The organism is Bacillus sp. ISL-77, assembly GCF_018613105.1.
The window spans coordinates 230,686-275,728 of record NZ_JAGGQY010000018.1 but is presented as its reverse complement, the minus strand read 5'-3'; the positions used below and the strand labels follow the sequence as shown (position 1 = coordinate 275,728).

General features: G+C 36.3%; 37 protein-coding genes, 1 tRNA gene and 1 pseudogene (1 of these 39 cut by a window edge). 28 read left to right on the top strand and 11 right to left on the bottom strand.

The features are described 5' to 3' along the window. Positions 1-245: 245 nt before the first annotated feature. The 3 genes from J7E77_RS07705 (at position 246) to J7E77_RS07695 (ending at position 2,257) form a co-directional block, all read left to right on the top strand. Entirely contained in the window at positions 246-779 is a 534-nt protein-coding gene (locus J7E77_RS07705; RefSeq protein ID WP_214713356.1) for a GNAT family N-acetyltransferase, read from the top strand. A 168-nt stretch (positions 780-947) separates the two neighbouring features. Continuing rightward, the gene (locus J7E77_RS07700) at positions 948-1,286 is read left to right on the top strand and encodes a YolD-like family protein (RefSeq protein ID WP_214713355.1); all 339 of its coding nucleotides are present in this window, start codon (positions 948-950) and stop codon (positions 1,284-1,286) included. A 140-nt stretch (positions 1,287-1,426) separates the two neighbouring features. Next, entirely contained in the window at positions 1,427-2,257 is an 831-nt protein-coding gene (locus tag J7E77_RS07695) for an HNH endonuclease (RefSeq protein WP_214713354.1), read from the top strand. 16 nt (positions 2,258-2,273) lie between these two features. Here the strand turns inward: J7E77_RS07695 and J7E77_RS07690 are convergent, their stop codons facing one another. Then, positions 2,274-2,471 (bottom strand): hypothetical protein, encoded by a 198-nt coding sequence (locus tag J7E77_RS07690; protein ID WP_214713353.1) that lies wholly within the window; start codon positions 2,469-2,471, stop codon positions 2,274-2,276. 772 nt (positions 2,472-3,243) lie between these two features. On the opposite strand from J7E77_RS07690, the gene J7E77_RS07685 reads away from it, so the two are divergent. From J7E77_RS07685 to J7E77_RS07675, 3 genes are all read left to right on the top strand, one after another. Then, positions 3,244-3,759, top strand: a complete 516-nt coding sequence (locus J7E77_RS07685; RefSeq protein WP_214713352.1) for a BRO-N domain-containing protein — start codon at positions 3,244-3,246, stop codon at positions 3,757-3,759. Then, the gene (locus J7E77_RS07680; RefSeq protein WP_214713351.1) at positions 3,737-3,991 is read left to right on the top strand and encodes a phage antirepressor KilAC domain-containing protein; all 255 of its coding nucleotides are present in this window, start codon (positions 3,737-3,739) and stop codon (positions 3,989-3,991) included. The genes J7E77_RS07685 and J7E77_RS07680 overlap by 23 nt, the downstream gene beginning before the upstream one ends. An 89-nt stretch (positions 3,992-4,080) precedes the next feature. Then, positions 4,081-5,340, top strand: a complete 1,260-nt coding sequence (locus J7E77_RS07675; protein ID WP_214713350.1) for a DEAD/DEAH box helicase family protein — start codon at positions 4,081-4,083, stop codon at positions 5,338-5,340. Positions 5,341-5,930: 590 nt separating this feature from the next. Here J7E77_RS07675 and J7E77_RS07670 read toward each other — a convergent pair. After that, complete coding sequence (locus J7E77_RS07670; protein WP_214713349.1) at positions 5,931-7,463, bottom strand: hypothetical protein; 1,533 nt, start codon at positions 7,461-7,463, stop codon at positions 5,931-5,933. Positions 7,464-7,779: 316 nt separating this feature from the next. Here J7E77_RS07670 and J7E77_RS07665 point away from each other — a divergent pair, with 316 nt between their 5' ends. The 3 genes from J7E77_RS07665 (at position 7,780) to J7E77_RS07655 (ending at position 11,130) form a co-directional block, all read left to right on the top strand. Continuing rightward, positions 7,780-8,394, top strand: a complete 615-nt coding sequence (locus tag J7E77_RS07665) for a recombinase family protein (RefSeq protein WP_214713348.1) — start codon at positions 7,780-7,782, stop codon at positions 8,392-8,394. A 250-nt stretch (positions 8,395-8,644) separates the two neighbouring features. Further along, positions 8,645-10,357 (top strand): GMC family oxidoreductase, encoded by a 1,713-nt coding sequence (locus J7E77_RS07660; RefSeq protein WP_308160465.1) that lies wholly within the window; start codon positions 8,645-8,647, stop codon positions 10,355-10,357. Between the two features lie 488 nt (positions 10,358-10,845). Next, positions 10,846-11,130 carry a hypothetical protein gene (locus J7E77_RS07655; protein WP_214713346.1) on the top strand — a complete coding sequence of 95 codons (285 nt, stop codon included), beginning with the start codon at positions 10,846-10,848 and terminating at the stop codon, positions 11,128-11,130. Between the two features lie 452 nt (positions 11,131-11,582). Here J7E77_RS07655 and J7E77_RS07650 read toward each other — a convergent pair whose 3' ends face one another. After that, complete coding sequence (locus J7E77_RS07650) at positions 11,583-14,252, bottom strand: M12 family metallopeptidase (protein ID WP_214713345.1); 2,670 nt, start codon at positions 14,250-14,252, stop codon at positions 11,583-11,585. A gap of 360 nt (positions 14,253-14,612) precedes the next feature. Between J7E77_RS07650 and J7E77_RS07645 the strand changes: the two are divergent. Then, a pseudogene (locus J7E77_RS07645) lies at positions 14,613-14,804 on the top strand (AraC family transcriptional regulator); the annotation flags it as partial. A 941-nt stretch (positions 14,805-15,745) separates the two neighbouring features. Next, on the top strand, positions 15,746-16,240 hold the full coding sequence (locus J7E77_RS07640; RefSeq protein ID WP_308160463.1) for a restriction endonuclease: 495 nt from the start codon (positions 15,746-15,748) through the stop codon (positions 16,238-16,240). Positions 16,241-16,474: 234 nt separating this feature from the next. Here the strand turns inward: J7E77_RS07640 and J7E77_RS07635 are convergent, their stop codons facing one another. Then, on the bottom strand, positions 16,475-16,645 hold the full coding sequence (locus tag J7E77_RS07635) for a hypothetical protein (protein WP_214713344.1): 171 nt from the start codon (positions 16,643-16,645) through the stop codon (positions 16,475-16,477). A 194-nt stretch (positions 16,646-16,839) separates the two neighbouring features. On the opposite strand from J7E77_RS07635, the gene J7E77_RS07630 reads away from it, so the two are divergent. Beyond that, a complete protein-coding gene (locus J7E77_RS07630; protein WP_214713343.1) occupies positions 16,840-17,109 on the top strand; it encodes a hypothetical protein in 270 nt (89 codons plus the stop codon). A 70-nt stretch (positions 17,110-17,179) separates the two neighbouring features. Continuing rightward, positions 17,180-17,587 carry a hypothetical protein gene (locus J7E77_RS07625; RefSeq protein WP_214713342.1) on the top strand — a complete coding sequence of 136 codons (408 nt, stop codon included), beginning with the start codon at positions 17,180-17,182 and terminating at the stop codon, positions 17,585-17,587. 509 nt (positions 17,588-18,096) lie between these two features. Here the strand turns inward: J7E77_RS07625 and J7E77_RS07620 are convergent. Beyond that, complete coding sequence (locus J7E77_RS07620; RefSeq protein WP_214713341.1) at positions 18,097-18,723, bottom strand: HNH endonuclease; 627 nt, start codon at positions 18,721-18,723, stop codon at positions 18,097-18,099. Between the two features lie 686 nt (positions 18,724-19,409). Here J7E77_RS07620 and J7E77_RS07610 point away from each other — a divergent pair. Beyond that, positions 19,410-20,726 (top strand): hypothetical protein, encoded by a 1,317-nt coding sequence (locus J7E77_RS07610; protein ID WP_214713340.1) that lies wholly within the window; start codon positions 19,410-19,412, stop codon positions 20,724-20,726. 389 nt (positions 20,727-21,115) lie between these two features. Here J7E77_RS07610 and J7E77_RS07605 read toward each other — a convergent pair whose 3' ends face one another. Then, the gene (locus J7E77_RS07605) at positions 21,116-22,573 is read right to left on the bottom strand and encodes a hypothetical protein (RefSeq protein ID WP_214713339.1); all 1,458 of its coding nucleotides are present in this window, start codon (positions 22,571-22,573) and stop codon (positions 21,116-21,118) included. A 1,012-nt stretch (positions 22,574-23,585) separates the two neighbouring features. Between J7E77_RS07605 and J7E77_RS07600 the strand changes: the two genes are divergently transcribed. The 5 genes from J7E77_RS07600 (at position 23,586) to J7E77_RS07580 (ending at position 28,379) form a co-directional block, all read left to right on the top strand. Further along, complete coding sequence (locus J7E77_RS07600; RefSeq protein ID WP_214713338.1) at positions 23,586-24,500, top strand: endonuclease NucS domain-containing protein; 915 nt, start codon at positions 23,586-23,588, stop codon at positions 24,498-24,500. A 232-nt stretch (positions 24,501-24,732) separates the two neighbouring features. Further along, positions 24,733-25,539 carry a hypothetical protein gene (locus J7E77_RS07595; protein ID WP_214713337.1) on the top strand — a complete coding sequence of 269 codons (807 nt, stop codon included), beginning with the start codon at positions 24,733-24,735 and terminating at the stop codon, positions 25,537-25,539. A gap of 137 nt (positions 25,540-25,676) precedes the next feature. Continuing rightward, positions 25,677-26,657, top strand: a complete 981-nt coding sequence (locus J7E77_RS07590) for a hypothetical protein (protein WP_214713336.1) — start codon at positions 25,677-25,679, stop codon at positions 26,655-26,657. 381 nt (positions 26,658-27,038) lie between these two features. Next, on the top strand, positions 27,039-27,569 hold the full coding sequence (locus J7E77_RS07585; RefSeq protein ID WP_214713374.1) for an ATP-dependent DNA ligase: 531 nt from the start codon (positions 27,039-27,041) through the stop codon (positions 27,567-27,569). Between the two features lie 736 nt (positions 27,570-28,305). Continuing rightward, a tRNA-Gly gene (locus J7E77_RS07580) sits at positions 28,306-28,379 on the top strand. A 79-nt stretch (positions 28,380-28,458) separates the two neighbouring features. Here the strand turns inward: J7E77_RS07580 and J7E77_RS07575 are convergent. Beyond that, complete coding sequence (locus J7E77_RS07575) at positions 28,459-29,130, bottom strand: B3/B4 domain-containing protein (protein WP_214713335.1); 672 nt, start codon at positions 29,128-29,130, stop codon at positions 28,459-28,461. Positions 29,131-29,242: 112 nt separating this feature from the next. On the opposite strand from J7E77_RS07575, the gene queG reads away from it, so the two are divergent. From queG to J7E77_RS31105, 8 genes are all read left to right on the top strand, one after another. Next, positions 29,243-30,373 carry a tRNA epoxyqueuosine(34) reductase QueG gene (queG, locus tag J7E77_RS07570; RefSeq protein WP_214713334.1) on the top strand — a complete coding sequence of 377 codons (1,131 nt, stop codon included), beginning with the start codon at positions 29,243-29,245 and terminating at the stop codon, positions 30,371-30,373. 85 nt (positions 30,374-30,458) lie between these two features. Beyond that, complete coding sequence (locus J7E77_RS07565; protein WP_214713333.1) at positions 30,459-31,331, top strand: amidase domain-containing protein; 873 nt, start codon at positions 30,459-30,461, stop codon at positions 31,329-31,331. A 73-nt stretch (positions 31,332-31,404) separates the two neighbouring features. Then, on the top strand, positions 31,405-31,878 hold the full coding sequence (gene trmL, locus J7E77_RS07560) for a tRNA (uridine(34)/cytosine(34)/5-carboxymethylaminomethyluridine(34)-2'-O)-methyltransferase TrmL (protein ID WP_088085886.1): 474 nt from the start codon (positions 31,405-31,407) through the stop codon (positions 31,876-31,878). A gap of 51 nt (positions 31,879-31,929) precedes the next feature. Further along, positions 31,930-32,679 carry an oxygen-insensitive NADPH nitroreductase gene (gene nfsA, locus J7E77_RS07555; protein ID WP_214713332.1) on the top strand — a complete coding sequence of 250 codons (750 nt, stop codon included), beginning with the start codon at positions 31,930-31,932 and terminating at the stop codon, positions 32,677-32,679. Positions 32,680-33,003: 324 nt separating this feature from the next. Continuing rightward, positions 33,004-34,899: a PrkA family serine protein kinase gene (locus tag J7E77_RS07550; RefSeq protein ID WP_214713331.1), complete on the top strand. Its 1,896-nt coding sequence runs from the start codon at positions 33,004-33,006 to the stop codon at positions 34,897-34,899. Positions 34,900-35,174: 275 nt separating this feature from the next. Continuing rightward, positions 35,175-36,341: a sporulation protein YhbH gene (yhbH, locus tag J7E77_RS07545; protein WP_168242317.1), complete on the top strand. Its 1,167-nt coding sequence runs from the start codon at positions 35,175-35,177 to the stop codon at positions 36,339-36,341. Positions 36,342-36,960: 619 nt separating this feature from the next. After that, positions 36,961-37,602, top strand: a complete 642-nt coding sequence (locus tag J7E77_RS07535; protein WP_214713330.1) for a copper homeostasis protein CutC — start codon at positions 36,961-36,963, stop codon at positions 37,600-37,602. A gap of 450 nt (positions 37,603-38,052) precedes the next feature. Next, a complete protein-coding gene (locus tag J7E77_RS31105; protein WP_285290503.1) occupies positions 38,053-38,184 on the top strand; it encodes a hypothetical protein in 132 nt (43 codons plus the stop codon). A 70-nt stretch (positions 38,185-38,254) separates the two neighbouring features. Here J7E77_RS31105 and J7E77_RS07530 read toward each other — a convergent pair whose 3' ends face one another. From J7E77_RS07530 to nagE, 4 genes are all read right to left on the bottom strand, one after another. Beyond that, complete coding sequence (locus tag J7E77_RS07530) at positions 38,255-39,526, bottom strand: cation:dicarboxylate symporter family transporter (RefSeq protein ID WP_214713329.1); 1,272 nt, start codon at positions 39,524-39,526, stop codon at positions 38,255-38,257. A gap of 198 nt (positions 39,527-39,724) precedes the next feature. Beyond that, the gene (locus tag J7E77_RS07525; protein ID WP_214713373.1) at positions 39,725-40,618 is read right to left on the bottom strand and encodes a response regulator; all 894 of its coding nucleotides are present in this window, start codon (positions 40,616-40,618) and stop codon (positions 39,725-39,727) included. Between the two features lie 2 nt (positions 40,619-40,620). Continuing rightward, complete coding sequence (locus tag J7E77_RS07520) at positions 40,621-41,901, bottom strand: ATP-binding protein (protein WP_214713328.1); 1,281 nt, start codon at positions 41,899-41,901, stop codon at positions 40,621-40,623. 360 nt (positions 41,902-42,261) lie between these two features. Next, positions 42,262-44,151, bottom strand: a complete 1,890-nt coding sequence (gene nagE, locus J7E77_RS07515; protein ID WP_214713327.1) for an N-acetylglucosamine-specific PTS transporter subunit IIBC — start codon at positions 44,149-44,151, stop codon at positions 42,262-42,264. A gap of 247 nt (positions 44,152-44,398) precedes the next feature. Here nagE and nagA point away from each other — a divergent pair, with 247 nt between their 5' ends. Continuing rightward, positions 44,399-45,043 carry the 5' portion of an N-acetylglucosamine-6-phosphate deacetylase gene (gene nagA, locus J7E77_RS07510; RefSeq protein ID WP_214713326.1) on the top strand. 555 nt of this gene lie beyond the right edge of the window, so 645 of the gene's 1,200 nt are visible here — the first part of the coding sequence; it begins with the start codon at positions 44,399-44,401; its stop codon lies beyond the right edge, outside the window.

Below are 45,043 nucleotides of genomic sequence, written 5' to 3'. Positions count from 1 at the left end.
ATGGTAAAATGTGGAGTTTTGTGATACTCCTTTATTTCACTATGCCTTCACGGAGCCATAATGATCTGAACTCATTTCATTTAATCGTTAAATCCATATTAAGGGTTATGAAATCCTGCGAATAAGCGAGTATTCGTGAGAAAATCGTATTAAACTGAGGGAGTTCAATAAAAAGTAGGAAGTAGAAAGTAGAAAGTTTATAATGGTGATGTGAAGATTATTAATAATTTAGGGGTGAAATGACCTTGGAAATAGAAACAGCAAGATTAATAATAAGACCTCCAAGTATAGAGGATTTTGACGAGTATTGGGAGATGAATAACAATCCAGAGGCAAAGAAATATACAGGAGGTGTTATTACATTAAGTTACGATGAAACATTAGTTATTCATAAACAAGCGTGCGGCAAGTTTGAATCGAGTGATAATAAAGTTTTTTCTGTCATTGAGAAGTCAACAGGGAAGTATATTGGGTATTGTGGATTTAAGTATTGTGAAATACTCAATGGCACTGAAATTTGTTACGGATATAACCAAAGTGCGTGGGGAAAAGGTTATGGGCAAGAAGCAGCAAGGGCTACTTTACCATATGCCTTTGAGAAACTGAAACTTAAAACACTTGTTTCTGCGGTAAATCCTAAGAACATTGCATCCGAAAGAATTTTACAAAAAATCGGTATGCAATACGATGGACAAATTGAATGGAAAGAACAAGGTTTGGTAAACAAATATAGTTTGACATCAGATAAATATTTCAACATGGCTGCCAACGCCCTTTAGTAGTAAGAGTCCAATAAAAGAAGGTTGCGGCTATGACAGCTTTTCTTGTTCAACTAACGGGTGCTTTAATTGAATAAGAAAGTTAAAGACTGCTGAAAAAGTGGTCTTTTATTTTTTTACAATCAGAACGTATGTTTGTGTATAATAAGGATGAAGGAGATGACCTAGATGGCAATACGTGATAGAGGAAAACTTAAATGGCAGCCTGCGTCCTTTTTACCGTTAGCATTCGAGATGCAACGTCACATGTATAAGGATCAGGAGCGGCAGCCTAAGCCAATTTTAGATGATAATCAAACGGAGGAGTTTGACCTTCGCATATCTTACGCTACAGAATACAACTATGCTGTAAAACTCACGGTATGGCATGACGGATTTACTTCAGATATAACTGGCCACATTCACTACGTCGATCCTATTACGCATGAGCTCCGCATTGAAGTGAAGCCTGGCGAATTTGAACGAGTGGCATTCGGTAGTGTTGTCGGGGTGAAAGTCAAGAACTAGGAAGGAGTTGCAGGGTTTACAAAGATTAAAAACGCACGCCAAAACGCTGCAAGCATTGGTGCGCTAAGGCTGACACCATTCTTACTTATCCAAATGAGTGTACATTCTGGTATAATTGAGTTATGAACGGAGGCGCACAAATGAATCCAAATGTTACATTTTTAAACCAACAAGAGTATAAACGCTCTGATATTCACGATAGATTTGGCGGCAACAGACAACGAGGAATTGCTGCTTCAAAAAATTATCCTTTAATATTTATCTTTTCGGGTAAATCCGGTGAAAATTACGGATATGATGACGGCTGGCAAGACGAAAATACTTATTTCTACACTGGTGAAGGTCAAAATGGTAACCAGGTGTTTAAAGAAGGAAATAGAGCGCTAAGGGACCATGTTGAAAACGGAAAAGATGTACACTTATTTGAAAAAAGTGAGAAATCTGGCATGTATACCTATCAAGGCCAGTTAATATGTGTAGGCTATCACTATTTCAGCGGACCTGATGCACAAGGCTTACAACGACAAATGATTCGCTTTGAGTTCCAACGAGCGGAACATATCGTCGATGATGATGCAATAGACCAAGACACTTCCGTAACTTCAAGTGATTTAAGCGAACTTAGACGTCTTGCGACTCAAGCGGTTGCTATCGATAGAACCACGTCTACTCAAGAACGGAAAGTAATCGTCCGCAGAAGAGCCGCTGCAATTAAAAAGTACGCCCTAGTACGATCTAATGGAATATGCGAAGCTTGTAACGATTCTGCTCCGTTTAAAACGCCCGACGGGACACCATTCCTTGAAGTACATCACTTAACGAGGCTGTCTGATGGCGGTATTGATTCTCCTGAGAACGTTGCAGCAATTTGCCCTAATTGCCATCGTCGTGCTCACTATGGTAGTGACGCAGTTGAATATAATCAAAGACTTATTGAATTAACAGCGGCAAAAGAAAAGCAAGCCGTATAAGAATTGCCTCGGTATATTACCGGGGCTTTTCGTTTTGTATATCGCTAATTTTTAATGCTGCTGTCGCTTTCAGTATCGCAGATTCTTCGGTATCACCTTGTCTTTTTACGGTCTTCTTGTGTTTATGATCGGAAATAATCGCCTCGTACTTACCATCTGTTCTCCTATACGTCATTATTGTTATTTTTCCTCTTTGTATAATTTTACCGCTCATAACTTATCACCTCACCTTCTACTTCATTAACTCGGTTGAAGTTCACTGTTACCTCCGGCAAATTGCATATGTTTTGTGAATTCGGCTATCTTTTGCAATGTTTACATCCTGTTACTAGCCAGTTTGTCAGCACATAAAGCTACGGCCTATAAAAATTTTTTCAATCTTTGCGTTATTTTTTCCTATATCGACCGGAATGTATATATGAAGGACAGCTTAGGAGGAATATTATGAAACGATTTTAACAATAAAAATATTAAAATTTTTTTGCTTAGTGCGTTACAAAACTCTAGTTGAACCAGATATATGAGTGAAGTGTTTTTTTAAAAAACTTTTGCGTTACGAAAAGGGAAAGGGCAGGGCTTATATGTAAAGGCGGATTAAGAGGTGTGTTTAATTAATTGGTATTTCAAGTCATTAAAATTTTTTTTATTTTATGCGTTATTTTTTCGTTTATCAACCGGACCTTATAGGTGAGGAAATTAAGGAGGTGATTATAGATGGTTACATCAGCAACAGTTAGATCGTCAGGGCTAATATAAACTTGAGTCAAGTTGAATTAGCAAAGCGGATGGGGGGAGTCCTGGTTCGGTATCTGCAGTAGAAAGTGGTAGGAACAGAGTACGTCTGAATTTGCAAAGAAGTATAAACGAGCAGTGGGAATTACGGATGCCGTTTTGATCGATATTCAATATCTGCAGCAAAAGTTAATTGAGTCATAGAATACAAGTTAACTATCAATTTACAAATATTATTTATGGAGGATTATAAAATGACTAACGAAATAGCAATTTTTAATTATGGTATGAATGAAGTAAGAACAGTGGCTAAAGAGGGTAATCCTTGGTTCATAGCGAAAGATGTGAGCGACGTACTGGGCTTTAGTGAGGCAAGTGCAATGACGAGACATTTAGATGATGACGAAAAAACCACACTGCAGATTAGACAGTCTGGTTCTAACTACTCAAGTAAACAAGTCTTAATCAATGAATCCGGTTTATACTCAGCGATCTTAAAGTCTCGTAAACCAGAGGCAAAAGCATTCAAACGTTGGGTCACTCATGATGTTATCCCGTCCATTCGTAAACATGGTGCTTATATGACGGATGATGTTCTAGCTAAAACGTTTGATGATCCCAATTACATGTTAGGGGTGTTAACGAACTTAGCAGAGGAACGTAATAAACGAATGACTGCAGAACAAACTCTTGTCTTACAAGCACCAAAAGTAGAGGCATATGATTCGTTCCTAAGTGTCGAATACAATGACCATAACTGCGGCCGGTAAATGTTTTGGTATCAGCGGAATTAAGCTGTATGAGATTTTAAGGAGAGAAGGTATTCTTCTTAAAAGTCCATACAATGCTCCTGCACAGGAATATCTTGATAAAGGTTATTTTAAGGTAATCTTAAAAAGAAATGATATTCGTTACCCCGCTAACGTCCGTCAAACAAGAGTAACAACTGCTGGTGTTGACTTCTTATTTAAGTTTTTAAATCGTTATGGATGGATTGCTTAAGGGGGAAAACAAACTCACGATGAGATTGTCATTACGACAGTCTCCTTTTTTATATCAATTAATATATTAATTTCTGGAGGATGAAATAAGTGAGTAAAATTGTTAAGGTGATCGATAGTATGATGGGAACAGGTAAAACAAGTTACGCAATTCAATTAATGAAAGAAGCGAAAATTGAACAAAAGTTTATTTACGTAACACCTTTCCTTAACGAAGTCCAGCGAATTAAGCAGGAAGTAAGTAATAGAAATTTCAAAGAACCTGATGCGAAACACGGATCTGGAACTAAGCTTGAATCGTTTAAAAGATTAATTGGTAATGGTGAAGACATTGCAACTACTCATTCCCTATTTGCTATGGCGGATGACGAGTTGATAGATTTGTTGCGATGGGGGAATTACACATTGATTGTTGATGAGGTTATGGAAGTAGTTTCTCAGCTACTGACACTAAAGAAAGACGACATTCCTGTTTTATTGGATAGCGGACTAATTAAGATTGCAGAAGATACCAGTCAAGTTGTTTGGAAAGCAGACCCGATACTAAACACTAAGTACAACGAGGTTAAACATTACGCACTTGCAGGGAATCTGTATTCCGTAAACAACACAGCTTTTCTATGGAACTTTCCTGCGAAGATATTCGACCTTTTCGAGCAAGTCTATATTTTAACATATATGTTCGATGGTCAGTTACAAAGGTATTACTATGACTTGCACAATATCCAGTACGAATATTATGCGGTAGTAAAAGAAGCTGACAGATACTCATTATGGCCAAAATCAGACGTTCCAGAAGATCGCTCAATCTTAAAAGATCTGATTAAAATCTACGAAGGTAAGTTAAACGATGTTGGCGACAATAAATTTGCTCTTTCTAAAAAGTGGTTTATCAGTCCTCATAACGTACCTAAGGTCAAGCAATTGAAAAACAACCTGTATAACTACCTTAGGAACTTACACATCGCCAAAGCCGAGGAAATATTGTGGACAACGTTCAAAGATTATAAGACAAAAATTGAAGGCAACGGTTTCAGAAAAGAAGAGCCGGAAAATAACGCTAACGGTGATGTTGGACAAGCGTGTTTTACATCGTTCAATTTACGTGCTACTAACAAATATAGACATAAGGACGTATTAGGATTCTGTTTGAACCGTTTCATGAATCCGATTGAGAAACACTTTTTCGACCAACAAAACGTTAAGGTTGATGAAGAATTGCTGGCATTATCGGATTTACTACAATGGTTATTCCGTTCTGCAATAAGAGAGGGTAAGCCCGTCCATATCTATATACCAAGCCGTAGAATGCGTGAATTACTGACGAAATGGTTAAATAACGAGATATAGATGTGTGACGGAAAAAACGTTGCTATCTATCGTCTAGTAATCTAGCAAGTAGACCGTGCTAAAATCGTCTGAAAACCCAGTCGTAACAAGGCTTCAAGGCGTGTTAGTCTTAAGGGAAAGTATAATTATTATAGAACGTAATAACCTTCGCCTGACGGCTCGGTGATGTAACCAAAGCTTATCAGCTTCAGTAACATCCATAAAATATAAACGGTGTATATTATGTGAAGACTGCGCTAAGCAGGATTCAACTGAGCGTCAGCGAAGTTTATTATGTATTGACGATTATTTCGATTATACGTTAAACGAAGTTTCGTTATTGACCGTTTGATCATTTGTGAACGAATATGGTAATGGTACCGGTGTGTGAATCGCTCTTGTATGCATCTAAATGGACGGTTTTGATAGATATTAATGAAATATACTTGGTGCAGCACGACCGAAAATGACTGTCCTGGAAACTTCGGGGTCTATGGATCAGCAGTTCGACAACCTAGATGTACCAAGCGTTTGGAAGGTTGTAAAACGTTGTGTCGAGTAAAAGTTCTTACCGATATGACATAGTAACTCTGCTAACAGTTCTTCACTGATTACCCACCAATCTCATTTAGCTGATTTAAAATAGCGGCCGCCTTTTCTTGTTTTTCTTCACAGAAGCCGTGATATGGATTAGTACCCATACTCATTTTTACAATTGCTTCAATTTCCTTTTCAGGTATCTCAATTCCCTGATTTAAACAATGTTCGTAAAATCGGAGCTTAATATCGCTGTTTAAACGATCGAACAATCCTTTGTAAATTTCATTGTGTTGCAAATATTCTCTCATTTTAAAAGAGATATTGCCCCTCTCCTTCATAATTATCGATAATTGCTCAAAAACCTTTTTATCAGTCCAAAAGCCCTTATTTTTTTGCAGGGGAATTTTGTTATATTTAATTTGAAATTTAGTGAAGTTCCCGAATCGTTTTACAGCCTCGTCAAATAATCGATACTTTCCAATAGCACGTAATTCATTATAAGTTGGAACGGTGGATCCGTCCTGACTATAATGCATGATTGCTTCAAATAATTCATCGTTTAAGAGTTTTGACGGTGGAAATAAAAGCCCGTTTTCTACAGTTTTCAATGGGAGCTTTAGTATTGGAGATAATATTTCTCCCAACTTTTCTTGGATATCGGAATATTTATTATGATGTCGGAACACTTCTGGTTCGATTGAGAGTAGGGTGATCTGTTCCTTAAACATTTCGTATAACGCCGTTTTCGCTGCTCGTTTAATGTCATACTCCTCACTGTGCTCTCTTCCCCAAATTTCAAGATGGATTGGATTCCCATCTTCAGGATAGAATGTAAAGTCACTTCTAAAATCTCTAAACTCTTCAGGAAATGGGTTTTGCTCCCGCAGATATTGAACACTATTATGAATTAAATATTGAGCGAGGATGTATTCGTATGTTGATCGATTGTAAAAGCCTCTATCATCCTGTAAGTCCTTTCGGTCATCATAATTCATTTTTCGTTTAATTTCATATAAACCTCCAAACTTTTGTATCGTATACCAACTGATATTTAGCTCCTGGCTAATCTCCCTATAGACTGGGAATCGTCCAATTCTTTTTATTAGCTTCCATAACTCGGCTGAAAGAAGGTCAATTGTTTTAAAGTATCCTCTTGGCTTATGCTTGTTTAATTCATCCCAGTCATAACCCAATTCCTGAACTATATCTATTAGTTGTTCTTCGTATTTTCTAATTACATTCATTATCCTCTGGCCATCTTTATTTGATGACAATCTTTCCAATGATCCATACTTCTCAATATAATTTTTTACTAGTTTTAAACGATTAGGGCGATAAGAATAATAACCTTTGTCTTTTTCTGCATAATCTCCTCTTTCTGCACGAATACGCATTAATTCTTTTAGTTTTTTTCCTTTACATCCATTACAAGCATATTTTCCATTTTCCTCAGTTGCTTTTATAAAAACTTTGTATTCCATATATTTCGGTTTGTTTTCACAATAATCACATTGTACTTTAACAATGGCGTGTGATCCTGGGGATAATTCGGATACAGGAATGGACCCACTTGTTGTAAGAATTCCAAAATTACTGATGAGCATAATATTACCTCCTACACTCTATAAGTTTGATATGTTTAGAATACTCTTAGTTATTTTGCTCCTTTTTAGGTTTCCCTTTTTGAAAACTATTATTCTAGTACACATTATGTACACATAAAAAAATAATAAATGTCCGCAATAGTATACAATTACGAACAGTACCTGGCCAGCCGATAAACTCCCATTCTACCGTTTTTTGTTCAGTTCGTAAAAGTAATAAAACTACTTTACGAATATTCGTTTATTGCATATACATTTACAAACACTTTCGATATGCTGTTAACAAATACATACAGTGATCGAGAGGAGAACGAAAATGGAGAATCGCAAATTCGGATACATCCGTGTAAGCAGTAAGGATCAGAATGAGGGACGTCAGCTGCAGTCTATGAAAAAAGTCGGCATCAGCGACAGAGACATTTTTATTGACAAGCAAAGCGGTAAAGATTTCAAACGGGAACAGTATCAGTCTTTAAAGCATCATTTAAGAGCTGGTGATGTATTATACATTCATTCGTTAGACCGATTTGGACGTAACAAGGAAGAAATTTTACATGAATGGACAGACATTACTAAGAACAAGAAAGCGGATATCGTTGTTTTGGATATGCCTTTACTAGACACTACCAAGTTCCAGGATAGCCTAGGAACGTTTATTTCCGACCTTGTACTACAGATACTTTCGTGGTTAGCTGAAGACGAAAGAGAACGGATCAGGAAGCGTCAAAGAGAAGGGATTAATGTAGCTCAAAAAGATGGTATACGCTTTGGCCGACCTAAAGCTGAAATAACTGATGAATTCATTATGGTCTATAATGAGTGGAAAGAAGAGAGTATTACTGCAACAGAAGCAATGAAAAGAGCGGACATGAAGCGAACAACATTTTATAAATTAGTTAAGGAATACGAGGAGCAACGGGCGAGCCTATAGATGGTTCGCTTTTTGTTTGTTTATTACGTTCAATACAGGGGCTACCCTATCACAAAATCAAGCACATATAATAATGCTGTATGCCTCGTGTAACGTAGACATGGAAACGAAAAATCTGAATCTAAAACTCTTAATCATGCAAAAGGAACAATAAAAATGTACTGATTAACTATAGAACTTGTCCATATCAAATAGAATGTTTTTTGCATTTACTAAATTTATAAGTATATTTCTATTTGAAAGGAATGAAATAGTGAAAAAAACAATTTTTGATTATATAGTAATTGGTGCCGGAACGGCTGGAGGTGTAATTGCCAAAAAATTAACTGATGACAAAAGGACCTCTGTGCTTGTTCTTGAAGCGGGAACGAATATCCCTAATCCTAGTCCATCTATTGAGGAAGCAAACGCTTTAGCAAATGATAATAAACTCTCCTTTAACGCTCTTTCTCAAATAGAGGAGAATATAGGTCGTCAGCTTAAATTATGGAGTGGAAGAGTAATTGGTGGAAGTTCACAACATAACTTCATGGGTGCAGTACGAGGAAGTCGTAACCTTTATGATGAGTGGGCAAGTCTTGTAGGAAATCAATGGAGTTATGATAATATTCGTTCCTTATTTAAACAAAATGAAACCTACACAGGAAATACGCAAAGCCCAAACGAACGTGGAAAAGATGGTCCAATTTTCGTTAGGCAACAAGTTATTCCGAATGATGGCCTTATCTATAATTTAGCTAAAGCAACGTCTGATGTGCTAGATATTCCAATTGTCGAAGATTATAATACAGGAATAAGAGATTGTACATTTTTCAAATTTCAACTTACCCAACAAAAGGTTGATGGAACATTTGTCCGTTCATCTACTGCAACAGGATATTTAAATGCAAATATTGTCACACAAGGAAATGAGTTTGACCCTGATGAGTTTGGGATTGGTCGGAGAAAGTTAGTCATTTTAGCAAAAACGACCGTAAATAAAATACTATTTAAACAAAAGGAAAGGGATACCATTGCTGTTGGGGTTGAATATGTAAGAGACGGCATTACACAAAATTCATATGCTCGGAAAGGAATCATTGTTTCTGCAGGTAATTTCTCATCCGTTATTTTACAACGTTCAGGAATTGGTAGATCGATCGACTTGACTAAAGCGGGTATATCTACATTGGTAGAGAGTCCGAATGTTGGTCATAATTTTCAAACTCAATATTATGCTGGGATGGGTATAGAAGTAGAAACTGGCCGACTCCTCCAAGTCTTGTCTTCTGACCCAAATGAGCCAATCGCACTAGGTGCTTTTAATAAGGAAAGAGGGCCAGGACGTCGACTTCAATATTTAGGTGTTCCAATTCCCTTGTTTGTACCAATTCAAGATGTATTTATAAATAATTGGCAATTTAACCCATCAAAACCAAGCAATATTATGAGTATTGCGATTACCGACCTAAACCCTAATAGTAAAGGAAAGATAACGGTCGCACATAGTGATCCAGAAGCTTATCCTTCTATTAAGTTTAATCCATTAGAAAATCCTGATGATTTAAATTTTATGGTAGACCAATATATTGAGACTTTTAAAATTATAATGAAGGCTCGTGAATTAGATCCTGAAGGTATTTATAAAGTTGTTTACCCTGCCGAAAGTATATTTCATTTAACTAATGAGGAAGAAAAAAGAAGCCTGCTTGCTGATTATGTCAAGGCATCTTATACGAATCTAGCTCATTTTGGGGGACAATGTAAAATGGGTAGAAGCATTCAAGAAGGAGTAGTAGATGGTTTCCTAAATGTTTTTGGTACTAAAAATCTAAAAGTGGCTGATCTTTCTATTGCTCCTGTTTTACCAGATGGTAATCCTTCCTTGGCTGTTCAGATGATTGGATTAAATGCAGTACGATTTATTCTGGATTTTGAAAATGACCACCACCATGAAAGTAGTAGCGATGAAAGCAGCAGCTAATATTTGAACTACACGGAAAGATCGTTTCTACTTTTTAGAGCGGTCTTTCATTTTGGACAAGGGTGCCACCCCATCACAAACAAAGCCCCCATGCCATATCGCCACTTGCCTCACGTAACGCACACATGGAGACGAAAACTCCGAATCCCGAAAGTTCAGGAACATAAAAGTAACCCCTATAATTGACAGACTGACTCCATAATTTGTCCCTTTCAATTAGATTACCTTTTGCATTTACTATAAAGATTGAAGACTATTTTTTTCGAAAGGATGTGTTTTTTATAGCGACTTTACGTACGGGACCTTTTCTTATTCCTATCTTTACCCATCATCCACCTAGTCCCTGCAATATCGTAATCGTGACTCTAAGCAACCAGACGAACAGGACGCTAACCGCCACGGTACGAATTGACCAAGTTATTTGGCCTCCAGGCCCGCTTTATCCTCCGTCTCCTATGACTGTGCTGTACCCTCCGAGTCCTGGGACCTTGCCTCCGAACACAGCTGCGGGGTTTGCTGTACCCGTTTTCACTCCTATTCCGATCACAGACACCACTGCCACAGTAGCAGGCGATCCACGTGCTTTGATCGTAACTGTAAGCGGGGACGTTGAAGAATCAGGAGACGAAATTCTAGTCAGCGTCACAGGCGGATTCTCATCAGACGGTAGTTCACTGGATGTCTCAGAACCGACAATGTTCTTCCGTCATGAAGACTTCGTTGTAGTAAATGACAATCACCATCACCACCACCATGATGAAAGCAGCAGCTAACATTTGAATAAGCAGGTTAGACCGTTTCTAGCGTACAGAGCGGTCTTTCTTATTGAACAGGGGGCTACCCCATCACGAACAAAGCCCTGATGCCATATCGAACTATGCCTGGTGTAACGTACATATGCGGGGCAAATCTTGATCCTTGACGCGCTGAAAAGGAAAGATGTACCCGTTACCATAAAATCAGTCGGCTGAAATTACCATAAAAAACAACTGCAATTCTGATCTGGCAACATTTCCAGACAGTTCTTAACCTAATTTAGTTTCTTGTTCTTGTCCCAGAAGGAATAAGAACAAGAAACCTTTTGTTTTTCTGTACGGTATAGGAATCCCCTTTCGAGGATTCAGAACGATGAATAAATACTACATCTGATGTTAGACAACAGGACAGAAAGGAAGTAAAAGAACCATCCCCTACTACCTCGGCACCGTTCCCATTGAACACGAATCTAGAAAGCCGTAACATCAGATATTGGAGTTCCATTGACTGTGATGGTAAATGGTCCGTTCCATTTCTTGGTATTACTGTTAAAGCAATATGAGGCCAAAAATGAGATTGGATCCACAAGACTTCCCAAAAGTACTATTGCGTGTAGATTTCCCTGTTTACAATTGCTACGTACGTTACTCTGAAACAGAGACACAGCCTTTGGGAAGAAATTCTTTGGTATAATTGGTTCCGTGGAACGCTCTAACCAATTAGTGTCGATTGGGGTTGACGAATCATTTTCGCGGAAAAAATGCCTTAGCCGGTCTCCCTGAGGAACCAACATTTCAAAATCTCCCCCTGAACAGAACATTTCATAGTTACCTTCTTTACAAATCATTTTGAACTGGAAATCATGATGAAACGTACTTTGGATAAATGAAGGATTGCCGATGCCGACACCTCTGAAATTATTATTTCCAACAGTAATTTCATTCGGACCAATCCAGTCAGGTACATTGGTATCCAAGAAGTAGTGGAACAACGCCCCCCCTGGAACGTCAATGGTGCTCATCGAAACGATAGCATCGAGTCTTCCATGACCGACATTATCTTTATAATTGCTTTCTATTAATGCAACACTATGAATAGTTGCTCCTGCTGGTACTTTCGGTTGAAAGGGCGATGAAACCCAGTTAATCCATGGTGGCTTTTGCCCGTTCGGTTCTAGAAAACAATGCTTAAGACTGTTTCCTAGTGGAACCAACATTTCAAAGTTTCCTTTTGTCCCCAGTGCTGTACCAATGGCTCTTTGGATTAGTGCAGGTTTACTAGTAATGCCTGTGATTTTATTCCCGTCAACAAACACTTCAAATGGCCCTTTCCATTGCAGTTGTTCGCTATCCAAGAAGTAAGTGATTAGTGTGGAATTCGGAAAATTAGCCCAAACCATTGCCTCAAGGTTGCCATTAATTCCGTTTCCCATTATCGTACTTTGAATCAAGTTAACCCCCTTGGGTACATTGCGTCCTGAAACGTCAGGCGATTCATTTTTCTTTACCCAAGTATCTTCTTTTACACCTTTATCACAAGGAGGGTGATGTGATAGGTCGTTACTTCGGGAAAAAGACCCTAATTTTCTATCTTGAACAACAAGCAACTCGAAATCACCATTCATATTAGAGATCGCAAAGGTGCTCTGAAACGCATTTCCACTGTGTGGGCTACCAATCATCCCAGGGACCCTAGGAGGTAACGATATATGTCCAATGTTTAAGTCTTCGTTACCTGAACCATTCCAACTTATAAAGAGTTGACCGGTTCTAGAATCAGGGTTCGATGCCAATGCGGGGCCTTTTGCGGATTTTTCGTATGATATTCGCTTTTCATTGAAAAAACCGCTAAAAATATCAATAGGCATGATATAGAGATACTCAAACCAACGTTCATTCCATATTAGGTATAATTCTTCATGATGAGATGCTAGCGAGGGGCTATCCTTGCTTTTTTCTTTATACAGTGTTTTCTTTTTTGAAATTCCGGTGATGTCTCCTCCAGCTCCAATGTCTACAAGGGTAATATTGAGGTAACGATCCTGACCCGTCCAAGCCAGATACAGCCGTCCGTTATGAGATGTAAGTGCAGGATTATAGTTACTTTTATCACCCAGTGTTTTTCTGTTTGATGAAATACCAGATATGTTCCCTAACGCTCCAAACTTAACAGTTGCAACATTCAGGTGATCATCCTGACCCGTCCAAGCTATAAACAGCTGTCCATCATGAGAAGCAAGTACAGGGTTATCGTCGCTCTTATCACCCAGTGTTATATTATTTGAAATGCCAGTGATGCTATTTCCTGTCCCAATGTCTACAGTTGCAAGATTGAGGTGATTATCTTCACCTGTCCATGCAAGAAACAGCTGTCCGTTATGAGAAGCAAGTACAGGGTTATCGTCGCTCGTAACACCCAGTGTTATCTTATTTGAAATGCCGTTGATGCTATCTCCTACCCCAATGTCTACAGTTGCAAGATTGAGGTAATCATCTTCACCTGTCCATGCGAAGAATAGGCGATTTTGATGGAATGCCAATGCTGGGCTATAATCACTTCTATCGTTTAATGAAGTAATGCCGACAATGGGGTACATTACCCGAAGTGCGTTTAGGTCACCCTGGCTTAAAACTACTCTTTGTCCCATGCCTAAGCAATCATCACCAGTGAGGCTAGTAATGTTAGATCCATCATAATGCATAATCGAACAACAATCATATGAACCAATAGTTATTCCCTGACTATCAATCGCATAGTCATTATCGTTGCTTAAAAGCGGATCTACTATAACAAATTTATCACGATCAGGACGCTGATGTTCATGGATGAGTCCACAAGCATGTCCAATCTCATGCATGATATTCCCGACACCGCGTTTATCAATACTTATTGTGGTTTTCATAGTAATTATCTGTTTTCCTTGCACTCGTCCAAGTTTTGATTCATTCTTAGTCCCAACCTCAAAAGATATATAATCTTTTTCTCCATTACGGGGAACAAGTTTTACATCCGAAAAAATATTCCATTGGTCAATTGCGTCTTGGAACTTTCGTCTGTCACCATTAAAAACCACGTTAATTTCATAAGGAATTATCGAATGTGGCCATCTTTCCTTTATTTCATGTATTATGAAACCCATAATCATCCCCCAGATCTAGAAATTCATTGAAAAAATGTTTAATAATTATCGGTTATCTTACTATTCATAACAAATTACATTTCTTGTTTACCTTTGGTATTATGCTTTACATAAAAGAATATATTCAGTCCATTTGATGATACTGGGATGTCACCACATTCAATTAAACTAAATTCGAAAAGCCAATTGGTTGTATGGAATTTAATAATTCAATCTTGCAAATAAGATGATGCATTGGCGTGGAAGAACTCACTACCATGTGATACCGCTTTTATATTAATTTTTTAAACCTAATCAAGCGTTTGATTTGACTTATATAGGAACTTAACTAACAAGGTTTCCTATACGTTTTTTGTTTCTCTTGTCACGAAGGAAATCATCTATAGGGTTCTCAAAGGGCAGCATGGAGTGGCGCTGGGGCAAATTGCAATAGAAGGAAGCTCTACCCATCAAATCAGTGACGTTATCGAACATATCATGAATAACTATGATAGGTCTTTTCGGATTGAGGAGCTTGCGGAAATAGCGAATATGAGTGTTTCTTCACTTCATTGGTGTGTTAGACGAGCCAATAACTGTTGGAAATGCTTGCTTTCAATTTTGATTAAGAACAAAATGCCGTTATCCACCTTAGGTGATGGCAGAACAAGTGGGAATTTTGTTAGAAAGAAATCTATGGTTGCTCCCATGCGGATTGTGAAGGATTGTACTTACACTAACGGGTGCTTTACTTTAATAAACGATGATCGTCTAAATGGCGGTCATTTTTTTATGGTCCCTAGACAAAACATTCGATTATTTAGACAAACTGTTTGGTAAACGGAAGAGAGACGAATGAGTATGGATCGATTGCGTAATGGGGCCACCGGATCACAAACACGAGGGTTAAGTTTTATCTCCATGTGCCTAGTGATGGACGAAGATGGGCGTGGAATCTCGAACCTTGACGAGTTTCAACCGCTAATTTCAATCGGTTCAATAATGACTATATCTAATAAATCTAGCAAGTAGACCGTGCTAAAATCGTTGAGAAAACCAGTCGTATCAAGGGTTCGAGGCGTATAGGTCTTAAGAGAAAGTATATGACGTAATAACCTTCGCCTAACGGCTCGGTGATGTAACCAAAGCTTATCAGCTTCAGTAACATCTAAAGATTATATACATTATGTTCTATTAGAAGACTGCATAAGCAGGATTCAACTGAGTGTTAGCGAGGTTTCGTATTACGACATGACGATTAACGATTATACGATAAATATAACCATAATAAAATCGTTATTTACGTATGAGGTGAACCGATGAATACGCTAATAAAAGGAGATAACTGAGTTATTCGCTGTAAACCGTTAATGCAGCTGTGCGGTCCTTTTTACATGAAATTTTAATTTTATTTAACTCCACAATTTGGTAAGGGGAATGGTAAAATGAGACTAATAGAAAGGCTTATCGCTCGCCTTGTGATTTAACTTTTATTTAAAAGGAGAAGAACTATTGTGTTTGAAGACGTATTCTTATTACTAGCTATCTTTCTCGTATCTATTCTTGCCGTTTATGCTTATCAAGCAAAAAAAAGACAAGAAGAGCTCGAAGTATATGAAGCACGTTTAAGTGAAGCTGGCATTAGAGAAATTGACCTAATGGACGGTGTTGAGTTTGAACAATATTTAGTAGTCCTTTTTAAAAAACTTGGGATTTCGTCGAAAGGAACACAGGCTTCTAATGACTTTGGTGCGGATTTGATATTGGAAGGACAAGAACGGGTTGTGGTTCAAGCCAAAAGATATCGAAAAAACGTAGGAATTAAAGCTGTTCAAGAAATTAATTCAGCTAGAGATTACTATGGGGCAAAAGAGGCCTGGGTAATAACTAATAGCTTTTTTACATCACAAGCAATAACACTAGCGGAGGCAACTGGTGTAAAGCTAATTGGTCGCAATGAATTGGTGGAATTGATTTTAAACGCTAAAAATAACAACCGAGTGAGTTAGTTTAGAGAAATACAAGGATAGAATGGCGTACCGAAGAATGGTTCGCTTTTTCTTTTGCCTGTTAATGGTAGGTGGAGGGGCCACCGGATCACAAAAGAATAAGGGGCAACAATAGGTACTTGCCAGGAGGAAGGCGCATATGGGCATCAAAACTTCGATTATTGACAAGTCCAAGGGGGAATGGGGCGGTCTGTATAATATATGTTCCGTAAATTATTTTCTTACCCCCATGTTTCACTTACTCTCCTTATACTGTTGTGCTTTTAAATCCCAGAATCCACCTTGATTAATGTCCATAGAATGAAACATAATTTTAAATTCTCTTATAACGTTTACCGTAAATAAAGTAACCCCAATCATGATTGCTAAAATGAATAATCCTATAATTTTTTTCTTTTTGGTCATTCCCTTTCCATTTCCCTCCTTTTTTGTAATCTCTTATATAACAAAATTATATCATAACCGCTTAGGTTTTAAATAGGAAAGGGGTTTATACTTTTCTAATTGAATTAATGTATATAACTTTAGTAGGAAGGATTTCCTGAATAATATGATGAATAGTTCTATATTACTAGTTTTGTAAAGGAGTTGATTTTCCTATGGTGACACGATTTTACGATCAAGAAAAATCGTATGAGGATTGGTGTAAGGAAAATGTAAATGGATATGTTTTTAATTATGCAGGAGGAAAAACAGGGAATGTTCTTCATACTGTTGGCTGTCGTCATTTAACCGTTCCTTCACGAATTGGTACCTACACAACACGATATCCTAAATTTTGTTCAACTGACATAACACTTTTATCTATTAAAGCAGATGAGGTCAGTAAGCCGTATAGTTGGAGGAGATGTAAGGCCTGCTTCAAGTAATGACCGAATGAAATTTGGGACGGAATTTGATGAGTGCTTGGTATGATACTAATTAAAGGTGTGTGGTTGTATGACATTAATGAATGATAGTGAACAACTAAGAGCAGAGTTTTTACGTGTTATTGAAAATAAATTTCCAGAAGTATTTAAGAAACCATTTACTTTGAAATCGGGAGAGATTCGCTATAGTGTATATCAAACGGGAGCCACAAAACGTTGGATGCAAGTAGATTGTCACCCAAAACATGTTGCTGTTGCGATGGATCATAGAGTAGGGGATATATCAACTAATGATTTGGTAGCTACCGGTATACCATATGGATTGCAAGAAAACCGAACAGGAATAATCCTTAAAAAGAACGATGATGCCGTAAATATTTCTTTCTTTCTAGATTACCCGTATGACTTTACACAAGGAAAGTTTGTCCATTTTCTAAAACAACATTATGAATCATACCTTAAAAGAATCCGTAGTTAAAGTGCTATCATATGTAAGGCGGATATAAGTGTTTAGAATAGTTGTCCGAATATAACATTGAGCCTAATAGCATGTTGTATTAATGAGGCGGCTGATTTAATTATCTTCAAGATCTGAAGAGTACGATAAATAGTTTAGTATCTATTCGGATAAACTTCACTTCGAATCTAGCAAGTAGAACGTGCTAAAATTGTTTGTGAATCCAGTCATATCAAGGGTTTGAGACGTGTAGGTCTTAAGAGAAGGTTATATATATTTTGAACGTAATAAACTTCGCCTAAAGGCTCCGTGATGTGACCAGAGCTTATCAGCTTAGTAACATCAAACAAATATAAAACGTATGTTTTAATGGAAGACTGCGCTAGCAGGATTCAACTGAGCGTTAGCGAAGTTTATTACGTCTTTAAAATAAAAGTTTAAAAGTAATTCGAAGTAATTTGTACATAACGCTGATGCTAATGTAGGACAGAAATGTCCGGTCTATAAACCTCTACAGAATGTTATTCTCGTTAGTTTTTATTATAAATTTTGCTATTGTGATAATTGATGTATTCATTCGATATAGTATGTCCTTTAACGTTATGGATTAATGTGGCATCAATCTGCACCGCTCCATAATCGCATAAAACGTGGTGGTTCGGACATAATACAATGATATTTTCAGCCACGTCAGGGCCGTTATGAGGAGTGCCAAGCGGCTTAATGTGATGAGCCTCTGAGTAAAATTCTCCAGAGATAAGTTCAAGTCTATCCCCACAAATTTGACATCTATGATTATGTAAATTTTTTATATTGCGTGCTAAAGCAGTGTCTCTTAAAATTCTGTATACGGTGGTTCCTGATCTAGTTGGTAAAGCAGGTTCTCCGATATCAGTGGCTATTTTAGATTCGTTCACTCCTCTAAGGCCCCATATACCTGAACTTAATCCTTCTACCGAATAAAAAAAATCCCGCTTTCCATTAAAAACTTCTGAATCCGAGGAATAAGTTTCAATAGTCCTTCTAACGCTTGCTTTCCAATTAGGAGGTAAAGGTTCTTTTCGTATTCTTTCAATTTCATCATAGAGGGCCTGGTAGGGGCTAACTCCTCCTAAATTTATTAATGCAGCGATAGTATCTTCTAACCACGTTGCCATATATACACCCACTTTTTTATATGCTTTTTATAGTATTTTAGCATCAATTCCAATTGTTTGATAAAATTCTATTATTTTTTTACTACCTGTACCTTCCTTTTAGATCGGCTCAACGTACTTTTCGATATTCCGGCTAAATCCTCAACCTGCTTGTATAAATGGGTGTTTAGCAGCTTTAAATTGATGGCGATCTGCCTTTGTTCCTTAGCAAAACGGCACCGGCTCGAAAGCAGTACCTAACATTGAATAAACATTGAAAGATTGTTCCTTACTTATAGAGCGGTCTTTCTTTTGGATAAAGGGGCTACCGGAACACAAGAGAAGGGGGCATATTATATCGATTTATGCCTAGTGTAAAGCACAAGTGAAATTGAAATTTTAACCTGATAAAAAACACGGGCTATGTCACACGTCACTTGGAGTCAAAATAACCAAACTCATTTATAAAATTTTTTCAGAAACCAATCGATATAGGGCTTTTTGTTCTTGCAGTTTAAGGACTAAATGCTTTTTTCTGATTTTATGAAGATGTTATTTAATTAGGAAGACTAAGGTCGTGGGATTTTACCATAAAAAAGAAGATTTCTAACGATTTTTAGGGTAGAATAGTAGAATGGGTAGAAGCTAAACTTTGACAAATTTAATTTTTTTTACTAGTTTTAGTTAAATATTGTGGAGGGGTTTTTTTGTCGTATTTAAAAGTAAAAGAAACGAACTTACCAGATTATAATGTAACAGATATAGAACCTGTAATAAATAGTCTTACAACCTCTTTAGGTATACCTAGAGAAGTTTTAGCATCTGAACGTGATATTAAACGTGTTTGGGTGACCTTAAAAGAAACATTAGAAGATGTCAAGTTAGAATATAGACATGAATTATTAGCAAGAATGGTTGTTTCTATACGAGTTGGTTTATTTAGCTCAGCTGTAAATGACATGTGGAATACAACAATTTTAGCTTTACGTCAAAAAGTAAAAAGTTTTGGTTATCAAGAAGCAGCGACATTTTTGAAAAGGGATATTGACGAAAAAGTCTTAAATCAAATACGTGATAAAGATCTAATAGATATTTGTGTTAGCTTAGGGTTTTTAGATAACGATGCATATTTTTTCATAAATAATTGTAGAGAATTGAGAAATAATTATTCTTCTGCGCATCCTTCAAATGCGATGTTAGATGGCGTTGAGCTAGATTATTTTATGCATCAATGTATTAAACATATCCTAGGGAATGATGTTCAGTATGAAGGTTTTCCTGTATCAGAATTTATGCAAATTCTAAAAAAAGAAACAATGACTGAACAAGCTGTAACATACTATGTAGATAAGATAAGAAAAGCTAATGATCTTCAAAAATCAGCGATTTCAAAATTAGTGTTTGTTAATTATGTGGATGAGGATTCAGATGAGTTTGTTAGAACAAATTGTCTAGCTATTGCAGAGGCTACATGGGAAGAATATGATAGCTCAGCTATTGTGGAGTTATTAGAACTTTATTCTGATTATATGTTAAAAGACAAGATAAAAAAGAGACAGTATGCAGAACGTTTCTTTGAAAAAGTTGGCGCACTAGACGAACTACCGAAAGATAAACTTGTTAGTATTGTTACACGTGCGTTGAAAGATTTAGAAGATGCTCATCATGGAATGAATAACTTTTATAATGAAGCGCCATTTGCTCAAAGGTTAGCAGAATCTTTCGATAAAAAAATTCCAAAATCTGTGTTAAAAAGATATGTGTATATAGTTTCTTTATGTTATGTGGGCAATGCATATGGTACAGCGGATTCCGCTAGCCCGTATTATGAAAAAATGATTCGTAATTTTACTTTAAAGGAAGTAGAATTTTTATTTGAATTAATTAATGAAAATAATTATCTTGCTGATATGTTAAAATATCACCCTCGTTGTAAAAATATGTTTGTAAATCTTATTAAGTTATTAGAACCTGGAGCTATACCCCTTAAAAATAAAGCAGCTTACGATAAATTACTTAAGTAGTTGTAATGTTAAATTAACAGGTAACTTGTTTAATAACGATGATCGTCTAAATGGCGGTCTTTTTTTTATGGTAATAAGACAAAACAAAACGTTAGATTATGTAGTCAAATATCGTAACCGGAGAATAAACGGATGAAAAGTAGATTAATAAAGTCAAGGTGCCACCGGACCACAACCCAAGGGGGGCATTACATATCGTCACTTGCCTGGTGTAACGTACCCATGTTCTTCAAATCCCGGTATCCGACGAGCTGAACATCCCTTCCTATATAAAATGGAACGTTTCAAATAGCCAAATTCGTTTTAAAAAAATTTTTCGAATTCGGAAGCCTCGGGGATTATCCTGTTTCAATAGGAATTAAAATACTACGATTGGATAATTTTATGTTTTATTTAATATGGGAATAGGTAGGTCCAATGAGAACTTCCTTAATAGTACTAATACTCGCTTGAAACTTTTTACTTAATTCTGCATAAGTTGCGCCTTTCTTTTTACAATTTCGAATCTCCCGAACTTCCTCATCTGTAAATCGCAAATTAAAATGCCTAAAATGAATTGTTTGATAGTCAACTCCAAGTTTTTCGAGTATATTAATGGCAAAAATTCTTTGTTCTTCATTTTGCCGTGTTATATTCGTAATTTTTTTTTGAGCTATTCCGATTAAAAACATTTGATCATCTTCGGAGACGGTAATTCCTTTTTCGACACAATTACTGAAAAAACTCAGTTTGACATTAAAAAACCCTCCATTATTTCTAACTTTACTTATAAATCCTTTGAATCGATTTTTATTTCTTTCTAAATAGCTTTTTAAATTCAATAATGCCCTATCTTCATTTTTACATGCTTCGCATGCCTCAAATAAGTATTCGATAGGAACATTGGTGGACTCTTTATTTGGTTGGAAATTATATTGTTTTAGAAATGCTTCGTAACTTTTATAGCGTTTTGAAATAGCTACTCGTAAATTATTAGGCAAATCCCAGTACAATGGAGTAGTTTTTCCATCATTTGAATATTTCAAGAATTCTTCGAGTAACTGTTCATTACTCAACATGATTGGGGGAATTATAACTTCTTGTTCTACTTCTTTAAGTTTCCTTTTTAAAATCGGTCCTAATATTCGTTTCAAATCTGATTGAATTTGGTCATAGGTTGCTCGTTCAAACATGCTTCGTTCCAATGAAACTAATAGGAATTCTTTGTCATGTTCCTTATATAACTCAATCTTTCTTTGTTTTGTAATACTGTATTCTTCAGCAATGATACCACCGCTTGTTTTATCATATCCCCATAATTCCAAATGAATAATTGGCCCTTCCTCGGGATAAAACGTAAAATCACTTCTATGATTATTGTTATTAAATGGCTTTTGTTCCCGTAAATAATGTACATTATTATGGATTAAAAACTGTGCAACAGTCCATTCATAACTGGATTTATTAGGCCAGCCTCGATCATCAATCAAATAAGCACGATCTGTGATATTCATTTTCCGACGAATCTCGTGAATCCCGCCAAATTTATTTAACTTAAATGTATTCATTCCTGGCAGAACACTTGCTTCCTCATACGTAGGGAATCGTTTATGCTTTTCCATGAAATCCAAAATTATTGCTTTTACTTCTTCAAATTGTTCATTTTTTCGATCTTCACTGTTCATCTCTTCTCTACTTAATCCCAAAACAGGATTAAAATTCAATTTTTCTTCGTTATATCCAAGTTTTTTAGCCATTTCAATCATGTCAAATTCTTTATGTTTTTGAAAGATATCTAGTAGTCGAATACCTTCAGGCTTATTTCTTATTCGATGTAAGTCTTCATATATGAATAAATAATCTTCCAACAGTTTCATGACATTTTCTTCAAAATGAAGGTAGAATGGATTCTTTTCATCCAACTCCCCCCGTTGTTGTTTGTATTTAGCCATATCAAATCGTTTTTTGAGGTTACATTCCGGTTTTTTACATGCGTAGGTTTGAACTGGACTCGAAAGAGCCTGCCGAAAATAGTGACCATATGTGAAATCAGGAGGGGTTTCTTGCCCGCAATAATCGCATTTTGCTTTGATTCTTACAGTGGAATTATCTGGTAAATCAAAAACTGATACAGAAAATTTATCTCCTATTTTAGTAAAGATATAGTTTTTGGAAATGTACCGTTTTCTGTTTCTATTGTCCCATATTAAATCCACAGTTTGGGTTATGAGCATGTTTATCACCTTTTTTATTTTTGAATTTTTGTCTATTAATTCGGATTGTCATCCTTGTGAAACAAATAAGATCTAATTCTTGAGTTATTAAGAAATTTGATCCTCACCTTTTGATTGAAACCTTTTTTCTAGAATACATCGGAAACAACGAGACCCTCTTTTAAAATTGGATAATGTTATTTCCCCAATATGTCCATTTGGACAAGCATACTTTACTTTTTTCTTACTATTTATATATTTGGAAATAAGTCGATAACCTTGACTGTTAAATATGTCCTCTACGATTTCAAATGGCAATCGATTCTTCTCAGATAACCTTATTGAAGAGCATTTAGGACATCGCCTTCCTTTTTTAAAGTTGTTTAACGAAATAGTGAATAGATTTCCGCATTGGCACAGACATTCTAAGGGGGTTAAAGCATTTACATAGGTATCTGACAAAAGCATTACTCCGTTGGATTCAATATAACTTTTAATTTCTTCATAATTTAATTTCTTAGTCAAACCCATCATCACCCCATTAACATAATTACCAACTGATTAGTTAGTTAAACATTTTTTATTTTTTGCCTTCTAAGAAATCATGCTGATAGGCACTTTCTGCTATATTTAAAACATGGATACCGATTAAAGAAAGGGTGAGAGTATGGCAAGCAATTTGATTGGTTACGTAGATCCGGAAAAAAATAATGGACATGAGGATCCGATGTTTCAGGAATTTACTTACGGTGATTTAAAAGCTAATGGGGAAAAGTTATTTGGACTAAAAAAAGGTGATTATTTATTTTTTCATAAGACTATTTACGATAAAAGATATATCACGGCTTACTACTTTGTTGAAGAAGTACACCATGTGAAAGAAATAATAGATGACCCGTTGTTTAGGGATAAATATAACAATCATCACCTTTTGAAGAATAAAAATCAACTGGATAATAACGAATGTGTTATATTTGGAAACCCAATTCGTTCAAAGGTATTGGACGTTCCTCTTGAGTTAAAAGAACACTTGTTAAAACAACTTTCTAGACCAGCAAATCTTAATACAAGTCAAACGCCTTTAGCAGCAATATCTTCTGCTCTAAGAACATGGAAGGTGTTGAATGATAACGATATAAAGCTATTATTAGATTTAATCAGAGACAATGAAAAGAGTGGGCGGTTATCGAATAAACTGTTATCAACCGAAGAAGTTTTTCAAGTGCTTGAGAGAGATATAGAGAAATTTATAGCAAGTAATCCCTATATATTAGGTAAAGGTCTTAAACTATTAAAACAGCAATATATATTTTCCGATGATTCGAGATTAGATCTCCTGTTACTGGATCCAATGAATGATGAAGTCGTTGTTGTTGAAATTAAAAAAGATAAGATAGGGCGTGAGGTGAAACAACAAATAAAACATTATATGAAGTTATCCAGAGACGAACTTGGTTACACGAATATTAAAGGGTTAATAGTTTGCCCAGGTATACTGCCGTATTTTGAAGAGGAAATAGCTGCGGCGAAGAAAGAAAATATCTTTGTTAAAACATTTGGGTGGAAGTTGAATGTAGTTTAATACAATCTCTTTTTACTATAGCCACCTTGAACAAAATGCTTCGTTAAAGTCATAGTATATATTACTAGGTGAAATATCTATATAAAGGTCGTCACATGGCGGTCTTTTTTTAATACTTTGTATTCGCCAACTGTTGAGTGGGAAAGCTAAGTTGTTTATAATGAATTTATAGGAAGGATGTGGTAAAAATATAGGGAAAATTAAATGGGTATTTGTTATTATCACGCTCATAGTGTTTAGTGCTACATCACAAGTATATGCAGCTGTACATGTAAAAGGTTATTTAAAAAAAGATGGTACGTGTGTAAAACCGCATTATCGAAGTAATCCTGATGGGAATTTTTATAATAACTGGTCAACCTACGGAAACATTAATCCTTACACAGGTAAAGTAGGTACAAAACTTTATCCCAACTACTACCCGCTTTATAATTATTTTTATACTCCATTTGTGTATTCAGATATAGGAAACTACTTTTGGGATAATCCTAACAGTTTACTAAACGATAGTTCTGATGATAACTTACCAACAACAACCGACACAACTACGAATACAACCACAGAGACATCAACCAATCAAGAATCTACTACACCCACAGATACAACAACACCCACTGATACTGCAACGGATTCTACCACAGACACAACCTTTTCGTCAGATCAGTATGATAATATAAATGTTGCAACAGATTACATTGATTCTTATGACACTCCTGACCAAGTAGAAGCAAAAAATATGCTAGTTGATTATTTTAATAACATGAATAATCGTTCCTATATTCCAGCCTATAACAGTTGGGATACTTCATGGCAATTAAGACATCCGTATGATACTTTTGAAAATGGATATATAGATGTGATAAATACAATTGATTCAATGACTTCTAGCAATTACATAAATGGTATTGAACTGGAAGGGGACATTTCCACCAAAGAAGGATGGGAACAATCGAGCCACAAGTATCATTATGTATATTATGTTCAAAAGGAAGATTATACTTGGAAACTCGTAAAGGGAACATTGAAAAAGATATGGTAGCTTAATAGAAATGTTAAATAAAAATGTATAGGGATCGTCTTATGGCGATCTTTTTTTATGTAAACTAGTTCATCATCTATTTAATTATTATGGTAAAATACTACTATAAACTAGAAAATATTGGGGGAGATGAAGCTGTGAATAAATTAAATTTGTTTTGGCCGGTATACAAAAACTTAGAGAAAGAATTTTTGAAATTGGCTGATTATATTCATTTTGCTGACGAGCAACTTAATGTGTATTCTATGCATATTGCTGATTTGATTGTTCGCTGTGCAGTAGAAATAGAAGCTATTTCAAAAGAACTGTACTGTGAGCTTGGTGGTAATATATCTCCTTTTGATGTAGACGGAAAGCCGAGGGATTTATATTTTGATACTGATTGCATTGAACTGTTAGAACAGAATTGGAAACTATGCAAGAAACAAATAGTACTTTCTGCTACAAATTTTTACTTTACAAATGAAGCGAATAAGATTTTAACTCCATTGCATAAAGCTAATAAGCGTGGAACAAGCGGGAGCAAGTGGAAACAAGCATATCAAGCAGTTAAGCATGACCGAAGGAATTCATTAAAAAAAGCAAATATTGAGAACTTGCTTCATGCGATGGGGGCTCTGTACATATTGAATTTATATTACAAAAACGAAAGAATCGATAATGGACGTGTATACATGAGTGACCATGACTTTGATAGTCGGGCTGGTTCAGAAATTTTCTCCGTTTTTTGTTTTAAAGCAACTGGTCTTTCAATGTCGCCACAAATGGATGATAGCTGCATTGCACAACAGCCGGATAATGATTTAGAAAAGTCTATTTACATCATTAAATATGATGATAAATCTTTTATTGAAATGCATAAAAACTATTGCTTAGATAACCAAATAACCGTACAAAATTTCAGAAATTCTCCGGAAATTAATGCTTTTTTATTAGAACATCCTGAATATAGAGAAAAAAGTATAAATGAAATCTGTATGGCCGCTGGTGGCCTTAACTTACTTGCCAGAATAATGTCTTTTAGGTATACAAAGAAAGAAAAAGATACAAGAACTGAGGCAATACTCAATAAACACGCTGGCATATATCCTGTGTTATTTCCAGTAGAAAATCAATAGTTTACCATAATTAGCTAGCAAAATGGGGGTATATTACCGATTCTAATTTGATGCTAAAGTCACTAGTGACAACTCGGATATTATCGAATAAATGCATTAGCCATGTATAATATGCTTTACCCTTTATTTTTTGTGGCTTTTTACGATTTAGGTATTGATAACTTAAATTAGACGGCATCCGCTTGATGTATTCTTTATACAACAACAGCAAGGTCCTGGTGTTTTCATGTCACAATAATGAAGTCACATAAAAACTTTCAGAACTGCTTCAACTAGATATTGCTCCAGGTACAGTATTAGATGGTAATTAATCTTAATAGAAAACCAGGGAGGATCTGACTTTGAAGATATGATGAGCTGGTTTATGAGTTCGAAAGATAAATCGCCTGTTACCTTTGTTGCCTTTATGTTTTAAAAAACGAAGGAGAACCGATCACAAACTTACCCTTTCACAAACGTAAAGAAGTATTTCCAGAGTTAGTGCCAGAGAATAATACGTTGATTGCTAAGACGCAGTTCATTGAGGGGCACGGTGAAGCTTATTTTGACGCTGTAAAGGCCCAAGCGCTTGAAGGTATTGTATTAAAACGGAAAGACTCACGTTATGAAGTGGGTAAACGTTCAAATTCATGGCTGAAGGTGATTAATTACCAGTTCTCAGAAGTAAATGTCGTTGGGTATCGTAAGCAGCCAAAGGATTTCGGTTTGCTGTTGGCATTCGAAGATGGACGTTATGCTGCAGTGATGGAACTCGGTGTACCTCCGTTAGTTCGAACCCAAATATATGCAAAGCCGGTGATCCGTGAAGAGGAGGATTTCAAGTTTATCGAGCCAATGAGGTGCCGTGTTAAATATCGTAATTTAACGAAGGAAGGTTTATTACGTCTTCCTAGTTTTGTTGAGTGGATTTAGAGTCTGTACAAGTGTATGTAAAATTGATATAGTGAATATAAACAGGTAATCGTGCGAATGAACTTTTTTGGATTCAGCAGTTGAACGCAAGAAAACGTTGAATGGACGCCATATCTCGTAAATAATTTCGTAAATAAATTTTAAGCACGACTCAAAATCGTGTTCCGTGAGGAGTATCGGTTCGACCCCGATCACCGGTATCAATTTGTTTTAAAAGAACATTTCTCATTAATTTGAGAAATGTTTTTTTTTGCGAAAATTTAGTGCTTTATTGACCACTAATCCACTAACAGAGTTACATCTAAGTTATTTACTATGTTAAAGGATAATAGAATCTATTCGTGCCCCTCGCTGGTGAAAAAACGGTTCAACGGTAACTAGAGGAAGCGTCAGCAGCCCGCTGAATGAAAAAATAGACCAACGCTAACCAAGGGAAATTAATAAATCTTGTGCATGTATGAAATCTAATCTACTTTACGTTATTATCACCAACCGTATTAGTAATAAAATACAGATCCTCTTGATATTTTTTGCAAGACTATAAGCGGATTTACAGAAAAAAGTCATTTCTTTACCTTTTGAGTAATAACCTAGTCATAGAAAATACAGTGTTAGTTCATTTTCTATGTAACGAAATAAATTCGACAAAATTTGCATTTTTCCCTTGACGATACTAAAAATAGTGTGTAATATAGAAAAGGTCAGTTGATGATTCAAAAATTTGTCACTTATTAGTGCGGGTGTAGTTTACTGGTAAAACCTCAGCCTTCCAAGCTGATGTAGTGGGTTCGATTCCCATCACCCGCTCCATACATATTAACTAACGCAGTGTATCGTTACATAAGAGAACGATGCATTGCGTTTTTTTCTATACAAAGAAAAAGATGCCCTATGGACACCTAAGGATTTGGAAGGAAGATTCTCCTCCATGTAATTTTGTAAACATATTCATTAAAGATTCTGTTAGTTTCATCGCGTTTTCAACGTCGGTTGAAGGTCTCAAATAAATAATTTGCAGTGCATTTTTAGTAGCAAAAGTTACTGGTGCTCTATCAGAATCGACGAATGGACTTCCAAATGGCCCCTGTTCATCACAAGATACAATTAGACGATTTAAAGAATTTATTCGCCCATTCAATCCGTTATATTCCTCACCCACCATTCCCAACCGAATGCTCACCCGTCCCTTTATGAGATCCAGGTCATATATTCCGATTGGTACTTGATATTGTAAAGAGAAAAAATTATTAATATCAATCGCACTCTGAACGGAAGTAAGGTAATTTTGTTTTTGTACTCTCCTGTATAACGCCTCTACTGAGGGTCGATACCTGTTCGGGTCTTTACCGATCTTTTTAAAAATAGTACGCCATTCCTGAATGCCAGAGAGTTCAGTAACATTTTTATTTTCTAAATCAAAATAAATAGATTCTTGGAACATCTGGAGTCTTCCTTTTATCATTTGCTGCGATTCCCCGACCACAATATCTTTATATTCAATTATCCCCAGCTTAAAGTTAGGTATTTGCTCAAATAATTCCTGTGAGAGTTGAATTTCCAACCATTCCACCTCCAAAATTCATTGAAAATAGTTTATCATAAATAGATGCGCATCTAATAATATAACAAGCCAATTATTAAAATAAATGACTTCTAGGGAAGGTGGGGTTTAAATGGATGTCCTAAACTTAAAGGAAGAACTCATCGCCTATAGTAAAGAAATTGGAATCGATAAAATTGGTTTCACAACCGCAGACACGTTTACTGAATTGAAAAACCGATTAATAAGGCAACAGGAACTCAAATACCAATCAGGATTTGAAGAACCAGATATAGAGAAAAGAGTGACCCCTTCATTATTACTAGAGGAACCTCGTTCGATCATTTCCATTGCCATTGCTTACCCTTCCAAAATGAATAACCGTGTTGAGAGTAAAAAGGGTGAGAGAAGAGGGATTTTCAGCAGGGCCTCTTGGGGTCTCGACTATCATCATGTTCTCAAGGACCGGCTGCACAAACTTGAGGAGTTTATCTCTGCAAAAATGCCAGAAGCTAGGTTAAAATCAATGGTTGACACTGGAGAACTTTCAGACCGCGCTGTTGCCGAGCGTGCTGGAATTGGTTGGAGCGGAAAAAATTGTTCCATTATTACACCGGAGTTCGGATCATATGTTTATCTGGGGGAAATGATTACCAGTATCCCTTTTGAACCAGATACACCAATTGAAGATCAATGCGGGTCATGCACAAAGTGTTTGGATGCTTGTCCAACAGGGGCTCTTGTACAAGGTGGACAAATTAATGCACAGCGCTGTATTTCTTATTTAACACAAACAAAAACATTTATCCCAGATGAGTTTAGAGACAAAATTGGTAACCGCGTCTATGGCTGTGATTCCTGCCAAACAGCATGTCCGGTTAACAAAGGGAAGAATTTTCATTTCCATGAGGAACTTGAAGCGGATTCTGATATTGCCAAACCGTTACTAAAGCCAATCTTAAAATTAAGTAATCGGGAATTTAAAGCTAAATTTGGCTACATTGCTGGTTCATGGCGAGGGAAAAAGCCGATTCAACGGAATGCGATTATCGCGCTTGCCCATTTTAAGGATATAACAGCAATTCCCGAATTAGTAGATGTATTAGAAAATGAGGGAAGCCCAGTATCAAGAGGAACAGCTGCCTGGGCCCTTGGGAAAATTGGCGGTGAAACTGCTTTCGCTGCCTTAAAAAAAGCTCAAGAGCTTGAAACCGATCTGGAAGTACAAAATGAAATAGAAAAAGGTTTAAGTTATTATAGGTAAAAATGAGTGAACTCAAGGGTTCGCTCATTTTTTTTGATTGAAATCCTGTCTTCTCTCATATGTATGAGAGAAAGGGGTGAGAAATATGCTTCATTTGATACAAGATTTATTTGATAAAAGAGTAAATCAATTTGTCTCCGATAAAAGAAAACATAAAGTATTTTTTCCAAAGGCTGAAATAAAACAAAGTGCATTGTCAAAAAGGTCTGCAGAAATTGTCAAAGTAAAAGCAGCCGGCAGAATAATAGAAAGAAATGAAGAGGATGAATTTCAAACAGTAAAATATCATGCTCATTATCAATATTTAATTAAGCAAAAAGGTATTCTTTACATGGAGGAAGAAGTCGAAGAAAGATTAGCTAAGTTTTATAAAGAGGCTTTAGTGATGGATGAGGAAATCAACCCTTATGATCATCATGAGTCTTATCAAGTACCAATTACACAGAGCTTAGAGGATAGTGATGAACGATTAAGCTTTCAATACAACCGCTTAAAAGCTGTACAATATGCGGAACGCTGGTGGAACAGCTACAATCCTGCCTACAAAAAATTTGAGAATGATTGCACCAACTTTATTTCACAATGCCTCCATACGGGCGAAGCGCCGATGAGAGGCTATCCAAATCGGGGCAAAGGGTGGTGGCTCCAAAATAAGAATTGGAGCTATAGCTGGGCGGTGGCACACTCATTTAAGCTTTATTTTGCACATTCTAAAAGTGGTTTACGGGCACGAGAAGTCAGCAGTCCTGATCAATTATTATTAGGTGATGTTATTTGTTACGATTTTGAAGGGGATGGACGATTTAATCATAATACAATTGTTACGGGTAAGGATGCACATGGAATGCCGTTAGTGAACGCCCATACCTATAATAGCCGAATGAGGTATTGGGCATACGAAGATTCATCTGCCTACACACCTAAAATAAAATATAAGTTTTATACGATTCTGGGTTAAAAATGCATCATTATTGAAAGGATAAATCATAGTGGTATAATGGCATGTAGAGTTTTTTATCGAGGTGAGAAACGTGTCAATAAATGTAGTATTATATCAACCACAGATTCCTTCTAATACAGGAAATATAGCAAGAACATGCGCCGGAACAGATACCAATTTACATTTAATCCGTCCATTAGGTTTTTCGACCGATGACAAAATGTTAAAAAGAGCAGGTTTGGATTATTGGCAACACGTTAATATTGTCTACTATGATTCACTTGATGACTTTTATGAAAAGAATGCTGGCGGTGATTTTTTTTATATCACAAAATTTGGTCAAAAGCCTTTTAGCAGCTTTGATTATAGTAATTCAAGCAAAGATTACTATTTTATCTTTGGACGGGAAACAACAGGACTTCCGAAAGATGTTATTGAAAATAACAAAGACGTCAGTTTGCGGATCCCTATGAATGAAAATATTCGTTCCTTAAATTTATCCAATACAGCTGCCATTCTAATTTATGAAGCACTTCGTCAGCAAAACTATGCTCATCTAAAATAATAAAAGGAGGTCCTATCGGGCCTCCTTTTGATGAATGAAAGGAAGTTTGTCATGAATGAAGTTATCAATACAATTCTTAATCATCGCTCCCTTCGTCATTTTGAGGACAAGCCATTAACAGATGAACAAATCAAAACGATTGTTACTAGTGCCCAAGCAGCGGCAACATCAAGTTTTATTCAAGCCTACTCTATTATTGGTGTTAAGGACAAAGAGAAAAAGAAAAAATTGGCTGAGATTGCTGGTAACCAAGAATATGTTGAAAAAAATGGTCACTTTTTTGTTTTTTGCGCCGATCTTTATCGTCACACCATTATTGGGGAGAAGGAACAAAAAGATGTTACTCCATCTATCGAAAGTACTGAAAAGTTCATGGTTGCTCTAATAGATGCTTCTTTAGCTGCACAAAATGCAGCGATTGCAGCGGAATCACTTGGGTTAGGAATATGTTACATAGGTGGAATTCGCAATAACCTAGAAGAAGTTAAAAAGCTTTTAAAGACACCTGAGCGGGTTATTCCTTTGTTTGGGCTAGCTGTTGGAGTACCAACCAAATTGACAGACAAAAAACCTAGGCTCCCGTATGAACATGTTTACCATGAAGATGAATATCAACAAAGCACTGAAGTTTATCTAAGTCAACTGCAAAAATATGATGATTTGATTTCGTGTTACTATGAAGAGCGGACCAATGGGAAAAGAAAGGACCGCTGGACTGACCAAATAGCTACTATGCTTGATAGGAAGAGTAGAATGTATATGAAGGAGTTTGTTCAAAAAAATAAACTTAATCTTAAATAAAAAAACTGCCGATTGGCAGTTTTTTTATTTTGAAGAGCCTGGTTTGTCATTATAACCTGATGTGAAGATTGCCGCTAAAAACGTGACCATTACTAAACAAACGATGAAAGTGTTCATATTTATGTAATCCTCCTTCGTCATACATTTTTCATTTTTATCACACATATAGTTTTATTATAGCCTATCTTATAAAAATGAAAAGAGGGAGATTCTTTTTATTAATACAAAAAAGATAGACGCTACTTGGAATGGTACGCATGTTCAAAAGCTTATCAGCATAGAGTATATTAATCGTCTCTGATTAACCTACAGGGGGAGGGCCTTATGGATATTCTAAAAAAAATCGAGATGTATCGCGAAGAAGAAGAAAAGCTACGGTGGGAAGGGTCATTCGCAGATTATTTACAGTTGTTGAAAGAGAAGCCATGGGTTGCACAGTCGGCACATTCACGAGTTTATAATATGCTTAAAGATGCAGGAATTACTGAAGAAAAAGAGACGAAAAAGTACGAATTCTTTAGCAATCAATTATTTGGTTTAGAGGAATCGCTGGAACGGCTTGTTGAAGAATACTTCCATCCGGCAGCAAAAAGGCTGGATGTAAGGAAGCGTATTTTGTTATTAATGGGTCCTGTAAGTGGAGGGAAGTCAACTCTTGTTACCATGCTAAAAAGGGGACTTGAAGCTTACTCTCTCACGGATAGAGGCTCTGTGTTTGCCATTAAAGGATGCCCAATGCATGAAGATCCACTTCATTTAATTCCACATCATTTACGCAAGGATTTCCATGATGAGTATGGAATTCGCATCGAAGGTAATCTTTCTCCATTGAATATGATGCGTCTAGAACAGGAGTATGGTGGACGAATCGAAGATGTTTTAGTAGAAAGAATCTTCTTCTCCGAAGATAAGCGAACTGGAATCGGAACATTTAGCCCATCCGATCCGAAATCACAGGATATTGCCGATTTAACAGGAAGTATTGATTTTTCAACCATTGCGGAATTTGGTTCCGAATCAGATCCACGCGCCTATCGCTTCGATGGTGAGCTTAATAAGGCGAACCGTGGAATGATGGAATTCCAGGAGATGTTAAAGTGTGATGAGAAATTCCTTTGGCACTTGTTGTCTCTAACTCAAGAGGGGAATTTCAAAGCAGGCCGGTTTGCCTTAATTAGTGCTGATGAGCTAATCGTTGCACACACGAACGAAACGGAGTATCGTTCCTTTATCTCCAATAAGAAAAATGAAGCACTCCACTCAAGGATTATTGTTATGCCTATTCCTTATAACTTGAAGGTGTCACAAGAAGAGAGAATTTATGAAAAGATGATTAATGAGAGTGATGTTTCTGATGTTCACATTGCACCACATACGTTAAAGGTAGCAGCGATGTTTACCATCCTTACTCGCTTAAAGGAACCGAAAAAAGGCGATATTGATTTACTTAAGAAAATGCGCCTTTATGATGGAGAAAGTGTGGAGGGCTTTAATACGGCGGATGTGGATGAACTTAAGAAGGAATATCCAGATGAAGGTATGAGTGGTATTGATCCTCGTTACGTGATTAACCGGATTTCATCCACGATCATTCGTAAAGAAATACCTTCAATTAATGCACTTGATGTATTAAGATCATTAAAAGATGGGCTGGATCAACATCCGTCCATCACTACAGAGTTACGTGAACGTTATATGAATTATATCTCATTAGCCCGTAAAGAGTATGATAATATTGCCAAGAAGGAAGTCCAAAAAGCATTTGTTTATTCATACGAAGAATCAGCTAAAACGTTAATGGATAATTACCTTGACAATGTTGAAGCTTATTGCAACAAATCGAAGCTTCGCGATCCACTTACTGGAGAAGAAATCAATCCAGATGAAAAGCTCATGCGTTCTATTGAAGAACAAATCGGCATCTCTGAAAATGCGAAAAAGGCTTTCAGGGAAGAAGTACTAATAAGAATTTCTGCTTTTGCAAGAAAAGGCAAACGTTTTGACTACAACTCTCATGACCGCCTGCGTGAAGCCATTCAAAAGAAATTGTTTGCAGATTTAAAGGATGTAGTAAAAATCACCACTTCATCGAAAACACCTGATGAACAGCAATTGAAAAAGATTAATAACGTGGTGGCCAGGTTAGTTGATGAGCATGGCTATAATACAACATCAGCTAATGAATTGCTGCGTTATGTTGGTAGTCTATTAAATAGATAAGTGGATTAAAATAGCTAGGACTGGCAGAAGGTAATCTGTCAGTCTATTTTTTTCCTTATGATGATAAGGAAAAGTCCCGGTGCATCCATATGGATAATTTGTCCAATTTAGCAGGCAAAAGCACAATTGTCAAAATAATTTGTAAATTATTCTATTTTTCTGCATAGGATAAAGTAATCCATATTTATCTTAATTTTTTCATTCGAGTTATATTATGAATTTGATAAAAATTTGTGCATTTTGGAAACTAATAAATTAATAAGGAGGGGTTTACATTGTCAGTTAACAACCATCAATTTGTCATTTCAAGAGAAGATTGGTCCCTCCATCGTAAAGGCCACGATGATCAGCAGAGGCATCAGGAAAAAGTCCAGGAGGCAATTCGCAACAATCTTCCAGACTTAATTACAGAAGAGAGCATAATTATGTCTAATGGTCGAGATGTAGTAAAAATTCCGATTCGTTCATTGGACGAATATAAAATTCGTTATAATTATGACAAAAACAAACACGTGGGCCAAGGTGATGGTGACAGTCAAGTAGGTGATGTCGTTGCACGTGACGGTTCTAGCGGCCAAAAGGGACCAGGTAAAGGCCAAGGAGCAGGAGACCAAGCAGGCGAAGACTATTTTGAGGCAGAAGTATCATTAATGGAGCTTGAGGAAGCCCTATTTAAACAATTAGAGCTTCCAAATTTAAAAAGAAAAGAACAAGAAGAGCATCTCGTTGAAAATATTGAATTCAACGATATACGAAAAACAGGTTTAATGGGGAATATCGATAAGAAACGAACGATGATGTCTGCATTTAAAAGGAATGCAATGAGCGGGAAGCCTGCTTTTCACCCTATTTATAAGGATGATTTGAAATTTAAGACTTGGAATGAAGTAGTTAAACCGGATTCCAAAGCGGTGGTCATCGCAATGATGGATACAAGTGGAAGTATGGGGATATGGGAGAAATATATGGCACGCAGCTTTTTCTTCTGGATGACACGCTTTTTAAGAACGAAATATGAAACAGTGGAAATTGAGTTTATTGCGCACCATACTGAGGCTAAAGTTGTTACTGAGGAGGACTTTTTCTCTAAGGGTGAAAGCGGTGGGACAATTTGTTCATCTGCATACCGCAAAGCATTAGAAATCATTGATGCCAAATACAATCCACGTAAGTTCAACATCTATCCATTCCACTTCTCAGACGGTGATAATCTCACATCGGATAACGCCCGCTGCGTGAAGCTAGTTGAGGAATTAATGAAGGTGTCAAACATGTTCGGGTATGGAGAGGTAAATCAATACAATCGGCATTCAACCTTAATGTCAGCCTATAAGAACATTAAAGATGATCAATTCCGCTACTATATTCTTAAGCAAAAAGCAGATGTATTTCATGCGATGAAGAGCTTTTTCCAAGCCGAAGAATCGAAATTATTTGCTTAACAAAAACGACTGGTGTCAGGCACCAGTCGTTTTTTGCTATTGCTACAAGTTACTTTACATTAAGCTTTGTGGAATTGGTAAAGATGACAGGGTGATAGCAGAAGATACGGATTTCTTAAGTGGAATCCAAAACTATTTATGAACTTGTTAATAACAGAAAACAAATTCATTAACTTTTTAAAAACTCTAATGTCAGCCTATAAAAATATTAAAGATGAACGATTCCGTACTTATATTCTTAAGTAAAAAGCATACGTCCTTCATACAATGAAAAGCTTTATTCAAAAAGAGGAATCAAAATTTTACGCGTAAGCAAAAAGCCAGCAGATGCCGGCTTTTTAGATTTTTTTTATTTGTATCTTCCTTTTGTCCATTCCGCATAGGCTTATATGAAAATAAGTGTACAAACTATAGCATAAATAATCATGAAGTTCTCAGGCTTAGCATCCAAGCCGATTGCCAGTTACTTGAGGACCGAGTGATAGGGGGAAAGTAGGGAAGGTTCATGAATGGTTTTTTTCTTGTATGATAACATGATGAGCCTGCAAGAAAACAGGAGATTTGATTTGCCTAGTTTTCCGGGAGTATTCTTTGAGTTTTATATGAAAGGTGGGTGTATATGCTAAAAGAAGTTTGTGTAGAGAATTTTACTTTGGTTCCTGTGGCTATTGAAAAGGGGGGACATCGCATTGAGCTTTGTGACAACCTATCTGTCGGAGGCACTACTGTTAGTCACGGGGTAGCTGCAAAAACCATTGCATATTGTCACTCCAAAAATACGAAGGTAATGACCATGGTTAGGCCCAGAGGCGGAAACTTTACTTATACTAAAGAAGAAATTGAGATTATGCAAAATGATATTGCCCATTTCAAGCAGTTAGGGACAGATGGAGTGGTGATTGGCTGCTTAAATGATTCTGATTGGATTGATGAGGATGCCATGCTCAAACTGCTAGAATCTGCGAAAGGGCTGGATGTAACCTTTCACATGGCGTTTGATCAGATAAAAAATGAATATCAGTTTGAAGCTATTGATTGGCTTGTGAAACATCGAGTGAATCGAATTTTAACACACGGAGGACCAAGTACTAAATCAATCGAAGACAACCTTAGCCGTTTGAAGGAATTTGTGGATTTTGTGGCTGACCAAATTATTATTCTTCCCGGAGGGGGAATAACTGACAAGAACCTAAATAATATAGCAAGTATGTTAAATATTAGTGAAGTTCACGGGACAAAAATTGTGGGTGAGCTTTGTTAAGTTGCTGGCTCCAAAAACACAAGTTAATATTCAATCATTATATCCAAAAATCGACAGGTGCCTGGCACTTGCCGTTTATTTATAGTTTTCAACGTACACAAAGATAGGACTTTACGTGGAGAGGTGGGTATGATAGGCTTGGTTGCCTGATGAAACAACTGTTTAGCCTTTCAAGACAAATCGTACCCACAGAGGCTCCACGTCAAGTCCTTATCCACTTATCTTGGCATACATGTACACAAAGATAAAAGGTGCATTGTATCAATCTTTTGTCGATGATACTGTAGATAACTGTACTTTAATGCAATAAGCATCTTCCCTGAAAAGGTGGATTATATACAAGATTCTTTTCATAACTTGTATATAATACGTTTATTTTTTTTATTCAAAAAACATACTGCCATTTATAAGATTGATTAAATAAATTCAATCGAATGACAGAGATGCTATATGGAAGGAACTTTTGAAGTCGGTGTTGATTTTATTAATACTGATGATATAGCTAGCTTGCAGCAGTTCTTGTTGAAAAATGATCCTCAGCCTTCTGAACCTAATATTACTTGGGAAACCACTAATAAATAATAAAAAGTTCGATTATTAATACAAATGAAAGGCGATGACTGAGTGTCATCGCCTTTTTGTGTTTACCATCTTATGCAGCTTTATCAATGGAAGTGATGTATTCTTTACCTTTCTTTGAATCAAATCGTCCTTCCCACTTAGACATAACGATTGCTGCCAATGAGTTACCGAATACATTAACAACGGTACGAGCCATATCTAGAAGTCTATCGATACCCGCTATAAATGCGAGGCCTTCTAGTGGAATGCCTACTGTTCCTAAAGTTGCTAATAGAACCACAAAAGAAACACCCGGTACACCTGCAATTCCTTTGGATGTAACCATTAATACTAACATTAAAGAAATTTGTTGAGAAATACTTAAATCGATTCCGTACATTTGAGCAATGAAAATTGCTGCTAGCGCTTGATAGAGGGTAGAACCATCTAAGTTAAATGAATAACCTGTTGGAATAACAAAGGAAACAACATCTTTCGGACACCCGTATTTCTCCATTTTTTCCATCACTTTTGGCAAGACGCTTTCTGAACTGGCCGTTGAAAAAGCTAAAATGATTTCGTTCTTTAATATCTTTGTAATATGAAGAATGCTGGTCCCACATATCTTTGCTATAACACCTAACACAGCAACAATAAAAAAGAACATTGCGGCATAAACACAAATAACTAATTTTCCAAGTGGAATTAAGGACGCTACTCCAAATTTTGAAACCGTTACACCTATAAGGGCAAAAACGCCAAATGGTGCAAATTTCATAATCTGATTTGTTACCCAAAACATGGCATCGGCCGTACCTTGGAAGAATGCAAGAACTGGTTTTCCTTTTTCACCGATTGCTGCAATTCCTAACCCAAACATAACGGAAAAGAAAATGATAGCAAGCATGTCCCCATTTGCTATAGATTCGAAGATATTTTTCGGAACAATATTCACAAATGTATCCATAAAACTATGACTTGTTGCTTCACTTGTTGAGTCTACATATGTTTGTATATCGCCTTTAGCCAGTTTGGACATATCCACACCTACACCTGGCTTAAAAATATTCGCTGCAAGCAAACCTATTATAATAGCGATCGATGTAACAATTTCAAAGTAAAGAATGGTTTTCCCACCGAGTTTACCTAACTTTTTCATATCCCCGGTTCCGGCAACACCAAGGATTAGTGTTGAAATAACAATGGGAACCACAATCATTTTTATCATTCGAATAAAGATGTCACCAATGGGCTGTAAATAGGTTGCAACTGCAGGATTTCCGTAAAAAATGGCTCCGACAATAATCCCCAAAATCAATCCAACAAGTATTTGATAACCTAAGCCAAACTTAAATTTTTTCATCCAATATCCTCCTTAAAATATAGAGTGTAAACGCTTACTAATTTTTCTGTGAATTTTAAAATGTAAGTTAATCATATAAGGAGATTATTAAATCCTACTAAATCCGACATAACTGATTATAAAATATTTACCTTATTTTGAATCGACAGAAAAAATCCCAGAACTTTGCTAAAGATCTGGGGAAATAAATCGTTTCTTTTATGAAGTTTGAGAGTATTTTTCTACTGTATCAAGGAACAAAACTTGGAGGAACTTTTTAATATTAATTTTTACTTTTGTTGCTTCATTGCTATTTTGATTCATTTCTTTCATTCGTACCCTTATTTCTTGAAAATCGAAATAACGGGGTGCATAATATTCAAAATTGGGGTTGGTATAATCCAATGTTCCTAATGAAGCCAAGTTGTTAAGTGCTGCTATAATGGCTCTGCGGATACGCTGTTCAATCGATTTCGTTTCTTTTTTAATATCCAGGATGTCTGCTTTATTCGAACTGGAAATAGCTTCGTATAAATCCTTGAGAGGGGGCAATAGTGCAGTGGAATCATTGCGATTTATTAAAAATTCCATCATCAATACCATATCCCCACTTCCTGATTCTCCGATAATCCCCATATCATTTAATATGGAATATACGATTTCTTTCACACTTCGTTGTTTTTGCGTAAACTTGTCTGATTCCATGTATGCCAGGGATTCCCGAATAGTCATTAACGATTGTCTAAGGCGATATTGTCCTACTGTTTTTTTCAGAATGCTTTGTACTTCTAATCGGTTGATTGGTTTATGAATAAAGAACTCAACACCCTTTTCATAAGCTTCACCGACAATTTCTTTATTTTCGATTTGAGAAATCATGATGAATTGTCCTTGAAATCCTTGAATCCTCAATTGTTCAATTGTTTCAATTCCGTCGAGATTAGGCATTAAAAAGTCGATTAAGACAACATCTGGACGGATCGAAAGGATGAGCGGAAGCGAATGGGCGCCAGATTCTGCTTCACCGACTACATCTCCTAGCTTGCCCTCTGAAATGATTTTCTTTAGCATTCTACGACTTGCTTTATCGTCGTCTACTATAAAATATCTCAGTTTTATTCACCTTTCTTTCTTATGTTATCGGTAGGAATTTTGATTCGAAAAGTAGTACCTTCATCTTGTGATTCTACTTCAATTTGGCCTTGAAGAGTATGAACAATTTCATGTACATGAGATAGACCAATCCCTGTTGCACCAACCCCATGATTATTGAATTTTGTTGTATAGCCAGGTTCAAAGATGATTGAAAGGTCCTCTTCGGGAATTCCATTTCCAGAATCTTTTATAGTGAAAGAAATAAACTCTAGTTCCTCGAAGATATCTATATCGATTTTTCCTTTTTCCGAAATGGCCTCAACAGCATTAGCGGTCAGATTATTCAATAATGCCAGTAATTGTATTTTTTGATGGGTATAAAAATCAGTAGAAATTGTCAGATTAAACAAGATTTTTTTGTCTAACATTTCACTATATTTTTCATTTGCTGTAACCACAAATCCTAGCACATCAGAAAGAAAAAGATCATCATTACTTTTTTGAATCGTTATCTTGGACAGACCTGAAAGTATCCGCTGTGAATCCTTTTTCACTTCATGTATTTCTTGAGCAATGAGCAATGCTTGCACGCTTAGCTCGCCCTGATTGCTCTTCTTTAATTTTCGATATAAATCATGGCAAGATGCCGTGATTTGTTCAATATGATTCATTGATTTCTGAAGGTAGAGAGTTTCCGAATATAATTCCGATCCAACTTCGAGCATTTCTTGCATTCGTTTTTTTTGTTCCGAAACAGTTATGGAACTATATAGTCCTACAACGAAGTAGCTCCGGAATAAGGCAACCCCGCTTAATATTGCCCATTCGCTAAAACCTGAGTTCTTATGATTTAATAACAGGTAGCGCATCAGGTGCTCTGCGCCGTTTGCGATAAACTCTATTCCTGCAGCCAAAAAACCAAGTAGAAGGGGAAAAGTTTTGTATTTCTCTATTTTAATCACGCTGAGCCCTAAACCAAACAAGAAATAAAACAGAAATGCAGGCAGATGATTCTTTATGCTTGCCAAGAAAGGAACGGGATCGATCATCAAATCTCCAAGAATGCGAAAACAAACGACAATCATGCCAGTGAAGAACCCAGTTAGAGCTAATGAAGCTGGTGGCTGAATAAGAATTATTAGAAAAAAAGTAATACTTCCTAATCCGAAACGAAAAGCCTCCCCATTGAAAGGAATTACTTTGATTTCGCTAGCAAACGCGGTTAACAGACCAGTAAGAATTAAGGAAATCCATCTAGATTTGTTAAAAAATATCTCAAAAAATGAAAATGAAGAAAACATTTATGTCTCCTTTGAAGTAATGAAGGCACCTAACTAAACAGGTGCCTTTACTTATAGATAATTTATTTTACCATTTCCTGAAGCAAATCAGAACATACTATAACCTGTTTTTTGTAAATGTATCAAAAGATGTCATTTTTCATCCATATTATGCGGATGCGATGTGATTGCACCAGATAAAAAAAATTTTCTTTAAGAAAAGTAAACATACTGCCATTTATAAGATTGATTAAATAAATTCAATCTTATAAACATGGACTTCATGTATTTCATGCGATGAAGAGCTTTTTCCAAGCCGAAGAAGCGAAACTATTCGCATAATAAAAAGAACGACAGGTGCCTGACACCTGTCGTTCTTTTTTATTCAATCGATAGAATACCGCTTTGACCTTGAGGCGTGTGTCCTTGTTTCTTTACATTTAATTTTGTTAGGTTCGTAAAGATAATAGGAGTAACAGTAGATGGAGCTGACTTCTTGATGAAATCTAAATCAAATTTTAGAATTTCTTGCCCTTTTGTAATCTGCTCGCCTTCTTTTACAAGAACTGTAAAACCTTCTCCTTTTAAATTCACAGTATCCATCCCAACATGGATGAGAATTTCATATCCTTGTTTTGATTTGAGTCCAAGGGCATGTTTTGTTGGAAATATATTAATGATTTCACCGTCAACAGGTGAAACTACTGAACCTTTAGATGGAACGATTGCAAAACCATCACCCATCATTTTTTGTGAAAAGACCTGGTCTGGAACCTCATGAAGTGGAATAATTTCTCCTTCAATAGGCATAATAAATTCTTTTTCCGAAAGAGGTAGTTTCCGATTCTCTTTCACTGATGTGTCTTCGTTGGGAATTATATCAAGATTTACATTGTCCATATCAATTTTCTTCATAGCATCGGCAACAAATTCTACTTCAGTCCCAACCACGATTTGCAGATTGGATTTATTTAATTTCATAATTCCTCTAGCACCATGCGCTTTGAGGGCAGATTCGCTTACCTTCTCCATATCTTTAATATTTAAGCGAAGGCGTGTTATGCAATTATCAATTGTTGTAATGTTTTCTCTTCCACCAATATCATTAATAAAATGATAAGCCATCGTTTCAAATTCATTGTTACCAACAGTGGCAGCGGGAGTCGCATTATCGAAGTTTTCGTCATCATCCTCACGGCCAGGTGTTTTAATATTAAATGCTTTAATTAATCCGTAGAAAATAACGAAATAAATAACGGCGTAGACAAGACCTACTACTAATAACAATAATGGCTTTTCAGCGATGTTAAAGTTTAATGCATAATCAATAGCACCTGCAGAAAAAGTGAAGCCATCACGAATTCCAAGCATCGATGTAATAACAAAGGATAATCCTGTTAAAACAGCATGAACACCATATAATAATGGAGCAATAAACATAAATGAAAACTCAACTGGTTCTGTAATCCCTGTGAGGAATGAAGTCAATGCTAGACCAATAAACATTCCTAATGTAGCTTTTCTTTTCTCCGATTTTGCGGCAGCTACAATAGCAAACGCTGCACCAGGAAGTCCAAACATCATAACTGGGAAGAATCCAGTCATATAACCGCCCGCAGATGGATCTCCAGCAAAGAAACGTGCAATATCTCCGGTTTTACCAGCATACTCTCCAAATTGGAACCAGAATAAACTGTTTAATACATGGTGCAAGCCTAAAGGAATGAGCAGACGGTTTAAAAAACCGAAAATACCTGACCCGATTGCTCCTAAGCCAATAATCCAGTTGCCGAGCCCATTAATGCCATCCTGAATCGGCGGCCAAGCAAATCCGGCAATTCCAGCTAAAAGAACCATTGCAATGGAAGTAATAATTGGAATAAACCTTCGGCCACTAAAGAAGCCTAACCACTCAGGCAACTTTATATCATGGAAGCGATTGTATAATAATCCCGCAATAATCCCGGCTAATATTCCTCCAAGAACTCCCATATTAATATCTTTATCAATTGCTTTTGTTCCTTCAGTTAAAACCAAGTAACCTATTGCACCGGATAATGCAGCGGCACCGTTGTTATCCTTTGAAAAACCAATGGCTACTCCAATCGCGAAGATTAATGCTAAGTTTGCAAAAATCGCGTTTCCTGCATTCGCAATAAATGGAATATCTAGTAAATCGGGTTGTCCAAACCGAAGCAATAGCCCTGCAGCAGGCAATACTGCTATCGGAAGCATTAATGCTTTACCAATCCGTTGTAAAAAGCCTAACATAATAGTTCTCTCCTTTTTAAAAGTCATTCTAGTGAAAGCGCTTTTCCATTAGTAAATATATCACTAAATACTTATAGATGTCTATACCAATTTTTAATTCAATAATAGATATTTAAATTCCTTTACCATACTTGATGGGCGAAAGATGGAAAATTTAAGTTTATCGATTCAATTAAATTGGTATAGACAACTAGAAAATGATAATGCTAATATATAGTATAGAAATACCCGAAAGGAAGTAATTTCAATGATTCAAAAATTTAATCATATTTTGCTTAAGGGAATCCAAGTTTATGCAGAAGATATATTAATTGAAAATGGATTTATTAAAATAAATAACGGAAAAATAGTGGAAATCGGATCAATGGAAGAACTTGAAAAGGAGAATGAATTTGAAGTTATTGAGCTTCCTGGGCACTATAAAGCAATTCCCGGTTTAATCGATGTTCATATTCATGGGGTCAATGGTGCTGATACGATGGACGCCACTATGGAAGCACTAGACACAATGGTTACAGCTCTACCGAAAGAAGGAACCACAAGTTTTTTAGCCACAACAATGACCCAAGAAGGTAAACAAATTGAAAATGCTTTAATAAATGCAGCGCAATACATTGAAAAGCAGAAACCAAATGGAAAGGCCGAAATACTTGGCCTCCATCTTGAAGGGCCGTTTGTAAACGCAAAAAGAGCAGGGGCACAGCCGATACAGCATATTATTGACCCAGACCTTGCTTTATTTCAAAAGTGGCAAAACCTTACAAAAGGGAATATTAAACTTGTCACACTTGCGCCAGAGCAGCCAGGTGGATTAGAAATGATTCGATATTTAAAGTCAAATGGGATCATTGCATCAATTGGTCACACAGATGCATCCTATGATGAAGTTAAC

Bases quoted from the DNA above. Each gene is read 5' to 3' on its own strand.
- J7E77_RS07700 (WP_214713355.1), top strand. From the start codon at position 948: ATGGCAATACGTGATAGAGGAAAACTTAAATGGCAGCCTGCGTCCTTT.
- J7E77_RS07695 (WP_214713354.1), top strand. From the start codon at position 1,427: ATGAATCCAAATGTTACATTTTTAAACCAACAAGAGTATAAACGCTCT.
- J7E77_RS07690 (WP_214713353.1), bottom strand. From the start codon at position 2,471: ATGAGCGGTAAAATTATACAAAGAGGAAAAATAACAATAATGACGTAT.
- J7E77_RS07685 (WP_214713352.1), top strand. From the start codon at position 3,244: ATGACTAACGAAATAGCAATTTTTAATTATGGTATGAATGAAGTAAGA.
- J7E77_RS07680 (WP_214713351.1), top strand. From the start codon at position 3,737: ATGACCATAACTGCGGCCGGTAAATGTTTTGGTATCAGCGGAATTAAG.
- J7E77_RS07670 (WP_214713349.1), bottom strand. From the start codon at position 7,463: ATGCTCATCAGTAATTTTGGAATTCTTACAACAAGTGGGTCCATTCCT.
- J7E77_RS07665 (WP_214713348.1), top strand. From the start codon at position 7,780: ATGGAGAATCGCAAATTCGGATACATCCGTGTAAGCAGTAAGGATCAG.
- J7E77_RS07650 (WP_214713345.1), bottom strand. From the start codon at position 14,252: ATGGGTTTCATAATACATGAAATAAAGGAAAGATGGCCACATTCGATA.
- J7E77_RS07635 (WP_214713344.1), bottom strand. From the start codon at position 16,645: ATGACCAAAAAGAAAAAAATTATAGGATTATTCATTTTAGCAATCATG.
- J7E77_RS07630 (WP_214713343.1), top strand. From the start codon at position 16,840: ATGGTGACACGATTTTACGATCAAGAAAAATCGTATGAGGATTGGTGT.
- J7E77_RS07625 (WP_214713342.1), top strand. From the start codon at position 17,180: ATGACATTAATGAATGATAGTGAACAACTAAGAGCAGAGTTTTTACGT.
- J7E77_RS07620 (WP_214713341.1), bottom strand. From the start codon at position 18,723: ATGGCAACGTGGTTAGAAGATACTATCGCTGCATTAATAAATTTAGGA.
- J7E77_RS07600 (WP_214713338.1), top strand. From the start codon at position 23,586: ATGGCAAGCAATTTGATTGGTTACGTAGATCCGGAAAAAAATAATGGA.
- queG (WP_214713334.1), top strand. From the start codon at position 29,243: ATGGATGTCCTAAACTTAAAGGAAGAACTCATCGCCTATAGTAAAGAA.
- J7E77_RS07565 (WP_214713333.1), top strand. From the start codon at position 30,459: ATGCTTCATTTGATACAAGATTTATTTGATAAAAGAGTAAATCAATTT.
- nfsA (WP_214713332.1), top strand. From the start codon at position 31,930: ATGAATGAAGTTATCAATACAATTCTTAATCATCGCTCCCTTCGTCAT.
- J7E77_RS07550 (WP_214713331.1), top strand. From the start codon at position 33,004: ATGGATATTCTAAAAAAAATCGAGATGTATCGCGAAGAAGAAGAAAAG.
- J7E77_RS07535 (WP_214713330.1), top strand. From the start codon at position 36,961: ATGCTAAAAGAAGTTTGTGTAGAGAATTTTACTTTGGTTCCTGTGGCT.
- J7E77_RS31105 (WP_285290503.1), top strand. From the start codon at position 38,053: ATGGAAGGAACTTTTGAAGTCGGTGTTGATTTTATTAATACTGATGAT.
- J7E77_RS07530 (WP_214713329.1), bottom strand. From the start codon at position 39,526: ATGAAAAAATTTAAGTTTGGCTTAGGTTATCAAATACTTGTTGGATTG.
- J7E77_RS07520 (WP_214713328.1), bottom strand. From the start codon at position 41,901: ATGTTTTCTTCATTTTCATTTTTTGAGATATTTTTTAACAAATCTAGA.
- nagE (WP_214713327.1), bottom strand. From the start codon at position 44,151: ATGTTAGGCTTTTTACAACGGATTGGTAAAGCATTAATGCTTCCGATA.